60 protein-coding genes (1 of these 60 running past the window's edge) are annotated in these 57,671 nt (G+C 34.9%); 39 read left to right on the top strand and 21 right to left on the bottom strand.

Annotated features, from left to right (window positions below; genetic code table 11):
• From MV052_RS01005 to MV052_RS00995, 3 genes are all read left to right on the top strand, one after another.
• Positions 1-235: the 3' portion of a putative toxin-antitoxin system toxin component, PIN family gene (locus MV052_RS01005; RefSeq protein WP_297440098.1), read on the top strand. Its footprint begins 185 nt before the window's first position; only the last 235 of its 420 coding nucleotides appear in the window; its start codon lies off the left edge, out of view; it ends in the stop codon at positions 233-235.
• On the top strand, positions 232-459 hold the full coding sequence (locus tag MV052_RS01000; protein ID WP_297440097.1) for a toxin-antitoxin system HicB family antitoxin: 228 nt from the start codon (positions 232-234) through the stop codon (positions 457-459). Before MV052_RS01005 ends, MV052_RS01000 begins: the two co-directional genes overlap by 4 nt.
• A gap of 65 nt (positions 460-524) precedes the next feature.
• Positions 525-1,295, top strand: a complete 771-nt coding sequence (locus MV052_RS00995; RefSeq protein WP_297440095.1) for an MnmC family methyltransferase — start codon at positions 525-527, stop codon at positions 1,293-1,295.
• On the opposite strand, the gene recQ is transcribed toward MV052_RS00995, so the two are convergent.
• The 4 genes from recQ to MV052_RS00975 form a co-directional block, all read right to left on the bottom strand.
• Positions 1,275-3,050 (bottom strand): DNA helicase RecQ, encoded by a 1,776-nt coding sequence (recQ, locus tag MV052_RS00990; protein ID WP_297440119.1) that lies wholly within the window; start codon positions 3,048-3,050, stop codon positions 1,275-1,277. The genes MV052_RS00995 and recQ overlap by 21 nt on opposite strands.
• A gap of 8 nt (positions 3,051-3,058) precedes the next feature.
• On the bottom strand, positions 3,059-3,673 hold the full coding sequence (gene ribE / locus MV052_RS00985; protein ID WP_297440093.1) for a riboflavin synthase: 615 nt from the start codon (positions 3,671-3,673) through the stop codon (positions 3,059-3,061).
• A gap of 67 nt (positions 3,674-3,740) precedes the next feature.
• On the bottom strand, positions 3,741-4,427 hold the full coding sequence (locus MV052_RS00980) for a tetratricopeptide repeat protein (RefSeq protein WP_297440091.1): 687 nt from the start codon (positions 4,425-4,427) through the stop codon (positions 3,741-3,743).
• Positions 4,427-4,630 (bottom strand): hypothetical protein, encoded by a 204-nt coding sequence (locus tag MV052_RS00975; protein ID WP_297440090.1) that lies wholly within the window; start codon positions 4,628-4,630, stop codon positions 4,427-4,429. The genes MV052_RS00980 and MV052_RS00975 overlap by 1 nt, the downstream gene beginning before the upstream one ends.
• Positions 4,631-4,988: 358 nt before the next feature.
• Here MV052_RS00975 and mnmG point away from each other — a divergent pair, with 358 nt between their 5' ends.
• Genes mnmG through MV052_RS00950 form a run of 5 tightly spaced genes read left to right on the top strand, consistent with a single transcriptional unit; the run spans position 4,989 to position 10,497 of the window.
• A complete protein-coding gene (gene mnmG, locus MV052_RS00970) occupies positions 4,989-6,863 on the top strand; it encodes a tRNA uridine-5-carboxymethylaminomethyl(34) synthesis enzyme MnmG (RefSeq protein WP_297440089.1) in 1,875 nt (624 codons plus the stop codon).
• Positions 6,863-7,729: a hypothetical protein gene (locus tag MV052_RS00965; RefSeq protein ID WP_297440088.1), complete on the top strand. Its 867-nt coding sequence runs from the start codon at positions 6,863-6,865 to the stop codon at positions 7,727-7,729. The genes mnmG and MV052_RS00965 overlap by 1 nt, the downstream gene beginning before the upstream one ends.
• 58 nt (positions 7,730-7,787) lie before the next feature.
• Entirely contained in the window at positions 7,788-8,318 is a 531-nt protein-coding gene (gene petA / locus MV052_RS00960) for a ubiquinol-cytochrome c reductase iron-sulfur subunit (RefSeq protein ID WP_297440087.1), read from the top strand.
• 12 nt (positions 8,319-8,330) lie between these two features.
• Complete coding sequence (locus MV052_RS00955; RefSeq protein ID WP_297440086.1) at positions 8,331-9,545, top strand: cytochrome bc complex cytochrome b subunit; 1,215 nt, start codon at positions 8,331-8,333, stop codon at positions 9,543-9,545.
• Positions 9,546-9,555: 10 nt separating this feature from the next.
• Positions 9,556-10,497 (top strand): c-type cytochrome, encoded by a 942-nt coding sequence (locus MV052_RS00950; protein WP_297440084.1) that lies wholly within the window; start codon positions 9,556-9,558, stop codon positions 10,495-10,497.
• A gap of 66 nt (positions 10,498-10,563) precedes the next feature.
• On the opposite strand, the gene MV052_RS00945 is transcribed toward MV052_RS00950, so the two are convergent.
• The gene (locus MV052_RS00945) at positions 10,564-11,025 is read right to left on the bottom strand and encodes an RDD family protein (protein WP_297440083.1); all 462 of its coding nucleotides are present in this window, start codon (positions 11,023-11,025) and stop codon (positions 10,564-10,566) included.
• A 49-nt stretch (positions 11,026-11,074) separates the two neighbouring features.
• Between MV052_RS00945 and MV052_RS00940 the strand changes: the two genes are divergently transcribed.
• The 4 genes from MV052_RS00940 to MV052_RS00925 are packed head-to-tail and all read left to right on the top strand — an operon-like array spanning position 11,075 to position 13,736.
• Entirely contained in the window at positions 11,075-11,401 is a 327-nt protein-coding gene (locus MV052_RS00940; RefSeq protein ID WP_297440081.1) for a hypothetical protein, read from the top strand.
• 30 nt (positions 11,402-11,431) lie between these two features.
• Complete coding sequence (gene moaA, locus MV052_RS00935) at positions 11,432-12,397, top strand: GTP 3',8-cyclase MoaA (RefSeq protein ID WP_297440079.1); 966 nt, start codon at positions 11,432-11,434, stop codon at positions 12,395-12,397.
• Complete coding sequence (locus MV052_RS00930) at positions 12,394-13,152, top strand: 7-carboxy-7-deazaguanine synthase QueE (RefSeq protein WP_297440077.1); 759 nt, start codon at positions 12,394-12,396, stop codon at positions 13,150-13,152. The genes moaA and MV052_RS00930 overlap by 4 nt, the downstream gene beginning before the upstream one ends.
• A gap of 2 nt (positions 13,153-13,154) precedes the next feature.
• Complete coding sequence (locus MV052_RS00925; RefSeq protein ID WP_297440075.1) at positions 13,155-13,736, top strand: 6-carboxytetrahydropterin synthase; 582 nt, start codon at positions 13,155-13,157, stop codon at positions 13,734-13,736.
• Here the strand turns inward: MV052_RS00925 and glp are convergent.
• On the bottom strand, positions 13,733-14,947 hold the full coding sequence (gene glp, locus MV052_RS00920) for a gephyrin-like molybdotransferase Glp (RefSeq protein WP_297440073.1): 1,215 nt from the start codon (positions 14,945-14,947) through the stop codon (positions 13,733-13,735). The genes MV052_RS00925 and glp overlap by 4 nt on opposite strands.
• A 60-nt stretch (positions 14,948-15,007) precedes the next feature.
• On the opposite strand from glp, the gene MV052_RS00915 reads away from it, so the two are divergent.
• From MV052_RS00915 to MV052_RS00860, 12 genes are all read left to right on the top strand, one after another.
• Positions 15,008-15,421, top strand: coding sequence for a hypothetical protein (locus MV052_RS00915; protein ID WP_297440071.1), 414 nt, complete (start codon positions 15,008-15,010; stop codon positions 15,419-15,421).
• 1 nt (position 15,422) lies between these two features.
• Positions 15,423-16,094: a 16S rRNA (uracil(1498)-N(3))-methyltransferase gene (locus MV052_RS00910; RefSeq protein ID WP_297440068.1), complete on the top strand. Its 672-nt coding sequence runs from the start codon at positions 15,423-15,425 to the stop codon at positions 16,092-16,094.
• A 121-nt stretch (positions 16,095-16,215) separates the two neighbouring features.
• The gene (rpmE, locus tag MV052_RS00905; protein WP_297440066.1) at positions 16,216-16,416 is read left to right on the top strand and encodes a 50S ribosomal protein L31; all 201 of its coding nucleotides are present in this window, start codon (positions 16,216-16,218) and stop codon (positions 16,414-16,416) included.
• A 9-nt stretch (positions 16,417-16,425) separates the two neighbouring features.
• Positions 16,426-17,235: a 16S rRNA (cytidine(1402)-2'-O)-methyltransferase gene (gene rsmI / locus MV052_RS00900; RefSeq protein WP_297440063.1), complete on the top strand. Its 810-nt coding sequence runs from the start codon at positions 16,426-16,428 to the stop codon at positions 17,233-17,235.
• Positions 17,236-17,301: 66 nt separating this feature from the next.
• Positions 17,302-17,985 carry a 23S rRNA (guanosine(2251)-2'-O)-methyltransferase RlmB gene (gene rlmB / locus MV052_RS00895; RefSeq protein WP_297440061.1) on the top strand — a complete coding sequence of 228 codons (684 nt, stop codon included), beginning with the start codon at positions 17,302-17,304 and terminating at the stop codon, positions 17,983-17,985.
• Positions 17,978-18,787, top strand: coding sequence for a hypothetical protein (locus MV052_RS00890; protein WP_297440060.1), 810 nt, complete (start codon positions 17,978-17,980; stop codon positions 18,785-18,787). The genes rlmB and MV052_RS00890 overlap by 8 nt, the downstream gene beginning before the upstream one ends.
• A complete protein-coding gene (locus MV052_RS00885) occupies positions 18,781-19,641 on the top strand; it encodes a hypothetical protein (RefSeq protein ID WP_297440058.1) in 861 nt (286 codons plus the stop codon). Before MV052_RS00890 ends, MV052_RS00885 begins: the two co-directional genes overlap by 7 nt.
• 70 nt (positions 19,642-19,711) lie before the next feature.
• A complete protein-coding gene (locus MV052_RS00880) occupies positions 19,712-20,938 on the top strand; it encodes an LL-diaminopimelate aminotransferase (RefSeq protein ID WP_297440056.1) in 1,227 nt (408 codons plus the stop codon).
• Entirely contained in the window at positions 20,938-22,200 is a 1,263-nt protein-coding gene (locus tag MV052_RS00875; protein WP_297440054.1) for a homoserine dehydrogenase, read from the top strand. The genes MV052_RS00880 and MV052_RS00875 overlap by 1 nt, the downstream gene beginning before the upstream one ends.
• 54 nt (positions 22,201-22,254) lie before the next feature.
• Positions 22,255-22,986, top strand: coding sequence for an SDR family NAD(P)-dependent oxidoreductase (locus MV052_RS00870; RefSeq protein WP_297440052.1), 732 nt, complete (start codon positions 22,255-22,257; stop codon positions 22,984-22,986).
• A 52-nt stretch (positions 22,987-23,038) separates the two neighbouring features.
• Positions 23,039-25,108: a molybdopterin-dependent oxidoreductase gene (locus tag MV052_RS00865; protein ID WP_297440050.1), complete on the top strand. Its 2,070-nt coding sequence runs from the start codon at positions 23,039-23,041 to the stop codon at positions 25,106-25,108.
• 30 nt (positions 25,109-25,138) lie between these two features.
• Entirely contained in the window at positions 25,139-25,468 is a 330-nt protein-coding gene (locus tag MV052_RS00860) for a YraN family protein (protein ID WP_297440047.1), read from the top strand.
• On the opposite strand, the gene MV052_RS00855 is transcribed toward MV052_RS00860, so the two are convergent.
• Positions 25,458-25,853 carry a thioredoxin family protein gene (locus MV052_RS00855; protein ID WP_297440045.1) on the bottom strand — a complete coding sequence of 132 codons (396 nt, stop codon included), beginning with the start codon at positions 25,851-25,853 and terminating at the stop codon, positions 25,458-25,460. The two genes, MV052_RS00860 and MV052_RS00855, sit on opposite strands and share 11 nt — an antisense overlap.
• A 99-nt stretch (positions 25,854-25,952) precedes the next feature.
• Between MV052_RS00855 and MV052_RS00850 the strand changes: the two genes are divergently transcribed.
• The 6 genes from MV052_RS00850 to MV052_RS00825 all read left to right on the top strand — a co-directional run bounded on the left by MV052_RS00850 (position 25,953) and on the right by MV052_RS00825 (position 29,993).
• A complete protein-coding gene (locus MV052_RS00850) occupies positions 25,953-26,462 on the top strand; it encodes a YeeE/YedE thiosulfate transporter family protein (protein ID WP_297440044.1) in 510 nt (169 codons plus the stop codon).
• Positions 26,459-27,091: a YeeE/YedE thiosulfate transporter family protein gene (locus tag MV052_RS00845; protein ID WP_297440042.1), complete on the top strand. Its 633-nt coding sequence runs from the start codon at positions 26,459-26,461 to the stop codon at positions 27,089-27,091. The genes MV052_RS00850 and MV052_RS00845 overlap by 4 nt, the downstream gene beginning before the upstream one ends.
• Before the next feature lie 104 nt (positions 27,092-27,195).
• On the top strand, positions 27,196-28,611 hold the full coding sequence (locus MV052_RS00840; RefSeq protein WP_297440040.1) for an aldehyde dehydrogenase family protein: 1,416 nt from the start codon (positions 27,196-27,198) through the stop codon (positions 28,609-28,611).
• The gene (locus MV052_RS00835; protein WP_297440038.1) at positions 28,598-29,059 is read left to right on the top strand and encodes a DUF523 domain-containing protein; all 462 of its coding nucleotides are present in this window, start codon (positions 28,598-28,600) and stop codon (positions 29,057-29,059) included. The genes MV052_RS00840 and MV052_RS00835 overlap by 14 nt, the downstream gene beginning before the upstream one ends.
• Positions 29,028-29,336: a hypothetical protein gene (locus tag MV052_RS00830; protein ID WP_297440036.1), complete on the top strand. Its 309-nt coding sequence runs from the start codon at positions 29,028-29,030 to the stop codon at positions 29,334-29,336. The genes MV052_RS00835 and MV052_RS00830 overlap by 32 nt, the downstream gene beginning before the upstream one ends.
• A gap of 75 nt (positions 29,337-29,411) precedes the next feature.
• Positions 29,412-29,993, top strand: a complete 582-nt coding sequence (locus MV052_RS00825) for a YiiX/YebB-like N1pC/P60 family cysteine hydrolase (RefSeq protein WP_297440034.1) — start codon at positions 29,412-29,414, stop codon at positions 29,991-29,993.
• Between the two features lie 47 nt (positions 29,994-30,040).
• Here MV052_RS00825 and MV052_RS00820 read toward each other — a convergent pair whose 3' ends face one another.
• The 3 genes from MV052_RS00820 to MV052_RS00810 all read right to left on the bottom strand — a co-directional run bounded on the left by MV052_RS00820 (position 30,041) and on the right by MV052_RS00810 (position 31,738).
• The gene (locus MV052_RS00820; protein WP_297440032.1) at positions 30,041-30,853 is read right to left on the bottom strand and encodes a hypothetical protein; all 813 of its coding nucleotides are present in this window, start codon (positions 30,851-30,853) and stop codon (positions 30,041-30,043) included.
• Between the two features lie 88 nt (positions 30,854-30,941).
• Complete coding sequence (locus MV052_RS00815) at positions 30,942-31,175, bottom strand: hypothetical protein (RefSeq protein WP_297440029.1); 234 nt, start codon at positions 31,173-31,175, stop codon at positions 30,942-30,944.
• 95 nt (positions 31,176-31,270) lie between these two features.
• Positions 31,271-31,738 carry a DsrE family protein gene (locus MV052_RS00810; RefSeq protein WP_297440027.1) on the bottom strand — a complete coding sequence of 156 codons (468 nt, stop codon included), beginning with the start codon at positions 31,736-31,738 and terminating at the stop codon, positions 31,271-31,273.
• A gap of 177 nt (positions 31,739-31,915) precedes the next feature.
• On the opposite strand from MV052_RS00810, the gene alaS reads away from it, so the two are divergent.
• Genes alaS through MV052_RS00775 form a run of 7 tightly spaced genes read left to right on the top strand, consistent with a single transcriptional unit; the run spans position 31,916 to position 41,139 of the window.
• Positions 31,916-34,468 carry an alanine--tRNA ligase gene (alaS, locus tag MV052_RS00805; RefSeq protein WP_297440025.1) on the top strand — a complete coding sequence of 851 codons (2,553 nt, stop codon included), beginning with the start codon at positions 31,916-31,918 and terminating at the stop codon, positions 34,466-34,468.
• On the top strand, positions 34,468-35,004 hold the full coding sequence (locus tag MV052_RS00800; protein WP_297440023.1) for a hypothetical protein: 537 nt from the start codon (positions 34,468-34,470) through the stop codon (positions 35,002-35,004). The genes alaS and MV052_RS00800 overlap by 1 nt, the downstream gene beginning before the upstream one ends.
• Positions 34,994-35,548 (top strand): septum formation inhibitor Maf, encoded by a 555-nt coding sequence (gene maf, locus MV052_RS00795; protein WP_297440021.1) that lies wholly within the window; start codon positions 34,994-34,996, stop codon positions 35,546-35,548. Before MV052_RS00800 ends, maf begins: the two co-directional genes overlap by 11 nt.
• A complete protein-coding gene (locus MV052_RS00790) occupies positions 35,548-37,356 on the top strand; it encodes a diguanylate cyclase (protein WP_297440019.1) in 1,809 nt (602 codons plus the stop codon). Before maf ends, MV052_RS00790 begins: the two co-directional genes overlap by 1 nt.
• Entirely contained in the window at positions 37,353-38,450 is a 1,098-nt protein-coding gene (locus tag MV052_RS00785) for a pyridoxal phosphate-dependent aminotransferase family protein (RefSeq protein WP_297440017.1), read from the top strand. Before MV052_RS00790 ends, MV052_RS00785 begins: the two co-directional genes overlap by 4 nt.
• The gene (locus MV052_RS00780; RefSeq protein ID WP_297440015.1) at positions 38,447-39,136 is read left to right on the top strand and encodes an ATP-binding cassette domain-containing protein; all 690 of its coding nucleotides are present in this window, start codon (positions 38,447-38,449) and stop codon (positions 39,134-39,136) included. The genes MV052_RS00785 and MV052_RS00780 overlap by 4 nt, the downstream gene beginning before the upstream one ends.
• Positions 39,133-41,139, top strand: a complete 2,007-nt coding sequence (locus MV052_RS00775; RefSeq protein WP_297440013.1) for a PBP1A family penicillin-binding protein — start codon at positions 39,133-39,135, stop codon at positions 41,137-41,139. Before MV052_RS00780 ends, MV052_RS00775 begins: the two co-directional genes overlap by 4 nt.
• A gap of 168 nt (positions 41,140-41,307) precedes the next feature.
• Here MV052_RS00775 and leuA read toward each other — a convergent pair whose 3' ends face one another.
• The 10 genes from leuA to pstS form a co-directional block, all read right to left on the bottom strand.
• Complete coding sequence (leuA, locus tag MV052_RS00770) at positions 41,308-42,966, bottom strand: 2-isopropylmalate synthase (RefSeq protein ID WP_297440011.1); 1,659 nt, start codon at positions 42,964-42,966, stop codon at positions 41,308-41,310.
• Positions 42,967-43,120: 154 nt separating this feature from the next.
• Positions 43,121-44,551, bottom strand: a complete 1,431-nt coding sequence (glnA, locus tag MV052_RS00765) for a type I glutamate--ammonia ligase (RefSeq protein ID WP_297440009.1) — start codon at positions 44,549-44,551, stop codon at positions 43,121-43,123.
• A gap of 106 nt (positions 44,552-44,657) precedes the next feature.
• Entirely contained in the window at positions 44,658-46,421 is a 1,764-nt protein-coding gene (locus tag MV052_RS00760; RefSeq protein ID WP_297440007.1) for a GGDEF domain-containing protein, read from the bottom strand.
• The gene (locus MV052_RS00755) at positions 46,418-48,133 is read right to left on the bottom strand and encodes a lysophospholipid acyltransferase family protein (RefSeq protein ID WP_297440005.1); all 1,716 of its coding nucleotides are present in this window, start codon (positions 48,131-48,133) and stop codon (positions 46,418-46,420) included. Before MV052_RS00755 ends, MV052_RS00760 begins: the two co-directional genes overlap by 4 nt.
• Before the next feature lie 57 nt (positions 48,134-48,190).
• Positions 48,191-49,585 carry an ATP-binding protein gene (locus tag MV052_RS00750; RefSeq protein WP_297440003.1) on the bottom strand — a complete coding sequence of 465 codons (1,395 nt, stop codon included), beginning with the start codon at positions 49,583-49,585 and terminating at the stop codon, positions 48,191-48,193.
• Entirely contained in the window at positions 49,586-50,245 is a 660-nt protein-coding gene (locus MV052_RS00745) for a PhoU domain-containing protein (RefSeq protein WP_297440001.1), read from the bottom strand.
• Between the two features lie 25 nt (positions 50,246-50,270).
• The gene (gene pstB / locus MV052_RS00740; protein WP_297439999.1) at positions 50,271-51,053 is read right to left on the bottom strand and encodes a phosphate ABC transporter ATP-binding protein PstB; all 783 of its coding nucleotides are present in this window, start codon (positions 51,051-51,053) and stop codon (positions 50,271-50,273) included.
• Positions 51,054-51,065: 12 nt separating this feature from the next.
• Positions 51,066-51,872, bottom strand: coding sequence for a phosphate ABC transporter permease PstA (gene pstA, locus MV052_RS00735; protein ID WP_297440117.1), 807 nt, complete (start codon positions 51,870-51,872; stop codon positions 51,066-51,068).
• 57 nt (positions 51,873-51,929) lie between these two features.
• Complete coding sequence (pstC, locus tag MV052_RS00730; RefSeq protein WP_297439997.1) at positions 51,930-52,883, bottom strand: phosphate ABC transporter permease subunit PstC; 954 nt, start codon at positions 52,881-52,883, stop codon at positions 51,930-51,932.
• Positions 52,884-52,985: 102 nt separating this feature from the next.
• Positions 52,986-53,990: a phosphate ABC transporter substrate-binding protein PstS gene (gene pstS / locus MV052_RS00725; RefSeq protein WP_297439995.1), complete on the bottom strand. Its 1,005-nt coding sequence runs from the start codon at positions 53,988-53,990 to the stop codon at positions 52,986-52,988.
• Between the two features lie 193 nt (positions 53,991-54,183).
• Between pstS and MV052_RS00720 the strand changes: the two genes are divergently transcribed.
• Both MV052_RS00720 and MV052_RS00715 read left to right on the top strand, forming a co-directional pair.
• Positions 54,184-55,494 (top strand): hypothetical protein, encoded by a 1,311-nt coding sequence (locus tag MV052_RS00720; RefSeq protein ID WP_297439992.1) that lies wholly within the window; start codon positions 54,184-54,186, stop codon positions 55,492-55,494.
• A gap of 134 nt (positions 55,495-55,628) precedes the next feature.
• On the top strand, positions 55,629-56,855 hold the full coding sequence (locus tag MV052_RS00715; protein WP_297439990.1) for a hypothetical protein: 1,227 nt from the start codon (positions 55,629-55,631) through the stop codon (positions 56,853-56,855).
• A 58-nt stretch (positions 56,856-56,913) separates the two neighbouring features.
• Here the strand turns inward: MV052_RS00715 and MV052_RS00710 are convergent, their stop codons facing one another.
• On the bottom strand, positions 56,914-57,594 hold the full coding sequence (locus MV052_RS00710) for a response regulator transcription factor (protein ID WP_297439989.1): 681 nt from the start codon (positions 57,592-57,594) through the stop codon (positions 56,914-56,916).
• Between the last annotated feature and the right edge of the window lie 77 nt (positions 57,595-57,671).

Here is a 57,671-nt window from a genome sequence, read left to right as displayed (position 1 = left end):
TTGTGAGCAAGAAGAACTTTTTTGTGCTTTTTTAAATAATTGTCAATGGAATGGTATGTATTACTCATGGAGACCAAACTTAAAAGATGAAGATGACAACTTTTTAGTAGAACTTGCTGTTGCAAGTAATGCAAAAGTTATTCTTACATATAATGAAAAAGATTTTAAAGAGAGTGAACTTCTTTTTAATCATAAAGTAATTACACCAGAAAATTTTATAAAGGAGATGCAATGAGTACTATTACATTAAGAGTTCCAGATTCTAAGCATGAAAGATTAAAACAGTATGCAAAAGAGCAGGGTATTAGTCTTAATAAATTGTTTGATGAACTAGCAACTGTAGCACTTGCCCAGTTTGACGCAAAAACAAGATTTCAAATCAATGCTTCTAAAGGAAATAACAAAAGAGGTTTAGAACTTTTGGACAAATTAGATAAAGAGTTTGAAAAAGATAGATAATAATCTTGTAAAAGGCATACTTGATTTTGCGCTTTAAGTAGATACAAATAAAATGGAATGATAATTTGAGCTTTAATACTGAACTACATATACTTACCTTAAGTCAGGATGGCTCCTACACTGCCTATTCTAAAGAATATGAAGAACACTATCACTCTACAAAAGATGGTGCACTAAAAGAATCTTTGCAAAAACATGTGATACCTGCATTTGAACTAGTTCAAAATGATGAGGTGAATATTTTAGATATTTGCTATGGACTTGGTTTTAATACACTCGCAACACTCCTGTATTATGCACAAAACAGACCGCAAACGCAGCTTAATATCTACTCTCCTGAACTAGATTCTGATTTAATCAAATCATTGAAGGATTTTAACTACCCAGAAGAGTTTACTGCGTTTAGAGATGTGATAAATACTTTAAGTGACTCTGGAAAATATACAAATGCTAATGTTTATATAGAGCTTTTTGTAGGCGATGCTAGGGAGTATGTAAAAAGATTTGAAAATAAGTTTGACATAGTCTATCAAGATGCTTTTTCACCTGCTTCAAATCCTCTTCTTTGGACGAAAGAGTATTTTTCAGATATTGTTAAAGCTATGAGAGATGAGGGAATTATAACGACGTACTCCATAGCCTTAAAAACTCGTTTGGCTTTATATGAGAATGGATGTAATATCTATCTCAATTGTGGAGAAGATTATCGTGATGCGACTATTGCTTCTTTGTCTGAGCTTAATGGCTTAGAACTGGTAAACATGCAACATAAAATTTCATGCAATCCTGATGTAAAACCACTGAGTGATGACGATTTAGTCATTAATAACATCTAAAAACTCTTCCCCAAACTGTGCAAATTTCTTTGCACCTACACCATTGACTTCAAGCATCTCTTCTTTATTTGTCGGCATATCATTTGCTAAATGTTTAAGTGTTTTATCTCCAAATATAATATAAGCAGGGACACCCATCTCACTTGCAAGTTCACTGCGTTTAGCTCGAAGTTTTTCAAAGAGTTCATTGTCATAATCAAACTCTTTTTCTTGTTTGATTTGTTTTTCTTTGATATTTATCTGTAGTCTTGAGAGTTTGATATCTACAAGTTTTTGTGATTTTAAAACTTCTATGGCATCGTTTGTGAGTTTGAGTACACTAAAGTCACCTAATGTTAAGATTTTGAGTTCTAAAAGACGCTCAATGATGACAAACCACTCTTTTTTACTTCGTTGCATCCCTATGGCGTAAACAGATAGCTTGTCAGCTGCGTTTGCAAGAATCTTTTGCTCGGTTGAACCTCTTAATATATCTATGATATAGTTTTTTCCAAAGCCTTGATTTGTTTTATATATTGCACTTAAAATCATTTGCGCTTCTTTTGTAATATCTTGGCGTTTATCATCAGAATTAAGGCAGTTATCGCAACGATCTTTACATGAATCTAGTGTATCATTAAAGTATTCGGCTAATTGTTTGTGAAAGCATATCTCACTGGTTGCATATTTGTATATTTTATCTATTTTGGCATCAAGATGGGCTTTATAGTCTTCATTTATGATGTCAGCTAAAAATCTTTTGTGTTGCACCATATCTGAAGCATTAAAGAGGAGTAGAACTTCACTATCTTCACCATCACGACCAGCACGACCTATCTCTTGATAATAATTTTCTTGAGATTTTGGCAGGGACATATGGACAACAAAACGAATATCACTCTTATCTATTCCCATCCCAAAGGCAATAGTAGCAACCATGATATCTATCTTATCATTTACAAAAATTTTAAAATTTTGCTCTCGTATATGCTGAGGAAGTCCTGCATGATAGGCTAAAGACTTGTAGCCATTTACATTTAAAAATGTACTCAACTCTTCTGCTTTTTTGCGAGAACTGACATAAATGATGCCACTCTCATTTTTATGTCTTAGTAAAAAGTTTTTGAGCTGTGCGTGACCATTGCTAATGCGTCGCTGTGCAGAAATGAAAATATTTTTACGAAAAATTTTCCCTTTGAGTAAAAGAGGATTTTCTAAACGCAGCTCACGCATAATGTCGTCTGTTACATTGTCTGTAGAAGTGGCTGTAAACGCAGCGATTGTAGTATTTGGAAAATTCTGCTTGAGATTTCCTAGCGCACGATAATCATCACGAAATTCATGACCCCATTGAGAGATACAGTGTGCTTCATCTATCACAAAGAAGTTGATGTTGAGTCCACGAAGTATTTGGATAGTTGAACCATTGTTTAGACGCTCTGGAGAGAGATAAAGAAACTTTAACTCTCCACTGTAAGCCTCGGCAATGATATCTTGTACCTCTTCATAGCTTTGTGCAGAACTTATCATCTGTGCAGCAATGTTTTGTGCTTGCAGGGCTGCTACTTGGTCTTGCATAAGTGCGATAAGAGGAGAGACTACGATAGTGATACCTGCCATCATCATAGTGGGGAGTTGAAAAACAAGAGATTTTCCACCACCGGTTGGCAGTATCATAAGGAGGTCTTGTCCATTTAAGATGGCATCAACTCCCTCTTCTTGCAAAGAGCGGAAGTTATTGTGTCCAAAGATGTCTTTGAGTACTTGATTTTTTATGATTTTGCCTAGAAACTTGCGTTTATTGCATCGACTTCATCCCAAGAGAGCGAAGTTGATTTTTGATGTTTGATGATGTGCGCGACATAGCGAGCAAACATATCTGTTTCTACATTGACTTTTGAGCCTTTTTTGTAGTTTTTAAAGAGTGTCTCTTTCATCGTATGCGGGATAATTGTGAGACGAAACTCTGCTGCACCTACATCGTTTACGGTCAGGCTGACACCATCTATGGTGATAGAACCTTTGGGCACAATGTAAGGGATAAACTGCTTATCGACTGTGACAAAAATATCATAAGAGTTGCCATTGTTTTTTATCTCTTTAATTGTCCCTATAGTGTCAATATGCCCTTGAACGATATGCCCTTCAAAACGCTCACCCATAGTCATTGCTGGTTCGATATGAACTTCGTTTTTATAGTTTTGTATTGCCAAGAGTTTTTGACTCTCAGGGGAGAGTTCAACTGCAAAACCATCCGGATTTACCTTTACTATAGTTAGGCATGCCCCATTAATAGCGATAGAGTCACCAAGATTTGCTTTGTATTTTGCTTTGATGGTTAGAGTCGAGCCTACAAAACTTTTTACAGTAGCAACTTCTCTAATTAAACCAGTAAACATATATCTATTTCTCCTCTGCCTCATTAGAGGCTAGCTTTAGTGCCTTAGTGGCTAGCGTATCAAAAAATCAAAAGACAATTTTTCCATCTTCTTGTAAGCCTTTGATAATCTCTTTAGCTTTAGCATGTCCTTTATAAGCGGCTTTTCTACATAAATCAAGTGCTTTATCATTGTCCATTTCACAGCCAATACCTTGGTCATACAAGAGACCGAGGTTGTAAAGACCCTCAGCTAATCCACCATCAGCAGCACGCTTAAAGCAGGTAAAACATCTAGCATCATTTTGTGTTACACCATGCCCCTCTTTATAGAGTGCACCAAGATTGTTAAAAGCTTGTAGATGACCGCGTTTAGCAGCTTCTTCGTACCAAAAGGCAGCTTCAGAATAGTTTTGCATACAACCAAGCCCACGCTCTAACATAAGGGCTACTTCATACATTGCAGGGGGAACGCCTCTTGTTGCCGCTTCCATGTGTAGCTCATGTGCTTTAAACATATCATGCGCAACGCCACCAATGCCATTTTCATAAAGAATAGCAAGGTTAAAAAGTGCGTAAGGCTGTTTCGCTTCAGCCGCTTTTGTGTATAACTCTAGTGTTTTTGCTTCATCTTTCTCACAGCCTTGAGCCATTTGGTGCATATAACCTAGAGAAGTTTGTGCATCTGCATTTCCTTCTTTGGCTAATTCTGTGTAGAGTTTGTATGCTGTTTCGTAATCACCATCGTTATAAGCTTTGTTTGCTTTTTCTATCATTATCTTTCATTCTCCGTACGAATCGGCTGTCTGTAGGTTGTTTGGTTCCCTTTTGCAGCAGCTTTTGCTTTTCTGATTTTTTCGAGTAGTTTTTCTTTTGTACTGAGATGTTCGTCTCGAATTTTATGTTCATAACTTCCATCAACTTTAGGGTCATATTCAAGTATCTCAGGTACATAATCTTTAAATAGTTCTGCACTCATATTAAAAACCTTAATTAATTTCCTATATATTATGCAAATGATACTGAAAAATGATAAAATTCGCATTAAGTGTTTGATCAAAGAGTATACTAACAGCAGAAACATAAAAAGATGACTAATGCAAGGCAAAAGTACGCAGGAGCTACTAGTAGCTTCAAGTGCTTTTAACGCAGTCAGTAGTTGTCTTTTTAGGTTTCCCTGTGGGCGATAAAAAAAGTATCCTATTGCGTCGTTAGATTTCCTTGAATTAGCCCTGCTAGTTCTGCGAAAATCTGTCTAGCACTAGAATACTTTTTTTATTGCTGCTGATGGTATATTTTGTGATCAAACACTTTAAGATAATAAAATGGATTTTTAAATGAATTATGATGTAATAGTAGTTGGTGGCGGTCATGCAGGCGTTGAAGCCTCCTTAGCTGCCGCAAGAATGGGTAAAAAAACCTTGTTGATCTCAATGCTCGCAGAAAATGTTGGTGCTACAAGCTGTAATCCTGCAATAGGTGGGCTTGCAAAAGGGCATTTAGTTCGTGAGCTTGATGCACTTGGTGGAGAGATGGGACTTATCACAGATGAGGCCGGAATCCAATTTCGCATCCTTAATCAAACAAAAGGTCCTGCCGTTCGTGGAAGCCGCGCACAGATTGACATGGATAGATATCGTGTTATTGCTAGAAATGTTATTTTAAATACGCCAAATTTAGATTTAGCGCAAGATACTGTTGAGTCATTAATTATTGAAAACAATGAAGTACGAGGTGTTGTAACAACGCTTTTAAATGAGTATAGAGCAAAAAAAGTCATCATCACTTCAGGAACATTTTTAAATGGAATTATTCATGTAGGTGAAGTGCAACAAGAGGCTGGAAGATATGGAGAACAAAGAAGTGTAGGGCTGAGTGCTTCACTTAAAAATGATGCTGGTCTTAACATGGCACGTCTTAAAACAGGTACTTGTGCACGGATTGATAGCTCAACGATTGATTTTTCTGTGATGGAAGAACAAGATGGAGATGCTCTACCAAATCCATTTAGTTTTCGAACAAATCGTGAAGAATTTAGAAAAACAAAAAAACAGCTACCTTGTTATATCGCTTATACAAATCCAGATACGCATAGTATTATAGAGAGTAATTTTTATAGAGCACCGCTTTTTACTGGACAAATTGCAGGAAAAAGTCCAAGATATTGTCCCTCTATTGAAGATAAAATAGACAAGTTTCCTGACAAAGAGAGACATCATCTTTTTTTAGAGCCACAAACGATGGACAACACTGAAATATATGTTAATGGATTGAGTACTTCTTTGCCACCAGAAGTGCAAAGAGAGATGATTCACTCTGTAAAAGGAATGGAAGATGCAAAAATTGTTCGTTATGGATATGCGATAGAGTATGATTTTGTGGATCCCCGTGAATTAAAACATACTTTAGAGACGAAAAAGATCAAAGGTCTCTATTTAGCTGGTCAGATAAATGGAACGACTGGATACGAAGAAGCTGCCGCACAGGGAATTATGGCAGGTATAAACGCAGTGCTTTCACTTCAAGGAAAAGAGCCTTTAATCCTTCGTCGAGATGAAGCTTACATCGGTGTTCTTATTGATGATCTTGTTACAAAAGGAACAAATGAACCCTATCGAATGTTTACATCACGTGCAGAGTACCGACTCCTTCTTCGTGAAGAGTCAGCGGATGTAAGACTCGGACATTATGGACATGAGCTAGGTCTTATCTCGGATGAACAGTATGAAAAAATAAAATTAAAAGCAGAGCAGATTCAAGCCGGAGCACTACTTTTAGAAGAGACAAAATTTACCCCAAATAAAGAGTTTAATGCTTTGTTGGAATCTATGGACGAACAACCGCTCAAAGATGTCTCAACGGCACAGCAGCTTGTAGCGCGTAAAACTTTTGATGTGCAAAAAATGATAACTATCATGCCTGAGCTTGACAAATATGATGATTATATAAAAGAAGAAATATTAGTCGAAGGAAAGTATGCACGTTATGTTGAGAAGCAAAGTTTAGAGATAGAGCGTATGAAAAAATATCTCAAAATTGCTATCCCAGAAGGTTTTGACTTTTCAATTGTAAGTGGTCTGAGTAATGAAATTCAAGAGAAATTAGCAGAGTTTAATCCACCAACCTTACAAGCAGCGATGAATATCAGCGGGATTACACCTGCTGCTATAGAAATACTGCATATATATATTAAAATGGCTAAGAGAAAGTAATGCGTACTTTTTATTATGTACACACTGGGCACAGAATAGGACTTGATAGATTTCGTCGCAGTGTGGCTATCTTGAATGCCATTCAAAATGAAGATATTACGCTTTTAACAAGTGACTATCGCATTGCGCAAGTGGCTCGTGATTTTGGAATTGAAAAAAGTGTCGGACTTGATGTGGTGAGAAATATTCCTCAAATTGCGCATAATGGGGATAAACTCATTTTCGACTCCGTTGAAGCAAATCCAGTTATGCTTGAAGATATGAGAAACTATTTTTCAAAATTCATTCGTATCAGTGATGATAAAAATGATGTAAAAGCAGAAAATGAAGCTTTGCTTTCACCATATTTGAATGGTGAGGGTATCTGTAACTGTCTTCCTGTTCATGAGAAGTATTTTAAAGAATTTGAAAAAAGTGTAGAAATTTCCTACTTTTTTGGTGATGATGATTATGAAAAAGATTTAGAAAAGCATTTTGAATTTATCGAAGATTTAAATCCGCAACTGCAACTTGGATTTTATTACTTTTTAGATTATGAAAGTATGCTTATGAAAAAATTTCCTCAACATTTTGAATTTGAAGAGTATGATGCAATGATAACAAGCAGTAAAATTGTTATTACTGCTTCTCCTCAAGCTGTTTTAGATTCTCTTGCTTCAGGGGGTAAACCAATCTACTTTCAAAGAGAAGATTATACAAGAGATTTTCATTCTTTATTTGAGAGATTGGGTATTCCAATGATTTTTGATTATGATAAAAAAAAGCTACATGAGTTAATTAGAAATATTGACACGGTAGCTTATGCAAAAATAGAACAAAATAGTTACAAAATCACTCACTTTATAAAAGAAAACTTAAATTTATAATTAATTAAAACTTATTTAGTATATAATAAGGGCTGAAAATTCACAAAAGTGAGAAACAATGAAAAATAGTAGCCGTAGAGGTTTTATGGGTAAAGCATTTGGTGCTGTTGCAGGTGTCGGTGCTGTCGGTGCATTATATGCAATGAAAAGAAGCTGGGACCCTTTACCAAGTGTAAAAGCAGCAGGTTTCACGACTCTTGATATGTCTGCATATAAAGACAATGAGTTGATTACAGAAAAATGGAGAGGAAAGCCAATTTTTGTTTTAAAACAGACAAAAACAATGGCTGAAAAAGCAGAGGCAAATCCTAAAGATATTGAGAGACTTATTAAAGTTGGTGATTCTTATTTTATGGTTTGTATTGGATTGTGTACACATCTTGGATGTATTCCAGGATACAACTCTGATGAAGAGTCATTCCTTTGTGCATGTCATGGTGGTATGTATGATTTTACAGGAGAAGTGACAAAAGCTCCGCCACCACGTGGACTAGATATTCCTCCTTTTAAAGTAGATGGAAATAAACTGGTCTTAGGCGAAGAAGGTCCTGAATATAAAAAGATGAAAGAAACTGGCGTAACGCTTTAATAAGGAAAATAAATGGCACATTTTACAAAAGCAACAAGCCTTCACGACTGGTTAAATCAACGCCTTGCTGTTGATACGCTCCGTCGTGTTTTGGCTACAGAATATTGGATTCCAAAAAACATAAATTTTTTATGGGCAATGGGTATGGTTTTAGCTATTACTTTCGCTCTTTTACTTGTTTCTGGAATATTTTTATTGATGTATTATCAACCAAATGTAGACCTTGCATTTGATAGTGTTAACTATACTATTATGCAAGAAGTTGGTTATGGTTGGTTATGGAGACATGTACATGGTGTTGCGGCATCTGTTGTTTTCTTAATCATATATATCCACATGTTTACTGGTATATATTATGGTTCTTACAAAAAGGGACGTGAGATGATTTGGATCTCTGGTATGCTTCTTTTTGTTGCATTCTCAGCAGAAGCATTTTCAGGTTATATGCTTCCATGGGGACAAATGTCTTATTGGGCTGGTATGGTTATCACAAACCTTTTTGCTGGTGGTTCACTGCATGCAGATGGATTAGTTGAATGGATTCGTGGGGATTATGTTCCTGCACAAGCATTCTTAAATCGTTTCTTTATGCTTCATGTATTACTTATTCCTTTAGCAATTATTGGTCTTATTGGTTTACATTTTGGTGCACTTCGTATCCCTCATGTTAACAACCAAGATGGTGAAGAGATTGATTTTGAAGCTGAAGCTGCAAAATATAAAGCTGGGGACAAAAGAAGCTCAAAAGTTATTGCTTTTGTGAATGACTTTATGTCTAAAGATATGATGGTTGTTGGAATTTACCTTATTTTCTTTTTCTATCTTGTCTTTTTTCATTATGATTTCGCAATGGATCCGGTTAACTTTGACCCTGCAAATGGTTTGAAGACGCCTACACATATTTATCCTGAGTGGTATTTCTTATGGTCTTATGAAATTTTACGTCCATTCTCTACAAATGTTGGACTTATTGCTTTTGCATTTGCTCAAGTGATCTTTTTCTTATTACCATTTTTAGATAGAAGTCCAAACGCAGTACCTGCATCTCGTCGTGGTTTGTTTAAATACTGGTTCTGGGCAATGTTGATTGATATGATAATCCTAACTGCAATGGGTAAAGTACCACCTGTTGAGCCGTTTGGAACTATCGGATTTTATGCAGCATTAACGTTTATTGGTTTATGGATTGCACTTCCGTTTATCACTATGTTTGAAAAAAAAGCTTAAGGAGTAAAAAATGAAAGAATTATTTATATTAGTAGTAGTGACTGTTTTTACTCTTGTAACTTACTATTTGGTTGAGCCTTTTGCTCATTCTCAAATGCATAAGCATTACGAGAGTGAAGGTTTTGCGTATGCAGATTTACCTGCATTGACAAAAAAAGGCGATGCAACTCGTGGGAAAGATTTAGTGATGGGAGCTGGTGCTTGTACTGGTTGTCATGGTATTAAAGTGGCAGGTATGCCAGCTCCTATGGATGCTGTTACTGCAGCTGCGTCTTATGGTGTAAACCCACCAGATTTATCAAATGCTGGTTCTGTATATGATGCAAAATTTTTAGGAAATCTTATCAAGAATCCGGCACATGCCTTAATGGTAGAGCATAAATTTGATCCAGCAAAAGGTCAAATGCATCCAATGCCTCAATTTTATGGTGCAGGCGGAGATATGGACCAAGAAGTAGCAGACATGGTTGCTTACTTACAATCTATCGCAGTAAAAGGTGAAGAGTTAACTCCTAAAATGACATTTGAACTTGCTTGTGGTAGATGTCATGCTATGCATTATGAAAAATGGACACAAATTGGTGAGAAACCAGCATTTAAGAAAAAACAAGATGAGTTGGCTTTTGATACACAAGTGTTAGATTACCAAGATTCTCTTGCTAAATATATGGGTACATTACCACCAGATTTGAGTATGTATATTCGTTCACGTGGTGCTCACTATATAGAAACATTTGTTGAAAACCCTCAAAACTACCTTAAAGGGACTGCAATGCCTCGTGTTGGTGTGAATGCAGAAGCTGCTGAGAAAGTTATTGAACATTTAGAAGATGTTGGTGATTCAAAACGTCACGAACGTGAAGAAGTTGGAAAAAATGTAATGATCTACATTATAATATTTGCGATCTTTGCTCTTCTATGGAAAAAAGAAGTGTGGAAAGATTTACACTAGTCTATCCTACATCATAAGGTGAGCAGTAGCTCACCTTATCCTTCCCTCGAAATTACTTCATAAAAATTAATCTTTAATCTGAATTTCAACTGTATTACATATTATGTCGTGTAAAGCTTTTTTATCTTTTCTGTAAAATGGTGTTAAAAGACCAAACAAAATAGTTGCCGAAAATAAAAATGCAATAAAGCGTATGAAAGCTCTTAAAAAAGAGATGTTTTCAAATGTTTTATCATCTAGTACTTTAATATTGTAAGCTTTTTTCCCTGGAGTTTGACCGAATTTTGCAAGTAAGACAGCATAAATAAGACCGTAAAGTGTCACACCTATTAGGGGAGCTAGTTGTGAAGATTGAAATGCATCTTTACCACCCATGATAACATAGGCAATAAGATATAGTATAGGAGCATAAATCATAAATGTATCTGTGATGAGTGCTTTTATTCTATCTGGATAAGAGGCATAAAGGACTTGAACGCGTGGTTCTCTTTTTTGTTTTGTCTGTTTTTTTAGTTTTCTAAATCTCATGCTAGATTATAGGATTATTATGTATAATTTGGAATAAAGGAGTATTATAATGATGAAAAAAATTGTTGCTTTGTTGAGTCTGCTGCTTATAAGTGCTTGTAGTACAACAAAAATGATTCCTCTAGATGATAAAAGTATTTTATGTATCACTACTGCGTTTGAAGTTGATGGTGCTTATAAAATAAACATTGACAATGAAGAAAAAGTTTTAGATACAAAAGATGAAAGAATCATTGTGCAAAGTGGTAAAAAATATATCTATATAACCTATGAACGCCAAAGTGCAGTGATGCATTTAGAGACAAAACCTAGGCAAGAGTATCATTTAAAAGTTGTAAAAACACCTAATGGTGAGATTCAAATTATTAAGATATAATGGCAAAATTAAAATATATTAGGATAAAAAATGCTAATTGATAGCTATGATAGAGTAGTTGATTATTTAAGGGTATCCGTGACCGAGCGGTGTAATTTTAGATGTCAGTACTGTATGCCGGAGAAGCCTTTTTCATGGGTTCCAAAAGAAAACTTATTGACTTTTGAAGAACTTTTTGAGTTTATGAAAGTCGCGATTGATGAAGGTGTGAAAAAAATCCGTATAACAGGTGGCGAACCACTTTTACGTGAGGATTTGGATAAATTTATACATATGATTTATGAATATTCCCCAGATATTGATCTTGCAATGACAACAAATGCTTTTTTACTCAAAGGCACAGCTCAAAGGCTCAAAGATGCAGGACTAAAACGTATCAATGTAAGTATAGACACCCTAAAACCTGAAGTGGCACAGGCTATTGCAGGAAAAGATGTACTTAAAAATGTACTTGAGGGTGTAGAAGAGGCATTAAAAGTTGGGCTTAAAGTTAAAGTAAATATGGTTCCAATGAAAAATATGAATGCAGATGAAATCATAGATGTTTTAGAATATTCTAAAGAGCGTGGCATGACGGTGCGTTTTATCGAATATATGCAAAACAAGTTTGCTAAAGCAGATATATCTGGACTCAAGTCAGATGAACTTTTAGAAATTTTACGTACAAAATATGAGTTTGAAGATGAAGGATTTGATGGTAGCTCTCCTTCTCACTATTATCGTATGAAAGATGCTTACAGGTTTGGCATTATCGAGCCCTATGGTGATGATTTTTGTAAGCAGTGTAATCGCATTCGATTGACAGCGGAGGGAAATCTTATCCCATGTTTGTATTTTGATGAAGCGATGAGTATCGCAGAATCAATTAAACGTGGGGACATCAAAGGTGCAGCAGCTGTGCTAAAAGAAGTCGTACGTACAAAACCTGAGAAAAACCGCTGGGGTGGAGAAGATGATGAAAGCTCTAACCGTGCATTTTATGAGACGGGTGGATGATTTACCTCGTTGAACACTTTTACTCTATACAAGGGGAAGGAAAGTATGTAGGTACACCTTCTTTCTTTTTTCGTTTTGGTGGATGCAATATGAAATGTGAGGGTTTTGCTTGCAGTGAACGTGCTCCCAATGGAGATGAAGTTTTAGGCTGTGATACAGTCTATGCAGTAAATAAAGAGCATTTCTTGCAAAATTGGATTCCTATAAATAAAGCGCAAGAGTTGTTGAATGTCTTGTCTTTATATGATTTACCTGAAGCTGTAGATATTGTACTTACTGGTGGTGAACCACTTATTTATGCAAATGATGAAGTATTTGTTATGTTTTTAGAAATGCTTGTTGCAAATGGACATCAGATAACTTTTGAGACTAATGGCTCTCTATCCGTTGATTTTGAAAAGTATCCTGTTTATAAGGAGTGTATTTTTGCACTTTCAGTAAAGCTTTCAAATTCAAATGAACCAGAGTCTAAGCGTATCAGAGGAGATGTGATTTATAATATCGCATCTAATGCAAAGGATGCGTTTTTTAAGTTCTCTATTGACAAAGAATCCATCAATATTGCGCTTGAAGATGAGATACAAAGCATTTGTATACATTCTCCTCAAACGAAAGTTTATTGTATGCCGGTTGCTGGAAATAAAGAAGAACTTGAAGAAAATACAGAACCGCTTATTGAGTTTTGTAAAGCAAAGGGATATAACTTTAGTGATAGACTGCATATACGAATTTGGGATGCAAATAAAGGGGTGTAAGTATGATAATAAGAAAACTGTTTAAATTTGAAAATGCACATATTGTGAGAGGGTGTTCTACTATTAAGTGTAGAAGTTCTATCCATGGACACTCTTACAAAATTGAACTTCTTTTTGAGTCAAATTTTTTAGATAATGGTCAGATGGTGTATGACTTTGGTTTGATGAAGCAGAATATGAAAGATTTGATTGAGAGTTTTGATCATGCTATTGCTTTGTGGCGAGATGATGATACTGCGTTTGTAGAAGATATGAAAAAACATTCTGCACGCTGGGTTTTGCTTCCTGTTTCTCCCTCAGCTGAACAATTTTCTCGTGTCATATTTGTAATGATAGATAAACTGTTACAGCTTACCTCTAAAATCAATGGCGAAAAAGAGGTAAAACTTCATAGTGTGATAGTGCATGAGACAGAGACTGGTTATGCACAATGCTTTAATGAAGATGCTTATTCTGAAAATATGGGAAAAATAAAACTTGAAGAGATTATCTTCTCACAGCAAGTGCTGAATGATTTTAAAGATAGCGAACTTTTTGAGAAGATAAAAAGAGAAGAGAAGTTTATAAACCCTGAGTCAGTCTAACTAACTAGGCTTTTGATCTTCTCTGTTGTAAAACTAAATTTTGTACTGATGATTTTTACAATTGCATCTTTTTTTATTTGGGAACACTCCTCACTTACCATGATAAAAGCATTTGCATAAGCAAGTGGTGAGACCATTCCCGGTGCAAACTCTTCACATACAGAAAAATACTCTCCATCAAAATATCCTGGTATTAAGCTTCTTCTTCCTGCTCTAAGTTTATAGTCATCTTTCATTTTTGCATCTATAGTATTGATAAATTTCTTTTTGACACCACTCATAGCATAGATGATACTTTGTCCAAAGAGTTCAAAGTTTAAAGCAGCCGCCATTGGATTTCCTGGAAGGTTTAAGATGATTTTATCGCCTGTTTTTCCAAAAGTTGTTGGTTTACCGGGTTTTATTTCTACTTTATCAAAAAGTATTTCATAGCCAAACGCAGTAAATGCTTCTTTAGTAAAGTCTGCATCCCCAACGCTTACCCCTCCAGATGTAATGATAAAATCACACTCAAGTGCACTTTTTATATGAGTATGAATATCCTCAAGTGTATCTGCTGCAGTACCTATGAACTCTACTTCGCAACCAAGCTCTTTTGCGCGTGAGAGTAGTGTTGGTGTGTTTGTATTGTAGAGTTGATACTCTTCTACATTTTCAAAATGCATTTTTAGCTCATTTCCAGAGGCAAAGAGCGCAACTCTTGGCTTTTTATATACTTTTATATGAGAAATACCTTGAGATGCTAAAAGCGTGATCTGATGTGCATCAATTTTATCTCCATGACACAGTAGCTGCGTTTGCTTTTTGATATCTTCACCGCTTAGTCTAATATGCTTAGACATTGTAAGGTTATCTGGAAGTTTGACACCGCTTTGGCATACTTGAGTCTCTTCTATGGGAACAATACACTGTGTTCCAAGTGGAATCCTCGCCCCTGTCATGATCTTAATCGCTTGACCGTGTTTGAGTTCACCTCTAAAGTCATCCCCAGCAAAAATTGTGCAGCCTACTTCTACGCATTTATTTGAATCTTCAACTTTTACAGCATAGCCATCCATAGCGGAGTTGTCAAAGGGAGGAAGGTTATGTGTAGCAATAATATCTTCGGCTAAAATGAAGCCTAAAGCCTCTTCAATAGGAATGATTTTTATGGATTTAGGTTTTGTATTGGTGTAGATAAGTTCTAAAGCTTTTTCAATTGAAACAGTCATAATAAGGCATCCTTTTATTGCGTACTTTGTTTAGTGGGCATATTTTACTATAATTTCGTTATGAATGAAATGTATACTATGGGTTTATCCCTACACAGTTGGAGTGCAGTCGGTTTTTTAGTGGTGATTTTTTTAAATCTTTTTATACTTATCTCCTCAAAAGATCTTGAAAAATATAAGCGTATGAATGCTTTGTATCTTATGCCTTTGATGATAACGATACTTGGAACACTGCTTTTTACGGGCATTGTCATGATGGCAGCGAAACATCTCTCTTTTAGTGTTGAAAATATCATTATGATAATTTTGGCTATTGTTCTCATAGTGCTTGAAGCCAAACGTGCAAAAGGTTTAAAGTATTTAAGTACTACAAAAGAGCATGCTTTTAATGTCTATAAGCCTTTTGCAAGAACAATTTTACAGATTGAATTTATACTTGTAGTGCTTATCTCTTTATGGATGTGGTTTATTTAGTATGATTTATCTTTTGAATGAAGATGCAGGAAAAGAGTCTTTTCGCATTAAGGGAGAGGATTTTAAATACCTTATCAAAGTACGCCGTCACGGAGTAGGTGATACCCTTGGCTTTCGTAATCCACATGAGATAGAGCGACTTCACATTTACAGATTGCAAGAGATAGAAGCTCGAGGTGCATTTTTTGAACGTGTATCATCAGAAATTTTAGAAATAAAAGCAATGAAAAGTCTGCACATTGGCTGGTGTGTTATTGATAACAAATCAGTTGAAAAGGTTTTGGCAAGTTTAAATGAAATTGGTGTTGAGAAAATATCATTTGTCTATTGCGACAGAAGCCAAAAGAATTTTAAACCAGATTTTAAACGCTATGAGCGGATTTTACAAGCATCCAATCAGCAGTGTGGAAGAACGCAGATGATGGAGTTTGATACCTATAAAAACATCGAAACTTTTATTGAAAACTTTCCAGATACAAAAGTATTTGATTTTACTCCAAAAATTTTAGCGTGTGAGAGTGATTTTACAACTGTGCTGATTGGTTGTGAAGGTGGATTTTCTCCAAAAGAGAAAGAATTTTTAGCAAATCAAGAGGTCTTTCGTCTCAATACTCCTATGGTACTGCGTTCAGAAAGTGCAGCACTAGCAGTGGCTTCAAAAATACTTTTGTAATGTATATTTGGCGCAATTTAAGAAAAATTTGGTTATAATTCGCTTTACAAAATTCTGCCCCCATACGGAATTAAAAAATATATAGATATTCGTACTTCGACGAGTGTCAAAAGGTAAAAAGATGAAAAAAGGTATTCACCCAGAGTTAGTTGATTGTACTGTAACATGTGCATGTGGAAATAGTTTTGTAACAAAAAGCCAAAAACCAGAAATGAAAATAGATATTTGTAATGAATGTCACCCATTCTTCACAGGTTCTGAGCGTATGGTTGATACTGCTGGACGTATCGAGAAATTTAACGCACGTTACAATAAAAAATAATTTTTTAACTTGCTAACTTTAGTTCCAACTCCGATTGGAAATATTGGCGACATCTCACTTAGAGCTATTGAAGCTTTGAGTGGTGCCGACATTCTACTTTGCGAAGATACTCGCGTCACAAAAAAACTCATCCACATTTTGAAAGAACGTTATAACACTGCGTTTAAAGAAGATCAAGAATTTATTTCACTGCATTCTCATAACGAGTCAGCTTTTGTTGAAAAACTAGAACCCTCTTTTTTTGAACAAAATGTTGTTTATGCTAGTGATGCAGGCATGCCGGGTGTGAGTGATCCTGGACAAGTTTTAGTTTCTTATTGTCTTGAAAATGGACTTAAATATGATGTGCTACCTGGTGCAAACGCAGTACTTACTGCGTTTGTAGCAAGTGGATTTTGTGAAACAAAGATGCTCTTTTTTGGATTTTTAGATCATAAAGGTGCAAGTCGAAGTGAAGGACTACACCAAGCATTGCATAATGGATATACTACAGTGTTGTATGAGTCTCCACATCGTTTGGAAAAACTTCTTTTAGAGCTAGATAAAGAAGCTCCTCAGCGGGAGATATTTTTATGCAAAGAGCTTACAAAGAAATATCAGAGATATTTGCGTGGTACTGCTAGTGAAATACTTAAAACTTTGGATGGAAATTTTCGGGGTGAGTGGGTTGTCGTGATTAAAGCAAGTGCTGCTCAAAATAGTTCTGCTGTAAGTGAAAATGATATATTAGCACTTGATTTACCTAAAAAAGTACAAGCCAAACTTATCGCCAAAATTACAGGTGAAAATGTCAAAGAGATATATCAACGACTCCTTTAGTATGAATTTATATATAATTTTTGTAAAAATAAGCTACTAGACACCTTTTTTAGATAAAATACACTTATGTTAATTTATGCAAAACAACCAATCTACTATCTTATCAACCACTATCCGCAAAAAATAAAGACACTTTATCTTGCAAAAGAACTCGACAAAAAAGAGTATTCTCGTCTTATGAAAATGGGCTTTGAAATCAAACGTATTCCAAATGAAGCTGCTGTAAAGATGAGTAAAAATTCTAATCATCAAGGTTTTTTAGCTGAGGTTGAAGATTATAAACTTCATGATTATAAGACTTTTTTTGATAAAGATTTTGTTCTTGTTTTAGCCGGTTTAACGGATGTAGGCAATATTGGTGCGATAGTTCGAAGTGCGTATGCTTTAGGTGTTGAGGCTATCATCGTTAGCGGGATTAAGCATTTAAATATTGAACCTGTCCTTAGAACAAGTACAGGAGCTTTGTTTGATATGCCTTTAGCTGTAGAGCAAAATATTCATAACTTACTGAATGATTTTAAAATGTCAGGTTTTATAAGTTATGGTGCTGATATGGGTGGTACAGATATACGAGAAGTAAACATTGCGAAAAAAAGAGTCTTGGTTCTAGGCAATGAAGGTGAAGGACTCACTTCTCGGGTTAGTTCTAAGCTCGACAAGATTGTAAGCATAAAAATGGCGCATGATTTTGACTCTTTAAATGTCAGTGTTGCCGGAGCTATTTTAATGGATAGGATGCGATATGAGTGAGACAGTAGAAAAACTCAAAAAAATTGGTGCGCAAAAAATATCAGAAGATACACATATTCCTATTGTTCATATTCAAGCGATTTTAGATGAAGATTTTGATGGTTTTACACGTGTTCAGTTTATAGGTTTTATAGGTATCTTGCAAAGAGAATACAATCTAAATTTAGATGAGTTAAAAGAGCAAGGGCTTTTGTGTTTTAAAGATGAACCATTAGCAGAAGAAATATTTGATGCAGGTGTTTTTGGATCACCTAAGAAGTCTATAAATCTTACCATTGTTTATATAGTGATTGCTATAATTATCTTTTTAGTTGCTTTGTATTATACGCTTGGTGTAGCACAAAACTCAAATGAGAAGAGACTCAAAGTAGATAATACTACAATAGAAAAAGCTGCTAAGAATATAAAAAAACCACTTCTTGCAAAAATAGAAGTCAATGCTACAAGTGCTGATGTCGTAGAAGTAAACCTTACAAAAGTAGAGAAAAAAACGCCTTCAATAAAAAAAGAAAAAGCAGTTGTATATTCTTTAGAAGTGATGCCACGTTCAAAAGTATGGCTTGGTTACGTTGATGTAGAAACAAATAAAAAGTACCAAAGAACTTTTAAAACTCCTTTTGAATTAGACCCTAAAAAAGAGTGGATATTGATGTTTGGACACGGGTATGTTGATGTAAATCTTAATGGAAAGAAAATCAAATTTAATAATAAAAATACTTTGAGACTTTGGTATAAAGATGGAAAACTCCAAGAGATTAGTGCAGATGAATTTAAAAGACTCAACCGAGGCCGTAGATGGTAAAGCTCTTTGTAAGCTTTTTGTTATCAGTCGTAGTTTTATCTGCACTAGAAAATCAATTTACGCTTGATGGTGTAGAATCATATGACGATCCGGTTATTGCAAAGATAAAAACTTTTATAGATGAAAAAACTTATACAAATAATGAAGATTTCATTCGTGTTATTTTTGATCCAAAGTCTGCTTATTATATAAAAGACAGAGTTGATGCCGTTAAAATTATACAAACACTTAAAGATAATGGACTCTTAAAACTTTTTTTTAAATCACCTCAAGAATTTACATTGAATTTTAAAACAAATGGTTATCCTATCTTCTTTGTGCGAATTATGGATGATACACTACGAAGTATAGGGTATTTTAGATATGTTACGAGCGCATCTCATCTTGATGCTTCAGAGTTTTCATGGAGTATTAAGCTTGTTTCAGAGTATTTAACTGACCCACTGATTTTACAAAATGAACTCAACAAAAGTGGTTGTGAAATCGTAGATGTAACACGAAACAATGCAAAAGAGTGGACTTTTACTATAGATATGGATGAAGGACATCTCAACCTTCCAAAACTTGAAAATGCAAAAAAAGTAGAATTGCGTCGTTCTTTGTATGCACATTGGTTTAATGTTTCTGAGATTCGCGGACTCAATATTAATAGTTCAAGACGAAATCATTGGTATCCATATATTGCATATTATGACGCTTCTCTTCATCTTGTTAAGTTACTCAAAAGAGATAGAGTCTATAAAAAAATTTCACTTGTGATACCTAAAAATGCGAAGTATATGAAAATATCAGATTTGTATACGCTTAAAAATGTACGAGATGGACTAATCTTACATCCCCTAGGAAGTAGATAACTTTCTTCGATGTTACCTTATTCTAATAATTTTTTGCTAAAATAACATTAATTATTTTAGAGGGCAAAAAATGTTTGATGAGTTTAAATTTAATAGAGTTGAGAGACTTCCTAAGTATGTATTTGCAGAAGTAAATGACATTAAAATGGCTGAGCGTCGTGCAGGTAAAGATGTAATTGATTTTTCTATGGGTAATCCTGATGGACCTACTCCTGAGCATATAAGAGATAAACTCATTGAGTCAGCCCAAAAAACAAAAACACATGGATACTCTTCTTCAAAAGGAATTCCTAAACTACTCAAAGCAATTGCTGACTGGTATGAGCGTCGTTATGATTGTAAGCTTGACCCAGAGACTGAATGTGTAGCAACTATGGGCTCAAAAGAGGGTTATGCGCATCTTACCTATGCTATTACAAATCCAGGTGATGTCGCTGTAGTTCCAGATCCTACGTATCCTATCCATGAGTATTCTTTTATACTTGCTGGTGGAAATGTTATAAAATTTGGCTTAGAGTTTGATGAGCATTATAATCTTGATGAAGATAAATTTTTTGAAAGTCTAGAAAAAGTTTTCAAAGAGAGCTCTCCAAAACCAAAATATGTACTGGTAAACTTTCCACATAATCCAACGACAGCAACAGTAACACCAGAGTTTTATGAGCGTCTAGTTGCTATGGCAAAAGAGAAGCGATTTTACATAATCTCAGATATAGCCTATGGTGATATAACATTTGATGGTTACAAAACTCCTTCGATTATGCAAGTCAAAGGCGCTAAGGATGTTGCAGTAGAATCATTTACACTTTCAAAAAGCTACAATATGGCTGGATGGCGTGTTGGCTTTTTTGTAGGTAATCCTAAACTTATAGGGGCATTACAAAAGATTAAATCATGGCTTGATTATGGGATGTTTACTCCTATTCAAGTTGCTGCGACTGTTGCACTAAATGGGGATCAAACCTGTGTACAAGAGATTACAGATAAGTATAATCATCGTCAGGAAGTACTCATTGAAGCATTTGGCCGTGCTGGTTGGCATATCAATAAAAATCAGGCGAGTATGTTTTCTTGGGCTAAAATCCCAGAGTGTGCTGCACATTTAGGTTCATTGGAATTTTCAAAAAGACTTTTAACTGAAGCAGGTGTTGCTGTTGCTCCGGGAATTGGTTTTGGTGAATATGGAGAAGGTTATGTGCGTATAGCACTTATAGAAAATGATAACCGAATTCGCCAAGCAGCAAGAAATGTTAAAGAATTTTTGAAGCAGTTCGATTGTGGTAAGGAAAATAAATAATGATTAAAGTTGGAATTATAGGTGTTGGAACTGTTGGAACAAGTGTTGCCAATATTTTAAAAGATAATGCAGATGTGATTTCTGCGCGTGCTGGTAATAAGATAGTTGTCAAAAGTGGAGTAGTGAAGAACCTTTCAAAAGAGCGTGGTTTAGACATCAAACTAACAGATAATATTGATGATATTTTACAAGATGAGACAATAGACATTGTAGTAGAACTTATGGGTGGGGTTGATGAAGCATTTGAAGTTGTAAAACGTGCACTTGCAGCTGGTAAAGCAGTTGTTACTGCAAACAAAGCACTACTAGCGTATCATAGATATGAGCTTCAAGAATTAGCGGGTGATATTCCCTTTGAGTTTGAAGCAAGTGTTGCTGGGGGTATTCCTATCATTACAGCATTGCGTGATGGACTCTCTGCAAATCACATAGAATCCATCATGGGAATAATGAATGGTACTTGTAACTATATGATGAGCAAAATGACAGACGAGGGTGTAGCTTATGATGCTATACTTAAAGAGTCTCAAGAGCTTGGCTACGCAGAAGCAGATCCAACTTTTGATGTTGGTGGTTATGATGCGGCACATAAACTTCTCATCTTAGCTTCTATTGCTTATGGTATTAATGCAAAACCTGAAGATATTCTTATCGAAGGTATTGAAAATGTTACACAAGAAGATATCGCATTTGCTAAAGAGTTTGGTTATGCTATCAAATTACTGGGAATTGCAAAAAAAGATGCAAATGAAGTGGAACTTCGTGTTCATGCATGTTTAATTAAAAAAGAAGAGATGATAGCAAAGATTGACGGTGTTATGAATGGTATCTCTGTGGTCGGTGACAAAGTAGGTGAAACACTCTATTATGGTCCGGGTGCTGGTGGTGATGCAACGGCTTCTGCTGTTGTAGCAAATATCATTGATATTGCAAGAAGTGGTAAATCTACACCAATGCTTGGGTTTAACAAACCTATGGAAGGGAACCAACTGACATTAAAATCTAATGATGATATAGAGTCAAAATACTACCTTCGAATTAATGTAAATGATAGAGCTGGAGTTTTGGCTAATCTTGCAAAAATATTTGAAAATCATCATATTTCCATTGAGACAATGCTACAACGTCCGAGTGAAAAAGAGAGCGCAAATTTACTGATTTCTACCCATTGTGCAAGAGAAAAAAATCTCAAAAATATGATAAACGAGATAGAGTCTCTTAACTTTGTAAATGGAAGACCTGCTATGATTAGGATAATCTAATTTAGTGGAACATCATATGCTCTTGAGAAAAATAAGCATAACACTTATTATTTTATGAGGGTTTTTGTTACGGGTGCGAGTAGTGGACTTGGGGCAGAGTTTGCCCGTCAATATGCTGCGTTTGATAATGAACTTATACTCTTAGCAAGACGAAAAGAACGCCTTGAGGCTTTACGAGATGAGTTAAAAGATAAATGTAAAAATATCAGCATTATAGCTGTTGATGTGACAGATTTTGAGCTTTTACAAAAGAAGATAGATGCCATGACAGTACCTGATCTGGTCATACTCAATGCTGGTGTTTCACTTGGACACTCAGGGGATATTGCCACTATTAAAGAGTTTAAACATTTGTATGATGTCAATGTTCTTGCAAATCATGCTATTTTAGAGATATTACTCCCAAAACTCAAAGCTAAACGCAGTGCTAAGATAGTATTTATCTCTTCGCTCTCTTCTCTTTTTACAATGCCGAGTGCAAAGGTATATGCATCTTCAAAACGTGCGTTAAATGCCTATGCTGAAGGCATTAGATATAAATATGCGCCTTATGGAATTAAAGTGATAACGCTTTTGCCTGGATTTATAAAAAGTGAGCTTACGGATAAAAATGAGTTTAAGATGCCTTTTTTGCTTGAGACAGAGGAAGGGGTTAAACGAATGAAAAATGCCATAGAAAAAGGAAAAAAGTTCTATGCATTTCCGCTTAGGTTTTATTTAATCATTCACATTATAAACTTACTTCCAAGCTTTTTAAGACAAAGAATTGTAAACTCCACAAAATAGATTTCTTTGAACAATCTTATTGAATTGTAGTTATCGTGAGGGATGGGAAAAAATGGAAAACATAGAAACAATAGACAGCGTATGTACATACTGTGGGGTAGGGTGTGATATAGCCGCTCATGTAGATGTCAAAGAGAATAAAATCAAAAAGATTTTTGCCCATCCTGATGGAGTAGTGTCCCAAGGGAAACTTTGTATCAAGGGAAAGTACGGGTTTGATTTTGTTGATGCTGATGATAGACTTCGTATTCCCCGTATCAAAAAGAGTTTTCTTGCAGAAAATCCTGCTATTAAAGAAGCAGTAGTAGATACACTTACAGAATTAGACGATGTTTGGTATGAGACTACACTACAGAGTGCTACAACAGCAGCCGCTATGAAGATGAGAGAGGTACAAGAAAAGTATGGACGTAAGGCAATTTGTTCTATTGGTGGAGCACGTACTTCTTGTGAATCAGCTTATCTTTTTCAAAAATTTACACGCCATACTTTAAACTCTCCTCATGTTGATAACTGTGCACGGGTATGTCACTCTCCTTCTTTGCGAGGTATGCGTGAGACTATCGGTGAGGGCGCTGCAACAAATCCTTATAACGATATATATAATGCTGAGTTTATGATCGTTATCGGGTCAAATACAACAGAAGCGCATCCCATCATTGCAAATCGCATTCTTGATGTCGCACGTGAACATGATAACTTAGCAGTTTTTGATGTTCGAGAGATAAAACTTCATCGTTTTGCAAAGTATAAGGCTATCATGCCACATGAAGCAAATCTTCTTATTTTAAATATGCTTGCCTATGTTATTATAGATGAAGAGCTGTATGATGAGAGTTTTGTTGCAGACAGAACAAAAGGATTTTTGGACTTTAAAGAGAAAATCTTGAGTGACCATTATGCAAATCCTGACTATTTTAAGAGTATTGAAGGCTATGAATATCTTGCAAAAATGCTACGTAAAGTAGCACGAGAGTATGCACTTAAAAAGTCTATGATTTTTTGGGGACTTGGCATCACTGAACATACTGATGGAAGTTACGCTGTTATGGCTATAACACACTTGGCTCTTATGACAGGAAATATCGGTAAACCGGGGGCAGGACTTATGCCTCTTCGTGGTCAAAATAATGTTCAAGGCGCTTGTGATATGGGAATGCTTCCTTATTATGACCCTGACTACGAAACTCCAAAAGAAGTTGGTCTTATGACACCACAGCTTGTTGATGCGATGCTTGAAGATGAAGTAAAAGTTGTGCTCAACATTGGAGAGGATTTAACACATATTCATCCAAATCTTAACAAAGTAGATAAAGCATTTGAAAAATTAGAGATGATTTTTGTTCAAGAGCTTTTTATGACGGATATTGCACATCGTGCTGATATTGTTGTGGGTGTAAAGTCTGCTTATGAAAAAACAGGTGTTTACATCAATGCTATGAGAAGACTGCATCTCTCACAACCCTTAGTCAAATCAGACCTGCCAGATGATTGGGAAGTATTACAAATACTTGATAATAAAATGGGCGGAGATGCGAACTACAATTCAAGTAAAGATGTTTGGAGTGAAGTGCAACGTGTAGCGTATAAACGTTTTAGCGGGGCAGATTATCACAGACTAGAAAAACATCGTAAACGTGGACTACAATGGCCTGTACATACAGAAGATACACCTATTTTACATCAGCTTGATTTTCGAACAGATGATGGGTATGGATACTTCAAATACCATCAGTACAAACTACGTGGAATGATACAAGAGATACAAAGCAAAAAACTTGATGGATATCATCTTACTACAGGAAGAACGCTAGCACACTACAACAATGCAGCACAAACTAAACGCAGTGCGAAGCTCAATGACAGATATGACGAAGATATTTTGTTGGTTTATGAAGAGGATGCTGCAGACTTTACAAGTGAGAAGGTGATACTCAAGACAGAGTTTGGTGAAACAAATCCTTTGACTATTAAGTTTACAGACAAAGTACAACCAAAAACACTTTTTGCAACTTTTCATCATGCAGACTCCAAAATAAACAATCTTTTCGGAGATAAAAGTGATGAACTTATCTTAACTGCTGCGTTTAAGTCTATAAAAGTAAATGTGATTAACTGCTAATATTTATGTCAGTAATTTCAAGATGTATATATGAGTAGAGTAAAAGGAAATATAGCAGAAGAGAAGGCTTGTAGATATCTTATTGAGCTTGGTCATACGATAGTTGAGAGAAACTTCTATGCTCGTTTTGGGGAGATAGATATCATAAGCTCAAAAGATGATGTACTACATTTTGTTGAGGTTAAAAGTGGAGAAGATTATGAACTTGCTATTCAAAATATCACACCGACAAAACTTTCACGACTTATTAAAACAGCCAATGTTTATATGAAAAAAAATGCTCTGGATGTTACTTTTACTTTTGATGCAGTTATTGTAACACCAAATGAAATTGCTATTGTAGAAAATATCACTCTTTAGTTAAGTCCGCCTCATCGAGCATAGTCACAAATCCTGCAGGTTCTAAGACACCAAAACTCTCAAAAAGTATCTTGCCATTAGAATCTAGAAAATAGTGGCGTGGTACGCCAAACTTTTGAAACTTTTCTGGGATGTAGTGTCTGTCACGTGAGAGATAAATGACCTTATAGTCTTGCTTGAGTCTTTTTATAATCCATTTTTTAGAAAGTGTTTTTTCTTTAAACATTTTACAAAAATGACATTTGTCAGCACCTATAAAGAGATAAATATTTTTATGCTCTTTTTGTGCAAGTTTCAGAGTTTTGTTGTAATCATGGGACCAATTGTCTGCTTCATATCCACTTAGAAAGGAATACAAGATAGAAATTAAGATAAATATTTTCATGATACTATTGTAATGAGTTTTTATTTACAATTTGTTTACCATTTCTTGTTTTTTTAATAGTACAATTTCTAGTAATTATAAAATGCATAAGGAAAAGTTATGAAAAGAAGATTGCCTTGGTGGTTAGGTGGGATATTGATGAGTTTATTACTCTTATTTACATTTTCTGTATTTGGAGCAGATAGACCTATTGGAGCATCTACTTATGTTCCTTATTATGCAGGGATATTGTTTGGCATGGATCCAGAACAGTATACTTACCTTCAAGAGATAGAAAAACCTGGAGCATGGGAAGGTGTGATGCTTCTTGGTGCTTTAGTCGGTGGGCTTTTTACCTCTGTTTTTATAACAAAATCTTTTCGTATCAGTGTTATGCCAAGTGCATGGAAGCGTTACAAAAATAATTCTGTAAAGTCTCGTCTTGTTTGGAGCTTTATCTCTGGATTTTTTCTTATTGTAGGCGCGAGACTTGCTGGCGGATGCACATCAGGGCATTTTCTCTCAGGAATGAGCCAAACTGCTTTTAGCAGCATGATATTTGGGGGAGTTGTTTTGGTGACACTACTCATTACTGGTAAGTTTTTTTATAACAAAGGAGCTTCAAAATGAGTATGAGTGAATATATTGATTTTGTTTTAGACAGAACAGAAAATATGTACAATATTGTTCAGTATGAGGGGCATGGTTCATTTTGGATGGTCTTTTTTATCGGTATCTTGTTTGGTGGAATTATCCAATACACAAGGGTTGATAAATTTGAAAAGATAGCTGGTTTTGCAATGGGTAAAGATACAATCATCCCAAAAATGCTTTTTTTAGCGATCGGAATTACAAGTATAGCTCTCTATTTTGCGATAAAAATGGGGTATGCATCGTATCATGTAAAACCTATGATAATCTCCGGTTTAGTTATTGGGGGTATTTTATTTGGTATCTCTATGGCTATTCTTGGAAAATGTCCAGGAACAGGTCCTGTCTCTATAGCAGAGGGAAGAGTTGATGTTCTTGTAGGTGCAGTTGGTGGTATTTTCGGTGGGTATGTTTTTACAAAATATTACGACACAATCTTTAAACCACTTATGGGCGAAAACCATGGAAAAATAAGCTTGGTAGATGTTAGTGGGGAGCATGCAACATTTTTTGTATTGTTATATGGAATTGCACTTATTATCATTGCTATAGCAATTCCAAAAATGGAACTTCTTGATGAAGCAGATCTTGAGCAGTTAGAAAAATAAGAGCATGCATGTCAAAATTGAACACAAGATTTTGAGTTTGTAAAATAAAAATTATTTTATAAATGATATAATCTCTCATATTATTTAGTAAGGGATACTATATTATGCATGCAAAAATATTTTTCGGTTCTACTGAAGCTACAAAAAAGAATCTAAGTGAGCGAAAATCTCCATTTAGTGGGGAGGTTGTCTCAACTGCCCCTATATGTGACGCAGATGACGCAAAAAAAGCATTGAAAATAGCTAAAGAGGCTGCAAAGTTTGCTAAAAAGTCTACACTTGCACAACGCTGTGAGTGGCTTTTAGATGTGGCTAAAAAACTTAAAGAAAATAAAGAAGATATAGCACATACCATTACTGATGAGGTTGGAAAACCTATCACTTTTGCGCGTATAGAAGTTGAGCGTTGTATTGAGACTATCACGCTCTCTGCAGAGACAATGCGAACAATGCATGGAGAGACGATAAATACAGATGCAATGGCAAGTGGGAAAAAGACACTAGCAATGTTTCGTCGTGAGCCTGCCGGTGTTGTTGTTGCCATTACGCCTTTTAATTTTCCTCTCAACCTTGTAGCACATAAACTTGGACCTGCACTTGTTGCAGGAAACGCAGTAGTGCTCAAACCTACCCCAGAAGCACCTTTAACTGCTTACAAATTTGCCAAGCTTTTTATAGAGAGTGATTATGCTATACCTGATGCTTTGAGTGTTGTGTATGGTGATGCAGAGGTTGGGAGTGCCTTGATTACTTCAGATATTCCTCGTGTGATTTCCTTTACTGGTTCTGTTCCAGTTGGCAATATCATTACAAAAAATGCAGGTATCAAAAAAGTAGGACTTGAGCTTGGTGGAAATGCAGCGACTTTTATAGAAAAATCAGCTGATTTAGCTTATGCAGCCACAAAATGTGCTCTAGGGGCTTTTGTAAATTCAGGTCAGGTGTGCATTAGTCTGCAACGCATCTATGTTGAAGAAGATATCTATGATGAGTTTGCTGAGATGGTGGCAACTGCAACAAAGAAACTCAAAGTTGGTTCTCCTTATGAAGATGAAACCTTTATGGGACCACTAATCGATGATGAAGCTTGTAAACGTGCTATGGCTTGGGTAGAGTCTGCCATAGAAGAGGGTGCAATTCCTTTACTGTTACCGCGACTTGAAGGACGAACATTTTATCCTTGTGTGATGGCTAATGTTCGTGATGATATGGCAATAGTCTGTGAAGAGGTATTTGCACCAATTGTCAGCCTTGTAAAGGTAAGTAGTTTTGATGATGCGATCGAGCGTATGAATGACTCTCCCTATGGACTACAGTTTTCTATCTTTACAAATGATCTGGGCTTAACAAATCGTGCGATAGATGAACTTGATGCCGGTGGAATTGTCATTAATGATATGCCGACCTTGCGTTTTGATATTCAGCCCTATGGTGGAGTGAAACTCAGTGGAGTAGGGCGTGAGGGTCCACGTTTTGCTATAGAAGAGATGACGGAGATAAAGTCTATTGTCATCTGCTAAAAAAAAGGTCATAGTCTCTGCCTGTATTTTAGGTGAACAGTGCCGTTACGATGGTAAAACTAAAAAGCTAAACGCAGTAACAGAGGCTTTAAAAGAGTATGAGATAATTCCTTTTTGTCCTGAAGCTCCGCTCTTTGGAACACCTAGAGAACGCATCAATGTAGTAGAAATTGATGGCCAAAACAGAATCATTACTGATGAAACAAACAAAGATGTAACACTGCGTTTAGAAAAAGAGATAACTGCGTTTATGGATGAGCATAAAGAAGTTGATAAAATTGTGTTAAAAGCAAAATCCCCAAGTTGCGGTTATCACACAACACCCATTTTAAACCTCGATAAAGAGGTGCAAAAACTTGGGAGTGGAATCGCTGCAAGTATGCTATCTAGGCGATATAAAGAGATAATTATCGAGGATGAAAACAGCTTGTCAAAGCTCGAACGGTAATGAAAAAACAGCGATAGAGATACTCCAACCATCAGGAAATACACTCAATCCATACCAAATGTTTGTTGAAGAGATGTTAGCAAACAGAACAAAAGCATTTAGACTTTTTGAAGAAGTAAAAGAGAAAGATCCATTGAGTGGTGAAGATTTGGATGATATGCATAAGATGACTCTAGCTTATCTTGACACAAAAGCAGCATCAGATGATTATATCTCAAGATACCAGTATCTTGTCAAAGAGAGTGATCCTCAGTATAGTGAAAAAGAGCGTTTTTAGCTTGTTGCTCTTAGCCTTTCTGCTATGCTTATTCGTTATGATGATTATTTACTTGCCTATAAAAGTTTTTGATGATTGACAGATAAGCTTATTCCTGGACATTGGGGACATGCGGCTGTATACATTGGTACAGATGAAGAGCTTAAAAATTTAGGAATTTGGGATGAGCTTGAGAGACTTAAAGATGCTGGTGATAGATATTTTACACAAGAGAAGATAGATTCACTCCGAAGAGAGATTCAAACAGGTAAAGTAATAGATGAAGCATTGCGTGATGGTGTACAAATCAATACAATTGAACACTTTTTAAATATTGATGATTTAGCAATTATGCATGATACACAGGAGTCTTTAGAAGATCAAAAAGCACGTATAATTTTGACACTTCGTCAACTTGGAAAAGATTATGATTTTAAATTTGACATTGAGACAAGTATAAAAATTGTCTGTTCAGAACTTGTGTATGCAACTTACTTCCTAGATTGGGAAACAGAAACAGCGGCAGGTATAAATACAATCAGTCCAGATAATGTAGCAGTCAAGTCAGTTGAAGAAAATAGCAGGTTTACAATCCCACTCTTATATCACGATGGTGAAGAAATTACTACTGATAGAAAAGCCTATATGCAAGGGCTTTTAGACGGTAGCATAGAGTAGATTTTTGATACTATAATGAGCGTTTTTGCTCATTATAGTGCCTAATATTATTTAGTAACTAAGGCTGTCATATACTCTTCAATGTCATCAGGTGTTGAAGATATAGTCATAAATTCACCCATACTTAATTTTGGAAATGCGATTGAGAGAGCGTATTTTGGATGCATAATTTTTGCTTTATTGTCTTCTATTAAAATCATATATGGTAAGAAAGCTGCGTGTTTTTCACCTCTGATTTTAGGAAGATAAGAAGCTTCTCCTTTTTCTGTTGGCATTGCAACACCTACGAGGGTAGAATTTTTTAGTTTTAATTCAAAAACGAGATTTTTACCAGCATTTTTCTTGAGTTTAGCAAGTAAATCGCCACCTTTACCAATTTCAATCATATCTTCATAATACGGCATTCCCATCATAAAGTGGTAACCTTCAATATCATCATCTTCAAGTGCATCAGGCGAGAGAGTCATCTTTCCAAACGCAGCAGCAAGTTTTGAGTTGATTTTCTCTGCAGATTCTTCTTTGAAGTCACCTTGTAAAAAAGCACGCATGAAATACTCAGGATTTGTAAAGACAAGTTTATTGTCTTGTTTATCAACGAGAACCTTTTGTACTCCCGCAAAACCGCGCTCTTCTTTTGAAGCTGCATTTGTCATAGTAGGACATGTAAATGCAACGACATGATAGTTTGGATTTCCCATTGCATCATACTCACCAACAACATTAAAACCATTACTTGAAAGCGCACTTTTTACATCTGTACTGCTTTTAAGTGCTGCATATTCATAACTACTTATATCCTTTGCAAATAGGCTTGAAGCCAAAAGCGTTGTTAACACACTACTAATTAATATTTTTTTCATTCTATCCCCTGTTATTTAGATAGATTCATTATAATTAATTATATTTAGAATGTCAATTTAATTGGAAAAAATATAATAAAATGTTATTTTATGATACATAATCCAAGCGAGTAAGGTTTACATACCAGTCATCACGGTAATATGTACGGGATGGTTTGAGATATATTTTAAACGCAGCATCATAACATTCTATCTTTTTAATGTAGTCTTGGGGTATTTCAAGCTCATTCTCACAGATACTTTGGGCACAACTATCATCAAGCTCACAAAAAAATTCCAAATCAGGGTTATTAGCATCTACCATAAATTCTCTTTCATGCATAATCAAATACTCCATTACTAGTTAGTTTGGAAATTGTATAAAAGATTTATCTCATAGAGGTTACAAAAAGTACCTAAAAAAGTGACAATTCATTCTTAATTTCGTACAGGAATGTATGCAAAGCCCTCATTTTGTTTGTCGATAAGTCCGATAGTAGAGTTGGGAATGATGTGTACGAAATTGACAATATCTTTTTTTGTCAGCTTATTTCGTTTCATCGCTGCACCACACATCAAAAACTCTACTTCATAAGTGTCCGCCATTGTTGCGATACGTTTTTTTAACTCTTTATAGACTTTTTGAAGTTTTTTATCCTTCTTAAAGATAGTGCTATCTAAATCTTTTACAAAAAATCTATACGCCCCTCCGTGGATAACAACAGCAACTTCTAACTCTTTTAGCTGATCTGAGTAAAGTGTTTTGTTAAATACGATGCCTTTGAGTACACTTCTTTCAAACTTTACTAAATCATTTGTTGTTAAATCATAAACAACCTTTGCACTCTCATCTTCTGCTTGAACCAAACCAAATAGTAAGGCTAAAATTATTATTACTCTTTTCATAGATATCTCCTTATAAAGGCATCTTAGTATTGTAAAGTAAAATGAATGTAAAATTTAGTATTGTCAGGCACTTATAGAGAGGTACTTAAATATTAATTTTCTTTCATTATTAGCATTATTATAAGGTTTTTATTCCCTTTTAGATATAATCGCGTAATTTTACACAAGAGAATATACATGGATATTAGAGAAGAGTATTTAAAATTTTTTGAATCAAAACAACACACAAGAGTTCCTTCAGCACCCTTAGTGCCTGATGATGCGACTTTATTGTTTAACAACGCGGGCATGGTGCCTTTTAAGTCGATATTTACGGGTGAAGTTCCTCGTCCTGTAAATCCACGTGCAACATCTTGTCAAACTTGTATCCGTGCAGGTGGAAAACACAATGACCTTGAAAATGTTGGACATACGGCACGCCATCATACTTTCTTTGAGATGCTTGGTAACTTTAGCTTTGGAGATTACTTTAAAGAAGAGGCTATTGCTTATGCTTGGGAGTTTATCACAGAAGTACTGCATTTAGACAAAGATAAACTTTGGGTTACAGTGCATGAGAGTGATGATGAAGCTGAAAAACTATGGCAAAAGCACATCTCTAAAGAGAGAATTATGCGTCTTGGTGACGCAGATAACTTTTGGTCAATGGGTGATACTGGACCATGCGGACCATGTTCTGAAATCTTTTACGATCAAGGCGCTGAGCATTTTAGTGGCCCTGAAGATCATATGGGTGGAGAGGGTGACAGGTTTTTAGAGATTTGGAATCTTGTTTTTATGCAGTATGAAGTCAAAGAAAAAGGTGGAGAGAGAATCCCTCTTGCACATCCTTCTATTGATACTGGTATGGGACTTGAACGTGTTGTAGCTATCAAAGAAGGTGCGCTCTCAAACTATGGTTCATCACTTTTTATGCCACTTATCCGTAAAGTTGAAGATATGATTTCTAAAGAGTATGTTTATAAGACAGGTGCCTCTTTTCGCGTCATCGCAGATCACATTAGAACAACAGTCTTTTTACTCTCTCAAGGAACAAACTTCTCAAATGAGGGACGTGGTTATGTGCTTCGTCGTATTCTTCGTCGTGCTGTAAGACATGGGTATCTTTTAGGATTTCGTAAACCATTTATGTATAAACTCGTAGATACTTTAGTTGACATTATGGGACAAGAGTATGACTATATCGCTACAAAGTCAAACGCAGTAAAAGAGCAGATAGAACTTGAAGAGGCAAGATTTTTTAAAACTATCGAGTCGGGAATAGCACTATTTGAGATGGAACTACAAAATACAAAAGAGGTTTTTAGTGGCGAAGTCGCTTTTAAACTTTATGATACTTTTGGTTTTCCACTTGACCTGACAGAAGATATGCTCAAAGAAAAAAACCTGACATTAGATACACAAAAGTTCGAAGCTTTAATGAGCGAGCAGAGAAAACGGGCAAAAGCTGCTTGGAAGGGAAGTGGAGATGATGCTGTAAGTGGTGACTTTAAGGCATTGCTTGAGAGTTTTGGCAAAAATGAATTTATCGGTTATGAGACAACACAAAGTGTTTCAAAAGTTTTAGCAGTTTTAGATGAAAATTTTCATAGAGTTGAGCAACTTGACCTTGGTGAAAAAGGTTGGGTGATGCTTGATAAAACGCCATTTTATGCAGAGAGTGGTGGGCAATGTGGTGATAGTGGTGAGCTACAGTGTCGTGCAAAAGTTCTTGATACAAAGAAGTTTTTTGACATTAATCTTTCTAAAATTGAAGTAACTTCGAGTATAAAAGAAGATACAAATGTGGATGCGATAGTGGACATTTCACGTAATGAGATTGTAAAACATCACTCAGCTACGCATTTACTTCATGCGGTGCTTTATGATGTACTTGGTGATCATATCTCTCAAGCGGGTTCACTCAATGAAGCAACACGACTGCGTTTCGATTTTTCTCATCCAAAAGCTCTCAGTGAAGCCGAATTAAGTGAGATAGAAGAGCGAGTGAACATTGAAATCATGAGAGCAATTCCTGCAAAAACAGAAGTTTTAGGCATAGAAGATGCAAAAAAATCTGGTGCAAAGTCTCAGTTTGGTGAGAAGTATGGTGATGAAGTTCGAGTGGTGAGTTTTGCAGATGCAAGTATAGAATTTTGTGGTGGTGTGCATGTGAACAATACTGCAAATATAGGCTCATTTATCATTACAAAAGAGTCAGGTGTAAGTGCGGGTGTGAGAAGAATTGAAGCCGTTTGTGGAAACGCAGCGTATAAATACTTTACAGCCCAAAGAGAAGTGCTCAAATCTGCTCAAGCAGAAGTAAAAAACCTTGATCTTATTGCGGGTATCAATAGACTTAAGTCAAATATTACAGAATTAAAAAGCGAATTGAAAGAAGCACAAGAATCTGCAAAAGTTGAAATCACAGCAAGTGATATTAATGGTGTAAGTGTAGTGGTTGAAGAGTATCCAGCAGGGGATATTAAAGATAAAATTGATGAATTAAAAAATCAAAATGAAAAACTTTGTGCAATGCTTTTTCAAGTTAAAGGCGATAAAGTTTTAATAGCTGCAGGTGTAAAAAACAGTGATGCTAAAGCTGGTGATTGGATCAAAAAAATAGCTCCAATTCTTGGTGGTGGTGGCGGTGGTCGTCCAGACTTTGCACAAGCAGGTGGAAAAGATGCTTCAAAATTGCCAGAGGCAAAAGAAGAAGCACTTAAATTTATAACAGAGGTTCTTAAGTAATGAAAGATTTAATGATCGAACTTTTTGCAGATTACAGAACGCAAATCGTATTTTTACATGTCATTTCTGCAGTTGTATGGGTTGGCGGAATGATAGCTATGAAGTTTGCAGCGCATAATTCATTTGTACAAATTGAGTCTCCTTTGCATAGACTTGAGCGAATTTCTCATGCACTTAAAAGACTCTTTACTATTGTAACTCCTTTTGTAATTATTTTAATAATTACAGCGGTCATTATGGCTGTTGGTCTTGGATTTCGTGTGGCGGCAGTTGATGCAAATGGTAATGTCATAGATGAAGGTGCAATGCATCTTTACAATCTTGTGCATGTCAAAGAAGTGATCTGGATGTTGATGGCAGCAAATCTTTTAGGGATGATACTTAGACATAATAAAGCGCAAAAACTACTAGAAAAAGGTGATGCTCAAGGTGCAAAAAAAGCACTTGAACTTATTGGAAAGTATATGGTTCCTATCAATATAGTCCTTGGCATAATCGCTATTTATCTTGGAGTGACACTCAGAAATGCGTATTAGACTCTGTTCTTCATCACAAACTAGGGCGATGCTTTTAGATCAAGCTGGTATTGACTTCATTCAAGAGAGTGTAGATTTTGATGAAGAGCGTGTAAACGCAGTAAATGCAAAAAACTTTGTTTATCAGGCAACCCTTGGAAAATATGAGACTAACTTAAAAGCTTTTGGTTTTGAAGATTATCCTCTTGTTGTGGCTGATACTGTTGTGACAAGTCAGGGGCATATTCTTCGTAAAGCGCGCTGCATTGATGATGCTCGTAATATTTTAATGACACAAAGTGGAAATGTTACGAGTATTATTACCTGCATGATTTATCATTCAAAAAGTAAAAAAATCATAGATATTTCTCAAACCGATTATATTTTCAATGCATTTAATCAAGATGATTTGGAAGCTTACTTAGAGAGTGGTGAATGGCGTGGTAAGGCCGGTGCCTGTATGGTTGAGGGATTTTGTAAATCTTACATTAAAGAAGTTCGTGGCTTTGAGAGTACAGCTATGGGGCTTTGTGTAGAAGTATTACAGACATTTATGGACAAATAATGAAAAACAGAAGATCCTACTTTATTGTTGTATTTTTGATTTTTTTGTTTAGTATCTCTGCTGTAGTATATATAGTGATGCTTGAAAAAACAGAAAAGCAACTCCTAGTTGAAAAATACGCTAACAATGCAAAAAATCTGCAAAATCGTATCCATGATAACATTGTGGCTAAACAAAAATCGACCTTAGCACTTGCTATTACACTAGCGCATACAGATAAAAACTTGTCAAAGTTTATCATAAATAAAAGAGTACCTTATAATTATTATGATGATTTATTAGCAAAATATTCCAAATCTACACTTTATAAAAATATCTGGATACAGGTTTTAGATAAACATGGTGTTTCAATTTATCGTAGTTGGAGTAAGCATCATGGAGATAATCTTTCACACTATAGAGAAGACATAGTCAAGTTTCTTATAGCACCTAAAAATGAATTTTTTATCAGCGTAGGTAAGTTTGATATGAGTATAAAGGCTATTGTCCCGATATTTGACAATAATATTTTTATAGGTATGATAGAAGTTATATCGCATTTTAACTCTATATCAAAACAGTTAAGCAGAAGCGGCATAGATTCGATTGTAGTAGCAGATAAAAAATATAAAACGCAACTCAAATTTCCTGTTACGAAATTATTTATAGATGATTATTATGTAGCAAATTATGATGCAAAACCAGAGTTAATGGAGTATCTCAAGAAAAATAATATACAAAATTATTTAGATAGTGGATATAAAATAGAAAATGGGTATTTTATAGTTAGCTACAAACTTGAAAACAGTAGTGAAAATATTGGAAGCTATATAACATTTCAAAAATTAGATGATTTATCTTTAAAAAGTATCAAGGACTTTATGTTACAGTGGATACTTTTTGGTATTTTAATTCTGATGCTAGCAGTGAGTATTATAAACATCATATTGTATATGGTTTTAAGAAAGCAAAAAAAATATTATCAAAAGATTATGAACAATTCGACGAATGTTGTACTTATTAATGAAGGCAATCAAATCTTAGAAGTAAACAGTAGGTTTTTCCAAATTTTTAACGAGTATAAAACATTGAAAGAATTTAAGGAAAAATATAATTGTATTTGTGAATTTTTTGTGGAAGATGAGGGTTATATAAAAGAAGAGATGGATGGTAAGAGCTGGGTAGAGTATATCCTTGCTTATCCTAACAAGACAAATAAAATAAAATTATATTTGAATGGAAGAATATATTATTTTTTAATATCGGCATCAATAATTTCAGACAAGCCTCTTAGACATGCGATAGTTTTATCTGACATTACAACAGAAGAAATATATAAAGAAGAGCTAGAAAAACTCACTATTACAGATCCTTTGACAAATGTAAGAAATCGAAGATATTATGAGTTAAGAATAGAAAAAGAAGTGTCACGTGCATGTCGATACAATGAAAAGCTTTCAATTATACTTTTTGATATTGATTTTTTTAAGAAAGTCAATGATGAACATGGGCATGATGTAGGAGATAAAGTACTTATGGAATACACAAAACTTGTCAAATCAATGCTTCGTGATACGGATGAACTTTGTCGTATAGGTGGTGAAGAGTTTGTGATAATAGCGACACATACTTCACAGATTGACACCTATGTTATTGCTGAAAAGATTCGTAAGGCTATTGAAGAACATCATATGATTTTACCGATAACTGTGAGCTTTGGTGTTGCTGAGTATAAAGATTGTGAAAGTAAAGACTCCTTTTTTAAACGAGCAGACAATGCTTTGTATGAAGCAAAAAAGAGTGGAAGAAATAGAGTAGTGTTAGGATGATTTTTTACGAGAATGAGCTCAAGGCGCTTAAACGGGCAGGTAGATATAGAACCAGAGAAGTTGTAGATATGCGTTTGAAAGACTTTGCTTCTAACGACTATCTTGGTTTAGCACATAACAAAGATTTGCACAAACAAGCTTGTGCTATTCTTCAGGCGCAACCATTGCAAAGCTCTAAAGCCTCTATGCTAGTAAATGGATATCATCAAATACATAAAGAGTTTGAAGATGCAATGTGTAAGGCAAATGGATTTGAAGCAGGGATAGTGCTTGGTAGCGGTTTCAATGCGAACATTGCACTCATTGAAGCACTTGTTCGTCGTGGTGATGTTCTTTTTATGGATGAGTTTTATCATGCATCGGGTATTTTAGCTTCAAGTATTGGCGATATTGCAGTGCATTTTTTTAGACATAATGATATGAAACATCTTGAAGAGTTGTTACAAAACTCAACTGCAAAAAGAAAAATTGTTGCAGTTGAGGGTATCTACTCAATGGATGGGGATATCTGCTCAAAAGAGGTTTTTGCACTTGCTGATAACTATGAAGCAATTATTATAGTTGATGAAGCACATAGCAGCGGTGTCATTGGAAAAAAACTTATGGGTGTTTTTGATTATTATGATATTGAAATTAAAAACAACTATATAAAAATGGGAACACTTGGTAAAGCATATGGAAGTTTTGGAGCATTCATCCTAGGGTCTGGGCATATTGTAGAGTATCTCCTTAACAGAGCGAAACCTGTTATATATGCAACTTCACTCTCTTTGTATGATACCTTACTTGCACATCAGTCACTCGATTTTATTCTCTCAAACGCAGTAGAGTTAAAAAAAGAGATAGCCCTTCGTCAAGAAATAGTTTTCGATGAGTTGGGTATAAAAATAGATGGGCTAATCGTCCCTATATCTATAGGGGAGAACAAAAAAGTCATAGAGATTAAGAACGCTCTTTTAAATGATGGCTATGGGGTTGGTGCTATTCGGCAGCCCACAGTCCCTCATGCTATTATAAGACTTATAGCACGTTTGGGTGAGAGTGATGAAGCGTTGCGAGAGATATGTAAAAGAGTGGCTGCGTTTAGAGAATGAATGTAGAAAAACTCAAAATAAAATATCGTGAAAAAACTTTAGTAGATATATCTTTTCATATTGAAAACTCTCTTGCCCTTATCGGACAAAGTGGTAGTGGGAAAAGTCTAACCATTAAAGCACTGTTGGGAATGTTGCCAAAAGAGATGAGAGTAGAACTTAAAGAAGGGTTTGACTTTGAACTGATTGCAGGTAAAACAGTGGCTTTTGTTCCTCAAAATCCTTTTACAGCACTCTCCCCATTAACAAAAATAAAAAAACAATTTTTTGTAGATGAGGGCAGAGTAGCAGAACTTTTTAAAGAAGTTGGGCTGGATACGTCTCTTTTGGAGCGTTTTGCTCCTGAGCTTTCTGGTGGACAGTTACAACGTGTGGTCATCGCTATAGCGCTTGAATCAAAGCCTAAACTTTTACTCCTTGATGAACCAACAACTGCACTTGACCCAGAGACAAAAACGATAATCATAGAGCTTTTAAAACGTTTACAAAAAAAAGAGGCATTTAAAATGCTTTTTGTAACACATGATATTAACTCAGCAAAAGATTTGTGTGAAGATGTTTGTATCATTAAAGAGGGAAGAGTAGTTGAGAGTGGTAAAATAGTTCAGGTGATAGCAAGTCCTAAAGAAGAGTATACTAAAACATTAATAGAAGCAAATTTTACAAATAGGAAATTTAGAAAATGATTAAAAAAATATTTTTAAGCTTATTTATTTTAGGTGTTTTAACGCCTTTTGGAATTATCGGATATTATTATTTTAACTATGAGTATGACATTTCATCTTTGGTTGATTACAAACCTGAAGTGACAAGCCGAATTTATGATAAAAATGGAGAAAAAATAGCAAACGTTTTTAATAAAAAACATAGATATTATGCTAGGTTTGATGAGATACCTCCTCGTGTGATAGAAGCACTTGTGGCCATAGAAGATACAAGCTTTTTTGAACATTCTGGTGTAAATTTTGATGCAATTTTTCGTGCAATTATTAAAGATGTTAAAGCGAGAAAGATGGTTGAAGGTGCGAGTACAATTACGCAGCAGCTTGTTAAAAATAAACTTTTAACACGAGAGAAAAAACTTTCACGTAAAATTAAAGAACTTATCTTTTCATATAAAATAGAGCAGGCTTTAACCAAGCAAGAGATTTTAGAAAGATACTTAAATGAAATCTATTATGGGCATGGGTATTATGGTATTAAAACTGCAGCTGATGGCTATTTTCATAAAAAGCTCTCAGATTTAAGCCTTAAAGAGATGGCAATTTTAGTTGGACTACCTAAAGCTCCAAGTACCTATGCACCGACAAAAAATTATGAAATATCTATGGGAAGAGCTAATCGTGTTATCGCTAGAATGCATACGTTAGGTTGGATAGATGATGCTACATTTGAAAAGGCACTTATTACACGACCAAAAGTGTATGATGATACTCTCACGCAGAATAAAGCTCCTTTTATTGTGGATGAAGTTGCAAGAAGATTTCGTGAGATGGGGAGAAATGATCTGAAAACGGGTGGGTATGAAATATATACAACAGTGGATTTGAGGCTGCAAAAGGCTGCGAGAGAGTCACTTACATATGCTTATGATTTATCACTCAAACGTATACAAAAGTATAAAGAAAAAGATTTGCAAAAAGAGCAAGAGGCTCTAGTAAATAATGATGAAAGTTTTCAGCTTCAAGATGTTAATGTATCCCAACTCAATGGTGCCATAGTCTCTCTTGACTCAGCAACCGGGGATATACTAGCACTTGTGGGAAGTGTAGATTATAAGAAAAGTTCTTATAATCGTGCAACACAAGGAAGACGCCAACCTGGTTCTGCGTTTAAACCGTTTATATACCAAGTTGCTATTGATTTAGGCTATTCTGGAGCAACAAAACTTGTAGATATTGCTAAAACATATAACTATGAAAAAGATGGTGAAGATATGAAATGGCGTCCGAAAAATTATGAAAAAAATTATAAAGGGCTAGTTACACTACGAGAGGCACTTGTGCATTCACGAAACCTTGCTACGATAAATCTAGTCAACGATATAGGGCTTTCTCAACTTTTAAGAGAGTTGAGAAAGTTCAATATTAAAAAACTGCCAAATGATTTATCTATTGCTTTAGGGACAATGTCTCTCTCACCTTTACAACTTGCAAAATATTATACTTCTTTTTCAAATAATGGAGTACAGGTTGAACCGCATTTAATTGACAGCATTGATAAGTCTGGTAGTACCGTGTATGAAAAAGAGTATACGTCGCATCAAACTTCACTTGCTACACAGGCATATATTATGACAACAATATTGCAAGATGTAGTTAAAAGAGGTACAGGAAGACGAGCAAGAGCAAGAGGGATAGAACTCGCTGGTAAAACGGGAACTACAAATAAAAATATAGATGCTTGGTTCGCAGGCTATTCTCCAACGATAGAATGTGTAGTATGGTTTGGGAATGATAACAATACCCCGATGTATCATAAAGAAACAGGAGGACGCGTTGCCGGTCCTGCGTTTAAAAAATATTTTGAAAATGTATTAAATTTATATCCGCAAGTAAAAAGAAAATTTGATGTGCCTGAGGGTATTATTGAAGTTGAGATTGATGGAAAAAAAGAGTACTTTAGTGATATATCCAAACCGCCAAGAGCAGAAGATGAAGCAGACCCAGAAGGGGAGTTGTTATTTTAATAAATTTATAGTTAAGCTGTAGCAGTCAGTGAGGTACGGTACATCAAAACTAAGACAACTTCAAAACTCAAGTCACCCTGAATCAAGTTCAGGGTGACTTGAGTTTTGATTTACCGTATCAGAGAGGACCGCTACTTGTGTATTTTTCTATACTTATGATATTTAATTTTAGCTAAAAGCTCTGTTTAGTGCACAAAACATTGCTTTTATTGAAGCGACTGTTATGTCATTGTCTGTACCGACACCAAAACATGAAAGTAATTCTCTGCTTTGTATCTCGATATAGGCTACAGCTTTTGCTGTACTTTTGTCACCACATGAGTGCTCAGAATAGGATTTGATAGTAAAATCATTTTTATACTCTTTCATAAGTGCATCTTTACAGGCATCAATGGGACCATTGCCTTCACCTTTAGATACAATTTCTTTATTATTGTAAAGATAGGTTAAAGTACATTTTGACACACCATTGTCAGTACTTAAGGAGACATCCTTAAAAGAGATATGCTCTTTGATATTAAAGTATGTATTTTTAAATACTTCCAATATTTCATCAGCTTCTAGCTCTCTGCCTTTTTGATCACTTAAAGTTTGTACTGCACGACCAATTTCAGGGTGCATACTTTTTGGAAGATGATAACCATAGCTGTGTTCTAAAATATAAGCTACCCCGCCTTTTCCTGATTGTGAATTTATACGAATGATACTCTCATAAGTACGACCAACATCAGCTGGGTCTATTGGCAGGTAAGGTACTTCCCAAAAAGGGTCCTCTTTTGCTTGTTGATATGCAAGACCCTTATTGATAGCATCTTGATGCGAACCGGAAAATGCAGTATAAACAAGCTCCCCTACATAAGGATGTCTAGGATGTGTCGGTAGTTCAGTACATTGCTCAACTACTTGAACCACTTCATTTATGTCTGAAAAGTCAAGCCCCGTATCTATTCCTTGTGAAGTCATATTAAGCGCAAGCGTAATAATGTCAACATTACCTGTTCTCTCACCATTGCTTAAAAGCGTTCCTTCCACTCTATCAGCCCCTGCTAAGAGTGCAAGTTCTGTTGCTGCGATGGAGGTTCCTCTGTCATTATGCGTATGGGTCGAGATGATGACATTTTCACGATTGTCTAAATGTCTACTCATCCACTCTATCTGGTCTGCATAAATATTTGGCGTAGCCATCTCCACAGTTGCAGGTAGGTTAATAATGACTTTTCTATCTTCATTAATGCCCCAACGTGCAGTTACTGCGTTTGAGATGCGCGCTGCAAAGTCTAGCTCAGTTCCGGTGAAACTCTCTGGAGAGTATTCTAAAAATATTTCTCCATTATGATTTGCCTCATATCTCTTCACTAAATCAACACCTTCTAAAGCTAAGTCAATAATCTCATCTTGCGTTTTTGCAAAGACGATTTTTCTTTGTGCAATAGAAGTTGAATTATAAAGATGAACAGTTGCTTTTTTGACACCATCTAGGGCTTCAAAAGTTTTAGCAATAAGATGTTCTCTTGCTTGGACAAGTACCTGGATAGTTACATCATCAGGTATTAAGTTATCCGTAACAAGTTTACGCAAAAAATCAAATTCTATTTTTGAAGCAGAAGGAAAACCAACTTCTATCTCTTTAAAACCAAGTTTGAGTAAGAGTGCAAATAATTCAAGTTTTTTCTTCATATCCATAGGGTTGATAAGTGCCTGATTTCCATCACGTAAATCTACACTACACCATATAGGTGCTTTTGTTATTGTATTGTCCGGCCATTTTCTCTCTGGCAAGTCTATCTTAGGATAAGGCTTGTATTTGCCTTTAGGAATATTTTTCATTGAAAATCCTTTTGTACTTGAATATTACTACACTCTTACATGTATGAAGCGAATTATATCGAAATTGGAGTTTTTTAAAAAGGATTTTGTGGGTTAATGAAGAAAGTTAAAGATAATTTTTATTATTTACTCTCCCAAATAGGGAGAGGTTAAATTAGCATTGATAAGTAGTTTTAAACTCATATGCAGTTGGACGACCCTCATCAGGGATAACATCACGCTCAAATCTATACTCAAGGTATGTTTTGATAAATGTTTCAGAAAATACAGGTTTTAAGAATTCATAATCACCTGCAAGACCTTCTAAGGCTTCACGAAGTGTATGTGGCATTTGTGGAATTCCACGCTCTGCAATTTCAGCTTGAGAAAGTTCAAATAAATCTTCATCAAGTGGACCTACAGGCATTTCATTTTTAGTGATACCATCAAGTCCAGCCATCATCATTGCAGCAAATGCAAGGTAAGGACAAGCTGTGCTGTCTGGGAATCTCATCTCAATACGAGTAGCTTTTTCACCTGCACCATATGGAACACGACAAGCTGCTGAACGGTTTTTAGCAGAGTAAGTAAGAATACTTGGTGCTTCAAAACCTGGAAGTAGACGCTTGTATGAGTTTGTTGTTGGGTTAGTGAATGAAGCAACTGCTGCAGAGTGTTTAAAGATACCACCAGCATAGTTAATTGCTAAATCAGAAAGGTTTCCATATCCACCTTCTTTATAGAAAAGGTTTTTACCATCTTTCCATAATGATTGGTGTACATGCATACCATTTCCATTGTCACCATACAGTGGTTTAGGCATAAATGTAGCAGTTTTTCCATTAAGGTGTGCAATCATTTTTACAACGTATTTATATTTTTGAACATTGTCACCTGCTGTGATGATGTCACCAAATACGATTCCGATTTCACCTTGACCTTGAGCAACTTCATGATGACCAAGAATAACTTCAAGACCAACTTGCTCTAATACTTGCATCATTTCAGCGCGCATATCTACCATAGAATCTGTTGGTGCAACAGGGAAGTAACCACCCTTAGTTCCTGGTCTGTGACCTGTATTGTACATATCGTCATATGAAGTATTTGAATTCCATTCGCCTTCTTCTGTATCTACTTTGAAACCAATTTCGTTGATATTGTCAACAAATTGTACATTGTCAAAAATGAAAAACTCATTTTCAGGTCCAAAATATGCAGCGTCAGCAATTCCATGTTCAGCAGCATATTTTAATGCTTTTTTAGCAATTGAACGTGGACATCTTTCATATAGTTCATTTTTATAAATGTCATACACATCACAAATAAGAATAACAGTAGGATCAGCAGTAAAAGGATCAAGAAATGCTGTTGGTACATCAGCTTTTAAAAGCATATCTGATTCATTAATTGGTTGCCAGTTTTCAACTGAAGAACCATCAAATGGGAAACCATTTTCTAAAATTTCTGCATTAACAGCACTATAACGGTATGTAAGGTGATGCCATGCACCTTTGATATCACTAAATCTTAAATCTACAAATTGAACATCATTTTCATTACAAAATGTAAAGAACTCTTCTATATTATTAACGAATTTTCCCATTAATTTTCTCCTGAATTTTATCTGCACTTAGTATATCTTATTAATCTAAATTTACAACTTTGTAAGTGATTAAAAAATAATCAATTTTCTATATTGTTTCAGATAGTTATAGTAAACAGCTTATAGCTAGATGGTTTTCATCACTTTTTGCAACTTTTTTTTGAGAACTCAATACTTGATTTATATCTTCTTCAGAGTAGCTTTTACAATGTTTGGAAACTATGAGAATAGATGCACTAACAGTTAAGAGAGGATATTTACGAGTTACTCCATATCTGTCTTTTGCAACAATAAAGCCTTTTTCTCTATCCTCTTTGGAATAAAAACCTTTTGCATCTTCTGAAAAGTCATGTAAAACTTTTTTAATTATATTGATATGTACTTCATACTCTTGTGTATTTATATCTTGCAATGAAGCAAAAAAATCATCCCCACCAATGTGTCCAATAAAATCTTTTTTTGGTATTTTTTTTCTGAGTATATTGGCAAAAAGTTGAATAATTCTATCGCCATTTCTAAATCCATACACATCATTGAATGCTTTAAAGTTATCTAAATCAAAGTAGCACAATATATGATTTTTGGATGAGTTAAGAACAGCTGTAATACACTTATCTATCATAGTGTTGCCAGGAAGCTTTGTCAGAGGATTTTGATCTCTTGCTTGTATGATATTTTCTTGATGCATTAAATTTATAATAGCTTTTGCTGATAAAAATCCATAATAGCATGCATCTTTTGTAATGATAATCCCTGTAGACTCAGGATTGTTCGCAAAAAGTTCTATAAGCGTGCTTAGACTACTGTTTACATCAATATGTCCACATTCATTCAAGAGAGTAGGAATGGTTGCATTGTTGTTTTTGTTGAGTAAAAGTGATATGCCAAATGGGGAATAGAGAAAATCTTTGATTTGTGATTCAAGAAGAATACCTTTAGGCTCTTTGTTAGCATTTATGATGGGAACAACAGCAACATCTTTGTGTACCTTAAAGTAATCAATTACTTTTTCCATACTACTATTTATATCAATAGGTACAACTTTATTTACATAATTAAGAAGCAGTGATTTTTCTGTTGTACCTCGTTTGTTTTGTTCAAGGAGATCAACGACGTGAGTATATGTAGGTAAGATTCTACTACTCTCTTGTGTTGGTCTTTGGATGTAGTAGCCTTGTGCAAAGTGACAGCCAATGTCCAAGCAGGTGAGATATTCTTCTTTTGTTTCAATCCCTTCGGCTATTACTTTTATTCCGAGTTGGATAGCTAAGTGTGTGATATTTCTAACCATTAGCTTTTTTTTGAGATTTGTTTGTATCTCTTGGAGAAAAAATCTATCTATTTTAATGATATTTGGTGTCGAATCATAAAAAAGTTTATATCCAGCATAACCGACTCCAAAGTCATCAATAGCAATGAAAAAGTCTTCTGCCTTATAATGTTGTACAACCATTTCTAAATCAAATTCATTGGAAATCTCATGTCTCTCTGAAATTTCAAAGCATATTCTATCTTGCTTGATATTTAAATCTTTAAGAATTTTTTTTGTATTACCAGATGAAAAATCATTCATTGAGAAGAGTCTATTGTCTAGATTGTAAAAGAGTTTTATATTTTCATATTCTGTAATTTCAGTATACTTTATAAATGCTTTTTTTCGAAGAGCAAGATCAAAATTATAGAGCATTTTTTGATTGTAAACTGCATCAAAGAGGCTAAAGATAGAGCGAAAACCAACTTCTTGGAAATTTCTTAGCAGTGCTTCGACTCCATAAATTTTTCCACTGTGTATGTTGATGATAGGTTGAAACGCAAAGTCAAGCACTTCAAGAGTTTTTAAAAGTTGTGGTGTTAGTTTTTCATTTGTCATGATGTGATGTATCTCTTTCTTTGAGATTCTTTTATTTTACTGATGTCTACGATTATAAAGCTGTCGATGCAGTTTGAAAAATCAGGGTCAACATTATAAGCTGAAAATTTTATTCCCCCTTTTTCACAAAGGTCTGCATACTGCTTGTAGAGTGTTGGCACACTAGCTCCAATAGAGTTCAGTGCCTTTTTAAGCGTTTTAAAGTTTTCTTTATACTCGGGTGCATTGAACTCTTCTTTGAGGTTTTTGATTAATGCTTCATCGGATTTAAAATTATATGGGATTTTGGCACTTACAAGGTTTTTATCATCTTGAAAATTTTTATTATAAAAATATAAAAGCATATCTTTTGCGGTTTTGGAATAATTTGCGCTGATAGATACTGGACCATACATATACTTGATTTGGGGATTATTACGTAGATACGCACCTATGCCATACCAAAGATAATCAAGTGCGCGACTTCCCCAGTATTTAGGCTGTACGAAACTTCTACCGAGTTCTATAGAATCATGAAGATAGGGTTTAAAGTTTTCATTGTAGTTAAAGAGTGTCGTCGTATAGAGTGCATCCACACCTTTTGATTGGATGATTTGTTTACACTCAGCAATACGATATGCCCCTACTATTTCTAAATCTTCATCATCCCAAAGGACTATATGTTTGTAATATCTATCGTATTTGTCAATATCTCTTTTTTTGTTGATACCTTCACCCACTTTTCTAAATGAGACTTCTCTCAGACGACCTATCTCATTAATAACTATTGAGTTATTATCCTCAGAAGAGTAAAGATAGATTTTTTTTCCATCTTTTGTTTCTCCTAAAAGTTGGGAATTTTTGAGTTCTTTTTTGATAAGTCTTCTATCTTCAGGATGCGCAATTGCCTTTTGGGTTATAAAGTAACTTTTATTTTTTTTTAGACTATAAAGATGTTTTTTGTACAGCTCAATTATTTTGTTTGTTTTAATTCCTTTTGGAAGAATATTTTCATTAGGAATTATTTCACCCACTTTTAACTCAATACTTTTGTTTTTTTGCTTAAAGAGTTCATGAATCAGTAAAAGTGTTGAGAGTTTTTTGTTGAGAGTTGATACAGAGTAAAATGTTTTAGAGTTTTTTCCACCTATAAATATAGGCAGTATAGGAGCATTACTTCGTTGGGCAAATTTTAAAAATCCTTTATGCCAGACTTTATCTTGTATGCCTTTTGCTCCTGCACGACTTACTTCTCCTGAAGGGAAGATGATGATGGCTTTTTCATCTTCTAAAGCTTGATAAACCTGAGTAATTGCATCTTTTTTTTGTCTGCTTTGAAAGTTGTTTATACTTAACAGTATGGGCTTGAGTGGTGTGAGGACTTCAAGAAAGTCATTGGCAACTACTTTTATATCTTTACGTACAGAACTGACAAGTTTAATTAAAGATATAGCATCAAGACCACCAAGCGGATGGTTTGCAATGATGACAACTCTTCCTGATTCAGGTATGTTTTGTACATCACTATCTGAAGCTGAAAAATTAAAGTTTAGCTTATCAAATATCTCATCTATAAATTCATAACTTCCTAGATGAGCATTTTTTTCTAAAAATTCATTTAACTCTTTTTCATGCACTATTGCATCGGCAAATTTGGAGATTGCCCCTTTGATTATTTTGTTGTTTTTAAGTTTTGGATACTTTTTCGTAATCATTTTTTCAACGTCAATCATTGTTTCTCTTTTTATGTTGGTGTCGAAAAATTATATTACATTCGTGTTACAAGAGGGTTACATTTTTGAGTTGTAAAACACTATCTTGAAAGTAGAACCTTTGTTTCGTTTACTTGTTATAAGAAGTTTGAAATGATGAAGTTTTGTAATATTGTTAACTAAAAAAAGACCAAGACCTAAAGAGTTGTTCCATGTATTTTTATTCGCACGGTAAAACTTTTTCGTGATATTTTCCAAATCTTTAGAACTGATCCCTATTCCTGTATCTATAACCTCAAGAGAATTTTTGTTAATATTTACAACAACTTCATCTTCAGAGTACTTAAATGCATTTTCAATAAGGTTACATACAACAATACTAAAAAGTGCTTCATCAACCTCAATTTTAGATTCTTTATCTCCATAAACTATTAACTCTTTGTAGGGATAGCTGAGCTTGAGGCTTTTATAGCATTCATCAATAAGATCATAAAGTTTTACTGTTTTTGTTTTAATATTTTGGTGTCCACCATCTAGCTTCATAGAGAGTCGTAGGGTATCAATAAGATTGGTTAGTTTGATACCATTTGAATGTATCTTAGTAAGAAATTTTTTACGAATATCAGGGTTGATATCTTCATCATCTAAAAGAGTTTGAGAATAACCATTGACAACAGCTATAGGATTTTTAAACTCATGAGAAATGGCAGAAATTATGTCATCTTTTTGTCTGTTAGCTTCTTCAAGTCGTTTTGTGTATTTTGCTTTTTGTTTCTCTTTTTTGGCAAGAATCTGTGAAACTTTTGTTAATAGTGCTGTTATAAGAGCAAACTCTTTAGAATATCTTGATGTGATATATGTTGGTTTGTCTTTTTTTGTAAGAGCTTTTAGAAAAGCTGCTATTTTATTTGTTTCAGATTGTATTTGTAAATTGATTTTGTAGCTGATTGTTAACAATATAACGAAAAAAAGAAAAAGTATGGCAAATACTTTGATACCTAGGTTGAGTATTTCAGCCTGAATGCCTTTAATAGTATTTGCTAAACGTATATAAATTGTATTTTTGCCTAAGAGTATTTTTTTTGCCACATACTGTAAGTCTTTGTCGAGAGTATGGGAATGACGAACAATATACCCAAATACTTCTTTATCGGATTGAAGAATTTCTTTTCTGTATCTGTGATTTTCCATTTTTGATTTATCTGTGTCAGATTCAGCAATGACTACGCCATTTGCATCTATAACAGTTAAACGCATATGTAAATTATTTTTGATGTTTTTTGCAAGCATATCGAGGTTGCTATCTTCATTTATTATGTTAGATAAAAGCTCAACATTTTGTATAAGTGCTTGTTTTGAAGATTCTAAATAGTATTGGTAAATCCAATAATATACAACACCACCTATAATAATAAAAAGAGAAATAAAAAGAAGAAGAAACTTTCGTAGTATTATTTGATGGAATTTTAACATTTAGTTATGAATTGTTCCACCAATTTTTATATATACTAAGAGGTTAGCTACACTGATGGCACGACCAGCTATCTTTTCACTCTTTCTTAAAGCTTTAAGCATTTTGTGATATTTTTCAAAAGAGTTTGCACTCTCAGCTTGCTCGACAAGTCTACGCTCAATCATCTCATAAAGATCATCCGTTTTATTCTCTTCTATAAGTACTTCTTCATACATCTCTTGGATTTCATCAAGATCATCAGTTTTTATCATTTCTACCGTTGTCTTAATCGCTTTGACCGTTGAAGCTTGCATAGGAAGAGCATACTCGTTTATAGCAGTTACATCTAAGTCTTCACATACATCTGTAAAACCTCTAATGAAGCTTCTTGTGTTGGAACAAGCTCGTGAGAGTTCATTTGTGATTTTGAAATAGGCAACAAGCTGTCTTAAATCTTTTGCTTCAGGAGTATAAAGTGCTAGCACTTTAATAATGCTGTTATCAATTTCATCAGTTTTTGCTGTGATGTTCTTGATACGGTCTCTTGCATCTGCAAATTTATCAAGATCACAATCTTTGAGTGAATCCAAAATAATGGCATTCGCATTTACAAGATTTTCACCTATTTCTGTAATTTTATTTTTAATGTCTTCTAAGTTTGTTTTAAATGTTTGTAACATACTTTCGCTTCCTTTTTTACTTATTTTATCCAAATCTTCCTGTTATATAATCTTCTGTTTGTTTTTCTCTTGGATTTAAAAAGATATTTTCAGTTTTGTCATACTCGACTAAATCACCCAAATACATAAACGCAGTATAGTCGCTAATGCGAGAAGCTTGCTGCATGTTATGAGTAACAATTGCTATGCTGATGTCTTTTTTAAGTTCAACGATAAGCTCTTCAATAGCTCCAGTTGATATGGGGTCAAGCGCTGAGGTTGGCTCATCAAAAAGTAAAACTTCAGGTTTTACAGCAACGGCTCTAGCGATACAAAGACGTTGTTGTTGTCCTCCGGAGAGTCCCATAGCTGAAGCCGTGAGTCTATCACTTACTTCAGGCCATAACGCCGAACCTTTGAGTGCAGCTTCTACTCTGTCAGCGAGTTCGTTTTTGTTTTTTATGCCAGAAATTTTCAGTCCATAAGCAACATTATCAAAGATGCTCATTGGAAAAGGTGTTGGTTTTTGAAAAATCATACCTATTTTTTGACGAAGTTCAATAAACTCATTTTCTTTTTTGATCTCTAAGATATTGCTATACGTACCCGTTTTTTCGTTGAGGAGTTCGATAGCTCCATCGTAAGTATTTCCAGGGTAAAGGTCATGAATACGGTTCATAGAACGAAGAAGAGTTGATTTACCACATCCACTTGGACCAATAAGTGCTGTTATTTTATTTTTTTCTATTGGAAGATTGATACTTTTTAATGATGGGTGATCAACTCCCGGATAAGTAAAAGAGAAATTTTTTATATTCATTACAGGCATATTGCTAGTTCCTTATTTGTGTTTATTTCTAGTGATAAATCGACCAGTGAGGTTGATGATAAGTACCATGACAGTTAAGATAAATGAAGCTGCCCATGCTAAGTCACGGCTAGATTGTTCAGGCTCATTGGCAAGATTATAGATACTTACTGTGAGAGATGGAAAACTTTCTGTCAAATCAAGACTAAAGTAGTTACTTGTCTCAGATGTAAAAAGTAGAGGTGCAGTCTCACCAGCAATTCTAGCAAATGCAAGAAGAATACCTGTCATGATTCCTACTTTTGCAGCTTTAATGACAATGTCTAAAATAACTCGGTATTTTGAAGCACCAAGTGCAATGCCAGCTTCACGTAACTCTTTTGGTACAAGACTAAGCATTGAATCAGTTGTGTTAATGATGATAGGAATCATCATAATGGAGAGTGCAATAATACCGGCAAAACCATTTGCTCCACCATAAGGTGCAACAGCAATAGCATAAACAAAAGCACCGATAACGATCGAAGGTGCCGACATCATAATATCACTCAAGTCACGAATAAGTTCAGGGTATTTTCCTCTGCCATATTCTCGGATATAGATACCAGCAACCATTCCAAGAGGAATTCCTATTGCCCCTGCTAATGATGCGAGAATCAGTTGTCCAACGATAAGGTTTCTCAACCCTCCATCAACTAAGTCATTTAAAAAAAGACTCAAGTGCAAGGAACCAAGCCCTTGAATGAAAAGAGTCAGAAGTATCCAAGCTAAAAAGCCCAAACCTATGAGTGCTGAAAACATAGAAAGAGCTAAAAATAGTTTATTGACAAAAAGCCGCATATTAAACATCATTTTCTCCTAAAAGTGCATTTTTTGGAGTTGTATAAAATTGTTTCATTAGTTTTTAACCTTTTTCAAAAAGTAAAATTTTGCAATTGATATGATGGTAAAACTAAGAACAAACAAAATAAGCCCAAGATAAAAAAGTGCACTCTCTCCAAGTCCACTTGCTTCACCAAAGTTGACTGCCATGGCAACAGGGATGGAAATAGTAGGGTCAGTAATCTTCTCTGGCATTGAATAAACCGCACCGATAAGAAATGCAACAGCCATTGTCTCACCAAGAGCACGGCCAAGAGCTAAAATGATAGAACCGATGATACCGACTTTTGAGTATGGAAAAATGATATCTTTAACTACTTCAAATTTTGTAGCACCAAGTGCATAAGCTGACTCTTTTAAAACATCTGGTGTTGTGTTCATACTATCGCGTGTAATAGCTGCCATAAATGGTAAAATCATAACACCTAAAACAAGACCTGCTGTGAGCAAAGAGACTTGATAGCCTCCAAATGTTTCAGCAATAATAGGGGCAAAATAATAAAGCCCCCACATACCAAAAATAATACTTGGAATAGCGGCTAAAAGTTCAATTGCCATTCCTGTGATGTTGGCAATATTTTTTGGAGCAATCTCAGCTAAAAAGACTGCTATCCCCATGGCGATGGGAAGAGCAAAGATAAGTGCAATGAGTGTAGACAAAAGTGTACCGATAATAGGAACAAGTCCACCATACACTGTTTTTGTAGATGCTCCATCCTCATCATCTTCATCTAGAATCATGTCATCTTCATCTAAAATTTCTTCAGAAGTCACTGTTGGCTGAGTTGTTGCAACTGAGGTATCTACTAAAGAGACTTCTTGATTCCATCGTTCATCAACTAAGAAGTTGAAACCAAATTCAGAAATTGCTGGCTGTGCAGCTAAATACAGTGTAGTAAAAATACCTAATAGCAGTGCTAAAACAAGTGATGCACTAGCAAAAGATATTTTTTGAAAGAGTTTTTCCATTTAAAGCCCTAGTTGAAATATATTGACATTATATAAAAATTTGATTACAAAGAGATTACATGGAGATAAAAAGAAAAGGGAAATCACTTCAAAAAGAAGTGATTATTTGATGCCTTTTTCTGCCCAGTATGCTCTGATTTTATTTGTAAGAGTATCTGGAAGTGGAACAAAACCAAGACTTTTGGCTATATCTTGACCATTTTTATATGACCAGTCAAAAAATGCTGTTACTTTTTTATTCATTTCTGGTTTTTCTGCAGGAACTAAGATGAATGTTGCTGCTACCATAGGGTAAGAGTCTGCACCTGCTGGATCTGCGATAATTGAATAAAAATCTTTTTTAGGATCTAGGTTTGCTTTTGCAGCTGCAGCTTGAAATGCTTTTAGTTCAGGTTTGATGTAGTTTCCATCTTTGTTTTCAACAGTTGCCATGATGATATTGTTGTTTTTTGCATCTGCATAATCGATGTAACCAACAGAAAATGGTGTTTGTTTGATAAGTGCAGCTACACCTGAGTTTGTGTTTCCACCAATGTGCTGTTTACCAGGCCAGTTCAGAGATTTTTTTGCACCATAGGTTTTTCTCCAATCTTTTGATACTTTTGAAAGATAATAAGTATAGTTGAATGTTGTACCACTTCCATCTGCACGATGAACAAATGTTAGTTTTTTATGTGGAAGCACAGTGCCTTTGTTTGCAGCTGCTATAACTTTGTCATCCCAGTATTTTACTTTACCTGAAGAGATAGCAACGATAGCGCTACGGCTAAGTTGTAGGTTTGTTATGCCTGGTACATTGTATCCCATTGTGATTGCACCAACAACACCTGGGAATTGGTAAAGCTTGTGTTTTTTGAGTGTTTTAGGAGAAAGTGGTTTATCTGTTCCTGCAAAGTCAACTTGTCTTGCAACAGCGTCTTTAATACCTTTAGAAGAACCTTTTTTAATGTAGTCTACTTTGATGCCAGTAGCTTTATTGTAAGCTTTTGTCCATTTTTGGTATACACTATAAGGAAAAGAAGCACCACTTCCTTTGATTACGTCATTTGCGCTGAGTCCTGATGCTAGGAGTGTCGCTGCAAGTGTAAGTTTTATTGCTTGAGTCATTTGTTTTACCTTTGTAAAGATTTGATTTGTGAAATTATAGAATAGGATTATTACAAAATGGTTACAAAGTTTTTGTAGTAAAATAAAGCTATATCAAGTAATCATTTTGTAATCATATCCTTATATTGTAACCTTTTCGTAACCTAAGTATTTTATACTTCCTCCAAGAAAAATATTAATGAGGAATTAATCAATGAAAAAAATCGTTTTATCAGCTTTAGCTGCTCTTACATTAGGAACAGTTGCTTCAAACGCAGCTGATGTTAGATTATATCAAGACGTACATGGTCAGGTCTTTACACAAAATGCTGAAGGTCGTGTGGAAATTCCTCTTACAAATATACGTAAAACCAAAAAAAGTATTACAATTGTAGATACAAAATCTCCTGAATTTGTACTTGGAAAGCAAACACATATTAATATGAAATTTGTTGCTGATGATAATCCTGATATGTGGTTAAAAGCAGGTGTAAGAATTCAAGGTACTTTTGAAAATGGACATATAGAAGATTTGGCTACAGGAGATACGCAAAGTTATCATGACGCATATTTGAGACGAGTTCGTTTTGAAGTTGCAGCTGGTTTTAACAAATATGCTTCTTTTACAATGGATGTAAGAAATGATAAGGCTAACTTTCAAGATAAAGGTGAACAATCATTTAATGTTGGTGATGCTTATGTAAAAATCAAAAAACCTTTTGCTACATCTCTAGTAAATTTTAAACTTTACCGTGCAAAGATTGACATCTCTCGTACTGAAACTGTAAAGTCAGCTCGTGTGATTCATTATGACCGTCCGCATGTAGCTGATGAAGCAGCACAGTATATTACACATAACCGCCGTGGTACAAATGCACAAATGTATGGTAACTGGGAGAAGAAAGTTCACTATCAAGTTGCTTTTGGTGATGGGGTATATTCTGGAAAGTTTAAAACTGCTAAAGGAGAAACGTCAACTGGTTTAGATCAAAAGAATTTCTTTTATGGTGGTAAAGTTGTACTTTCTCCATTTGATGGTTGGGAAGAAAAATCAAGAACAGAAACATACTTTGCTCAAGGAAAGCACTTTGAAATTGGTGCTGGGTATTGGAAAAGTTCTGATATTAAATTAGATGAGGGGATTACAGTTGACCATACATTGATTAATCTTGAAATGTCAGCACACTATAAAGGGGCTTTTGTTCAGGCTGAATATTTTGATTTTGATGGGGTAGTGAAAGATTTTACTTCTTTAGAAACAGGCAAATCAAATGGTTGGTACGCAACTAGTGAATATGTTTTTGCAGATTATGGCTTTGTTGCTCCTTTTGTAAGGTATGAGTCTTGGGACAAGTTTAAAGATGCAAATGGATATGATTTAACATCGAAGATGGCAGGTGTAAACTGGTATTTGATGGGGAACTCAATTAAAGCTGGTTTTACTGTACAAGAAGATAAATATGGTTCTAATATAGGTAATGAAAAAGAGCGCAGAATAAAAATCACTTCTCAGTGGTTTTTCTAAACATTTATACGAGTTTATAGTCCTAAAAAGTAAGCATTGTAACCTAATGGTAATCCAATGTTACTTTTGTAATCTTTTCGTAACCTAACTGCTTTATAATTCCGACAACAAAAATATCCACGAGGAATTAATCAATGAAAAAAATCGTTTTATCAGCTTTAGCTGCTCTTACATTAGGTTCAGTTGCTTCAAACGCAGCTGATGTTAAATTATATCAAGATGAAAATGGTCAGGTGTTTACAAAACCTGCTGAAGGTCGTACTTTAATAAAAGACAAAACAGTACCTATGTTTTCAAAAGCTGATAAATTAAAATTTTCTGGTTTAACTTATATTGGGGCTACTGTAAAGGATTTTAGTGACGCACAAGACACAACTGCGCAAGTAGAGATCAGACGTGCTTATTTTCAATTAAAAGCTTATCTTTTAGATGATCCAAAATCTTACTATCGTGTAACATATGATATGTCAAAAGATGTAACTGGAGATGAAAAACTTCGTGCAAAATATGCATACCTTTACTTAAATAATATTCTTCCTTCTACTGGTGTTGAGATTGGTTTGGCTCATCGTCCTTGGCATGATTATGAAGAACATAACGCTTGGTACTTCCGTAATATTTCAAAAATTTTAATTGAAGATAAAGTGAGTGGACCAGATTTATCAAACTCAGCTGACTTTGGTGTAATGTTTAAAACAAGAACAAAATACTTTGATGCAGATTATGGAATCTTTAATGGTGAAGGTTATCACGCATTTCAAGTGGCTCAAAATGGTATGAGTTTTGAGTGGAGAACTACAGCGCACATTTTAGGTGTGAGTGGAAAAGACAAACAAACAAGCAAAACATATTGGGATGCTTCTTTCTTTGGTCAATACAATCAAAAACATAAAGCATTAACATTTCTAAACGCAGCTGGCGATAATATAAACGTTGGAAATGAAGATTTAGTATTTGGTGGATTACACACAGTATATAACCAACCTTCGTTCTTAGTGGCAGCACAATATGTAAAATCTTTAGACACACGTTCAAAATCAATAGATACAGGAAGTGTAGCATCTCCGTCAGTGTCAAATGTTTCAGCACAAGCTGGTTCAGGCTATAGCGCAAATGTTGAATACCGTTTAGGAAATGATAAAGAGTACAGATTGTTAGCTCGTTATGACTCTTGGACAAAAGAGCAGCCCTCAGGTGTAAAAGAAACAGAAGATAAAGGTTACATTATAGGTGCGGCATGGGAACAAAACCGTAATGTAGAATGGGTAGCAAATACAATCATTACAGATAATGAAAAAGGTAGTGCAAAATACTCAAATAATGGAACAGCGTATATGCTTACTGCAGAAGTAAAATTCTAAAAAACAAATTTCAAATTTCATTCTTCTTAGAGATAGAACCATTTTGGTTCTATCTCTTTTATGCCATCATATACCCAACTCCCCTTATCGTTTTTATATACTCTTTGTTATTTGAGGGGTCAATCTTCTCTTTTAATCTTTTTATAGCAACATTGACAGTTTTTTGATGAATATTTTGTGAATTTTTCCATACTTTTTTTAGTAGATATTCTCTGTCGAGTACTCTTCCTCTATTTTGAATGAGGAGTTTGAGCAGTGCTGCTTCAAGTTTTGTAAGACTAACATCTTGATCTTGAATCCTTACCTTTTGTAAATTAAGATCAAGTGCAATATCTTTGTACTCCAAATTTTGAACAACTTCTTTTGTTTGCGAATTTGAACGGCGTAGGACTGCTTTTACGCGAAGTAGTAACTCTTCAACATCAAAAGGTTTTGTCATATAATCATCAGCGCCTTTAAGAAAAGCACTTTTTATCTCCTCTTGGGAATCTTTTCCAGAGAGAAAAATAACAGGAATATTGATGTTTTTACTTCGTAGCATTTCAACATATAAACTCCCCTCAATATCAGGAAGTGATCTATCCATTAAGATAAGATCAATACGCTCTTGGGCTAGCACTTCTCTTACATGTTTTGTGTTGAGAAAGCCCAGAACATCATAGCCAGCTGAACGTAAAGTGTATTCTAAGAGTTCTAAAACATCATTGTCATCATCAACAACTAGTATGTGCTCTTGCATAAAAAATCCTCTTATTTATATGAAATATTATAGGTTAATTGGGTTACAGAAATATTACAATCAGGTGACATAAAATA

It is taken from the genome of Sulfurimonas sp. (assembly GCF_026988655.1).
In the GTDB taxonomy this organism is placed as follows: domain Bacteria; phylum Campylobacterota; class Campylobacteria; order Campylobacterales; family Sulfurimonadaceae; genus Sulfurimonas.
This window is presented reverse-complemented; position numbering and strand designations above follow the sequence as displayed.

Excerpts from the sequence above, each read along its gene's own strand:
- MV052_RS00800 (WP_297440023.1), top strand. The coding sequence starts at position 34,468 with ATGAAAGATTTAATGATCGAACTTTTTGCAGATTACAGAACGCAAATC.
- MV052_RS00785 (WP_297440017.1), top strand. The coding sequence starts at position 37,353 with ATGATTTTTTACGAGAATGAGCTCAAGGCGCTTAAACGGGCAGGTAGA.
- MV052_RS00760 (WP_297440007.1), bottom strand. The coding sequence starts at position 46,421 with ATGACAAATGAAAAACTAACACCACAACTTTTAAAAACTCTTGAAGTG.
- rlmB (WP_297440061.1), top strand. The coding sequence starts at position 17,302 with ATGTTAATTTATGCAAAACAACCAATCTACTATCTTATCAACCACTAT.
- MV052_RS00780 (WP_297440015.1), top strand. The coding sequence starts at position 38,447 with ATGAATGTAGAAAAACTCAAAATAAAATATCGTGAAAAAACTTTAGTA.
- pstC (WP_297439997.1), bottom strand. The coding sequence starts at position 52,883 with ATGGAAAAACTCTTTCAAAAAATATCTTTTGCTAGTGCATCACTTGTT.
- glnA (WP_297440009.1), bottom strand. The coding sequence starts at position 44,551 with ATGGGAAAATTCGTTAATAATATAGAAGAGTTCTTTACATTTTGTAAT.
- MV052_RS00810 (WP_297440027.1), bottom strand. The coding sequence starts at position 31,738 with ATGAAAAGAGTAATAATAATTTTAGCCTTACTATTTGGTTTGGTTCAA.
- MV052_RS00950 (WP_297440084.1), top strand. The coding sequence starts at position 9,556 with ATGAAAGAATTATTTATATTAGTAGTAGTGACTGTTTTTACTCTTGTA.
- MV052_RS01000 (WP_297440097.1), top strand. The coding sequence starts at position 232 with ATGAGTACTATTACATTAAGAGTTCCAGATTCTAAGCATGAAAGATTA.
- MV052_RS00790 (WP_297440019.1), top strand. The coding sequence starts at position 35,548 with ATGAAAAACAGAAGATCCTACTTTATTGTTGTATTTTTGATTTTTTTG.
- MV052_RS00885 (WP_297440058.1), top strand. The coding sequence starts at position 18,781 with ATGGTAAAGCTCTTTGTAAGCTTTTTGTTATCAGTCGTAGTTTTATCT.
- MV052_RS00855 (WP_297440045.1), bottom strand. The coding sequence starts at position 25,853 with ATGAAAATATTTATCTTAATTTCTATCTTGTATTCCTTTCTAAGTGGA.
- petA (WP_297440087.1), top strand. The coding sequence starts at position 7,788 with ATGAAAAATAGTAGCCGTAGAGGTTTTATGGGTAAAGCATTTGGTGCT.
- MV052_RS00745 (WP_297440001.1), bottom strand. The coding sequence starts at position 50,245 with ATGTTACAAACATTTAAAACAAACTTAGAAGACATTAAAAATAAAATT.
- MV052_RS00865 (WP_297440050.1), top strand. The coding sequence starts at position 23,039 with ATGGAAAACATAGAAACAATAGACAGCGTATGTACATACTGTGGGGTA.
- MV052_RS00890 (WP_297440060.1), top strand. The coding sequence starts at position 17,978 with ATGAGTGAGACAGTAGAAAAACTCAAAAAAATTGGTGCGCAAAAAATA.
- MV052_RS00910 (WP_297440068.1), top strand. The coding sequence starts at position 15,423 with ATGATTTATCTTTTGAATGAAGATGCAGGAAAAGAGTCTTTTCGCATT.
- MV052_RS00925 (WP_297440075.1), top strand. The coding sequence starts at position 13,155 with ATGATAATAAGAAAACTGTTTAAATTTGAAAATGCACATATTGTGAGA.
- pstS (WP_297439995.1), bottom strand. The coding sequence starts at position 53,990 with ATGACTCAAGCAATAAAACTTACACTTGCAGCGACACTCCTAGCATCA.
- moaA (WP_297440079.1), top strand. The coding sequence starts at position 11,432 with ATGCTAATTGATAGCTATGATAGAGTAGTTGATTATTTAAGGGTATCC.
- MV052_RS00875 (WP_297440054.1), top strand. The coding sequence starts at position 20,938 with ATGATTAAAGTTGGAATTATAGGTGTTGGAACTGTTGGAACAAGTGTT.
- MV052_RS00945 (WP_297440083.1), bottom strand. The coding sequence starts at position 11,025 with ATGAGATTTAGAAAACTAAAAAAACAGACAAAACAAAAAAGAGAACCA.
- MV052_RS00930 (WP_297440077.1), top strand. The coding sequence starts at position 12,394 with ATGATTTACCTCGTTGAACACTTTTACTCTATACAAGGGGAAGGAAAG.
- glp (WP_297440073.1), bottom strand. The coding sequence starts at position 14,947 with ATGACTGTTTCAATTGAAAAAGCTTTAGAACTTATCTACACCAATACA.
- MV052_RS00955 (WP_297440086.1), top strand. The coding sequence starts at position 8,331 with ATGGCACATTTTACAAAAGCAACAAGCCTTCACGACTGGTTAAATCAA.
- MV052_RS00710 (WP_297439989.1), bottom strand. The coding sequence starts at position 57,594 with ATGCAAGAGCACATACTAGTTGTTGATGATGACAATGATGTTTTAGAA.
- MV052_RS00880 (WP_297440056.1), top strand. The coding sequence starts at position 19,712 with ATGTTTGATGAGTTTAAATTTAATAGAGTTGAGAGACTTCCTAAGTAT.
- pstB (WP_297439999.1), bottom strand. The coding sequence starts at position 51,053 with ATGCCTGTAATGAATATAAAAAATTTCTCTTTTACTTATCCGGGAGTT.
- MV052_RS00860 (WP_297440047.1), top strand. The coding sequence starts at position 25,139 with ATGAGTAGAGTAAAAGGAAATATAGCAGAAGAGAAGGCTTGTAGATAT.
- MV052_RS00965 (WP_297440088.1), top strand. The coding sequence starts at position 6,863 with ATGCGTACTTTTTATTATGTACACACTGGGCACAGAATAGGACTTGAT.
- MV052_RS00850 (WP_297440044.1), top strand. The coding sequence starts at position 25,953 with ATGAAAAGAAGATTGCCTTGGTGGTTAGGTGGGATATTGATGAGTTTA.
- mnmG (WP_297440089.1), top strand. The coding sequence starts at position 4,989 with ATGAATTATGATGTAATAGTAGTTGGTGGCGGTCATGCAGGCGTTGAA.
- MV052_RS00830 (WP_297440036.1), top strand. The coding sequence starts at position 29,028 with ATGAAAACAGCTTGTCAAAGCTCGAACGGTAATGAAAAAACAGCGATA.
- MV052_RS00815 (WP_297440029.1), bottom strand. The coding sequence starts at position 31,175 with ATGCATGAAAGAGAATTTATGGTAGATGCTAATAACCCTGATTTGGAA.
- alaS (WP_297440025.1), top strand. The coding sequence starts at position 31,916 with ATGGATATTAGAGAAGAGTATTTAAAATTTTTTGAATCAAAACAACAC.
- maf (WP_297440021.1), top strand. The coding sequence starts at position 34,994 with ATGCGTATTAGACTCTGTTCTTCATCACAAACTAGGGCGATGCTTTTA.
- MV052_RS00870 (WP_297440052.1), top strand. The coding sequence starts at position 22,255 with ATGAGGGTTTTTGTTACGGGTGCGAGTAGTGGACTTGGGGCAGAGTTT.
- MV052_RS00715 (WP_297439990.1), top strand. The coding sequence starts at position 55,629 with ATGAAAAAAATCGTTTTATCAGCTTTAGCTGCTCTTACATTAGGTTCA.
- MV052_RS00915 (WP_297440071.1), top strand. The coding sequence starts at position 15,008 with ATGAATGAAATGTATACTATGGGTTTATCCCTACACAGTTGGAGTGCA.
- MV052_RS00845 (WP_297440042.1), top strand. The coding sequence starts at position 26,459 with ATGAGTATGAGTGAATATATTGATTTTGTTTTAGACAGAACAGAAAAT.
- pstA (WP_297440117.1), bottom strand. The coding sequence starts at position 51,872 with ATGCGGCTTTTTGTCAATAAACTATTTTTAGCTCTTTCTATGTTTTCA.
- MV052_RS00975 (WP_297440090.1), bottom strand. The coding sequence starts at position 4,630 with ATGAGTGCAGAACTATTTAAAGATTATGTACCTGAGATACTTGAATAT.
- MV052_RS00755 (WP_297440005.1), bottom strand. The coding sequence starts at position 48,133 with ATGATTGACGTTGAAAAAATGATTACGAAAAAGTATCCAAAACTTAAA.
- MV052_RS00820 (WP_297440032.1), bottom strand. The coding sequence starts at position 30,853 with ATGAAAAAAATATTAATTAGTAGTGTGTTAACAACGCTTTTGGCTTCA.
- MV052_RS00980 (WP_297440091.1), bottom strand. The coding sequence starts at position 4,427 with ATGATAGAAAAAGCAAACAAAGCTTATAACGATGGTGATTACGAAACA.
- MV052_RS00720 (WP_297439992.1), top strand. The coding sequence starts at position 54,184 with ATGAAAAAAATCGTTTTATCAGCTTTAGCTGCTCTTACATTAGGAACA.
- MV052_RS00775 (WP_297440013.1), top strand. The coding sequence starts at position 39,133 with ATGATTAAAAAAATATTTTTAAGCTTATTTATTTTAGGTGTTTTAACG.
- ribE (WP_297440093.1), bottom strand. The coding sequence starts at position 3,673 with ATGTTTACTGGTTTAATTAGAGAAGTTGCTACTGTAAAAAGTTTTGTA.
- MV052_RS00840 (WP_297440040.1), top strand. The coding sequence starts at position 27,196 with ATGCATGCAAAAATATTTTTCGGTTCTACTGAAGCTACAAAAAAGAAT.
- rpmE (WP_297440066.1), top strand. The coding sequence starts at position 16,216 with ATGAAAAAAGGTATTCACCCAGAGTTAGTTGATTGTACTGTAACATGT.
- leuA (WP_297440011.1), bottom strand. The coding sequence starts at position 42,966 with ATGAAAAATATTCCTAAAGGCAAATACAAGCCTTATCCTAAGATAGAC.
- MV052_RS00940 (WP_297440081.1), top strand. The coding sequence starts at position 11,075 with ATGATGAAAAAAATTGTTGCTTTGTTGAGTCTGCTGCTTATAAGTGCT.
- MV052_RS00750 (WP_297440003.1), bottom strand. The coding sequence starts at position 49,585 with ATGTTAAAATTCCATCAAATAATACTACGAAAGTTTCTTCTTCTTTTT.